58 protein-coding genes and 1 pseudogene (2 of these 59 only partly in view) are annotated in these 55,418 nt (G+C 71.4%); 27 read left to right on the top strand and 32 right to left on the bottom strand.

Annotated features, from left to right (window positions below):
- From OG792_RS10880 to OG792_RS10865, 4 genes are all read right to left on the bottom strand, one after another.
- Nucleotides 1-314, bottom strand: partial view of a phage holin family protein gene (locus OG792_RS10880; protein ID WP_329109210.1) — the 5' portion only. 121 nt of this gene lie to the left of the window's left edge; 314 of the gene's 435 nt are visible here — the first part of the coding sequence; its start codon is at nt 312-314; its stop codon lies beyond the left edge, outside the window.
- A gap of 140 nt (nt 315-454) precedes the next feature.
- On the bottom strand, nt 455-1,669 hold the full coding sequence (locus OG792_RS10875) for a mechanosensitive ion channel family protein (protein ID WP_329109209.1): 1,215 nt from the start codon (nt 1,667-1,669) through the stop codon (nt 455-457).
- Nucleotides 1,670-1,814: 145 nt separating this feature from the next.
- On the bottom strand, nt 1,815-2,648 hold the full coding sequence (locus tag OG792_RS10870; protein WP_329109208.1) for a DUF1206 domain-containing protein: 834 nt from the start codon (nt 2,646-2,648) through the stop codon (nt 1,815-1,817).
- A gap of 142 nt (nt 2,649-2,790) precedes the next feature.
- The gene (locus tag OG792_RS10865) at nt 2,791-3,120 is read right to left on the bottom strand and encodes a hypothetical protein (RefSeq protein ID WP_329109207.1); all 330 of its coding nucleotides are present in this window, start codon (nt 3,118-3,120) and stop codon (nt 2,791-2,793) included.
- A 100-nt stretch (nt 3,121-3,220) separates the two neighbouring features.
- Between OG792_RS10865 and OG792_RS10860 the strand changes: the two genes are divergently transcribed.
- Nucleotides 3,221-4,456: a cysteine desulfurase-like protein gene (locus tag OG792_RS10860; RefSeq protein WP_329109206.1), complete on the top strand. Its 1,236-nt coding sequence runs from the start codon at nt 3,221-3,223 to the stop codon at nt 4,454-4,456.
- A gap of 48 nt (nt 4,457-4,504) precedes the next feature.
- Here OG792_RS10860 and OG792_RS10855 read toward each other — a convergent pair whose 3' ends face one another.
- Together OG792_RS10855 and OG792_RS10850 are read right to left on the bottom strand one after the other, a co-directional pair.
- Nucleotides 4,505-5,284, bottom strand: a complete 780-nt coding sequence (locus OG792_RS10855; RefSeq protein WP_329109204.1) for a hypothetical protein — start codon at nt 5,282-5,284, stop codon at nt 4,505-4,507.
- Nucleotides 5,285-5,436: 152 nt separating this feature from the next.
- Nucleotides 5,437-6,954 (bottom strand): glycoside hydrolase family 3 protein, encoded by a 1,518-nt coding sequence (locus OG792_RS10850; protein ID WP_329109203.1) that lies wholly within the window; start codon nt 6,952-6,954, stop codon nt 5,437-5,439.
- A 147-nt stretch (nt 6,955-7,101) separates the two neighbouring features.
- Between OG792_RS10850 and OG792_RS10845 the strand changes: the two genes are divergently transcribed.
- From OG792_RS10845 to OG792_RS10835, 3 genes are all read left to right on the top strand, one after another.
- Nucleotides 7,102-7,236, top strand: coding sequence for a hypothetical protein (locus OG792_RS10845; RefSeq protein WP_329109201.1), 135 nt, complete (start codon nt 7,102-7,104; stop codon nt 7,234-7,236).
- A 156-nt stretch (nt 7,237-7,392) separates the two neighbouring features.
- Complete coding sequence (locus OG792_RS10840) at nt 7,393-7,896, top strand: hypothetical protein (RefSeq protein WP_329109199.1); 504 nt, start codon at nt 7,393-7,395, stop codon at nt 7,894-7,896.
- A 19-nt stretch (nt 7,897-7,915) separates the two neighbouring features.
- A complete protein-coding gene (locus OG792_RS10835) occupies nt 7,916-8,359 on the top strand; it encodes a nitroreductase family deazaflavin-dependent oxidoreductase (protein WP_329109198.1) in 444 nt (147 codons plus the stop codon).
- Between the two features lie 108 nt (nt 8,360-8,467).
- Here OG792_RS10835 and OG792_RS10830 read toward each other — a convergent pair whose 3' ends face one another.
- The gene (locus OG792_RS10830) at nt 8,468-9,505 is read right to left on the bottom strand and encodes a hypothetical protein (protein WP_329109196.1); all 1,038 of its coding nucleotides are present in this window, start codon (nt 9,503-9,505) and stop codon (nt 8,468-8,470) included.
- Nucleotides 9,506-9,566: 61 nt separating this feature from the next.
- Between OG792_RS10830 and OG792_RS10825 the strand changes: the two genes are divergently transcribed.
- Both OG792_RS10825 and OG792_RS10820 read left to right on the top strand, forming a co-directional pair.
- Nucleotides 9,567-10,493: an alpha/beta fold hydrolase gene (locus OG792_RS10825; RefSeq protein ID WP_329109195.1), complete on the top strand. Its 927-nt coding sequence runs from the start codon at nt 9,567-9,569 to the stop codon at nt 10,491-10,493.
- Between the two features lie 78 nt (nt 10,494-10,571).
- Nucleotides 10,572-11,660: a phosphotransferase gene (locus OG792_RS10820; RefSeq protein ID WP_329109194.1), complete on the top strand. Its 1,089-nt coding sequence runs from the start codon at nt 10,572-10,574 to the stop codon at nt 11,658-11,660.
- A gap of 9 nt (nt 11,661-11,669) precedes the next feature.
- On the opposite strand, the gene OG792_RS10815 is transcribed toward OG792_RS10820, so the two are convergent.
- Nucleotides 11,670-12,701 carry a hypothetical protein gene (locus tag OG792_RS10815; RefSeq protein ID WP_329109193.1) on the bottom strand — a complete coding sequence of 344 codons (1,032 nt, stop codon included), beginning with the start codon at nt 12,699-12,701 and terminating at the stop codon, nt 11,670-11,672.
- A 222-nt stretch (nt 12,702-12,923) separates the two neighbouring features.
- Nucleotides 12,924-13,862: an NmrA/HSCARG family protein gene (locus OG792_RS10810; protein ID WP_329109192.1), complete on the bottom strand. Its 939-nt coding sequence runs from the start codon at nt 13,860-13,862 to the stop codon at nt 12,924-12,926.
- A gap of 104 nt (nt 13,863-13,966) precedes the next feature.
- Here OG792_RS10810 and OG792_RS10805 point away from each other — a divergent pair, with 104 nt between their 5' ends.
- On the top strand, nt 13,967-14,536 hold the full coding sequence (locus OG792_RS10805) for a TetR/AcrR family transcriptional regulator (protein WP_329109190.1): 570 nt from the start codon (nt 13,967-13,969) through the stop codon (nt 14,534-14,536).
- A gap of 367 nt (nt 14,537-14,903) precedes the next feature.
- Here OG792_RS10805 and OG792_RS10800 read toward each other — a convergent pair whose 3' ends face one another.
- Genes OG792_RS10800 through OG792_RS10790 form a run of 3 tightly spaced genes read right to left on the bottom strand, consistent with a single transcriptional unit; the run spans nt 14,904 to nt 15,850 of the window.
- Nucleotides 14,904-15,092 carry a DUF397 domain-containing protein gene (locus tag OG792_RS10800; RefSeq protein ID WP_329109189.1) on the bottom strand — a complete coding sequence of 63 codons (189 nt, stop codon included), beginning with the start codon at nt 15,090-15,092 and terminating at the stop codon, nt 14,904-14,906.
- The gene (locus tag OG792_RS10795) at nt 15,083-15,661 is read right to left on the bottom strand and encodes a DUF5753 domain-containing protein (RefSeq protein ID WP_329111192.1); all 579 of its coding nucleotides are present in this window, start codon (nt 15,659-15,661) and stop codon (nt 15,083-15,085) included. Before OG792_RS10795 ends, OG792_RS10800 begins: the two co-directional genes overlap by 10 nt.
- 9 nt (nt 15,662-15,670) lie before the next feature.
- Entirely contained in the window at nt 15,671-15,850 is a 180-nt protein-coding gene (locus OG792_RS10790) for a hypothetical protein (RefSeq protein ID WP_329109188.1), read from the bottom strand.
- Between the two features lie 696 nt (nt 15,851-16,546).
- Here OG792_RS10790 and OG792_RS10785 point away from each other — a divergent pair.
- The 4 genes from OG792_RS10785 (at nt 16,547) to OG792_RS10770 (ending at nt 17,949) form a co-directional block, all read left to right on the top strand.
- Entirely contained in the window at nt 16,547-16,825 is a 279-nt protein-coding gene (locus tag OG792_RS10785) for a hypothetical protein (RefSeq protein ID WP_329109187.1), read from the top strand.
- A gap of 209 nt (nt 16,826-17,034) precedes the next feature.
- Entirely contained in the window at nt 17,035-17,214 is a 180-nt protein-coding gene (locus OG792_RS10780) for a hypothetical protein (protein WP_329109185.1), read from the top strand.
- Nucleotides 17,215-17,418: 204 nt separating this feature from the next.
- Nucleotides 17,419-17,652: a hypothetical protein gene (locus OG792_RS10775; RefSeq protein WP_329109184.1), complete on the top strand. Its 234-nt coding sequence runs from the start codon at nt 17,419-17,421 to the stop codon at nt 17,650-17,652.
- Between the two features lie 15 nt (nt 17,653-17,667).
- Nucleotides 17,668-17,949, top strand: a complete 282-nt coding sequence (locus OG792_RS10770) for a hypothetical protein (RefSeq protein ID WP_329109183.1) — start codon at nt 17,668-17,670, stop codon at nt 17,947-17,949.
- Nucleotides 17,950-18,813: 864 nt separating this feature from the next.
- On the opposite strand, the pseudogene OG792_RS10765 reads toward OG792_RS10770, so the two are convergent.
- The 9 genes and pseudogenes from OG792_RS10765 to OG792_RS10725 form a co-directional block, all read right to left on the bottom strand.
- A pseudogene (locus OG792_RS10765) lies at nt 18,814-19,576 on the bottom strand (IS5 family transposase); the annotation flags it as partial.
- A 239-nt stretch (nt 19,577-19,815) separates the two neighbouring features.
- Nucleotides 19,816-20,796, bottom strand: a complete 981-nt coding sequence (locus OG792_RS10760; RefSeq protein WP_329109182.1) for a DNA topoisomerase IB — start codon at nt 20,794-20,796, stop codon at nt 19,816-19,818.
- Nucleotides 20,780-21,841 (bottom strand): glycosyltransferase family 9 protein, encoded by a 1,062-nt coding sequence (locus OG792_RS10755; RefSeq protein ID WP_329109181.1) that lies wholly within the window; start codon nt 21,839-21,841, stop codon nt 20,780-20,782. The genes OG792_RS10760 and OG792_RS10755 overlap by 17 nt, the downstream gene beginning before the upstream one ends.
- Nucleotides 21,838-22,539 (bottom strand): SDR family oxidoreductase, encoded by a 702-nt coding sequence (locus tag OG792_RS10750; RefSeq protein WP_329109180.1) that lies wholly within the window; start codon nt 22,537-22,539, stop codon nt 21,838-21,840. Before OG792_RS10750 ends, OG792_RS10755 begins: the two co-directional genes overlap by 4 nt.
- Nucleotides 22,536-23,960 carry a PfkB family carbohydrate kinase gene (locus OG792_RS10745; protein ID WP_442932461.1) on the bottom strand — a complete coding sequence of 475 codons (1,425 nt, stop codon included), beginning with the start codon at nt 23,958-23,960 and terminating at the stop codon, nt 22,536-22,538. Before OG792_RS10745 ends, OG792_RS10750 begins: the two co-directional genes overlap by 4 nt.
- An 11-nt stretch (nt 23,961-23,971) precedes the next feature.
- Nucleotides 23,972-24,802: a D-sedoheptulose-7-phosphate isomerase gene (locus tag OG792_RS10740; protein ID WP_329109178.1), complete on the bottom strand. Its 831-nt coding sequence runs from the start codon at nt 24,800-24,802 to the stop codon at nt 23,972-23,974.
- Nucleotides 24,802-26,019 carry a glycosyltransferase gene (locus OG792_RS10735; protein WP_329109177.1) on the bottom strand — a complete coding sequence of 406 codons (1,218 nt, stop codon included), beginning with the start codon at nt 26,017-26,019 and terminating at the stop codon, nt 24,802-24,804. The genes OG792_RS10740 and OG792_RS10735 overlap by 1 nt, the downstream gene beginning before the upstream one ends.
- Nucleotides 26,004-26,981 carry a glycosyltransferase gene (locus OG792_RS10730; protein ID WP_329109176.1) on the bottom strand — a complete coding sequence of 326 codons (978 nt, stop codon included), beginning with the start codon at nt 26,979-26,981 and terminating at the stop codon, nt 26,004-26,006. The genes OG792_RS10735 and OG792_RS10730 overlap by 16 nt, the downstream gene beginning before the upstream one ends.
- Nucleotides 26,978-28,687: an HAD-IIIA family hydrolase gene (locus tag OG792_RS10725; protein ID WP_329109175.1), complete on the bottom strand. Its 1,710-nt coding sequence runs from the start codon at nt 28,685-28,687 to the stop codon at nt 26,978-26,980. Before OG792_RS10725 ends, OG792_RS10730 begins: the two co-directional genes overlap by 4 nt.
- A gap of 568 nt (nt 28,688-29,255) precedes the next feature.
- Between OG792_RS10725 and OG792_RS10720 the strand changes: the two genes are divergently transcribed.
- Complete coding sequence (locus OG792_RS10720; protein WP_329109174.1) at nt 29,256-30,026, top strand: polyprenol monophosphomannose synthase; 771 nt, start codon at nt 29,256-29,258, stop codon at nt 30,024-30,026.
- A 158-nt stretch (nt 30,027-30,184) separates the two neighbouring features.
- A complete protein-coding gene (locus OG792_RS10715) occupies nt 30,185-31,615 on the top strand; it encodes an aldehyde dehydrogenase family protein (protein ID WP_329109173.1) in 1,431 nt (476 codons plus the stop codon).
- Between the two features lie 105 nt (nt 31,616-31,720).
- Here OG792_RS10715 and OG792_RS10710 read toward each other — a convergent pair whose 3' ends face one another.
- Nucleotides 31,721-32,122: a ChaB family protein gene (locus OG792_RS10710; RefSeq protein WP_329109172.1), complete on the bottom strand. Its 402-nt coding sequence runs from the start codon at nt 32,120-32,122 to the stop codon at nt 31,721-31,723.
- Between the two features lie 164 nt (nt 32,123-32,286).
- On the opposite strand from OG792_RS10710, the gene OG792_RS10705 reads away from it, so the two are divergent.
- From OG792_RS10705 to OG792_RS10695, 3 genes are all read left to right on the top strand, one after another.
- Entirely contained in the window at nt 32,287-32,697 is a 411-nt protein-coding gene (locus OG792_RS10705) for a DUF2795 domain-containing protein (protein ID WP_329109171.1), read from the top strand.
- A 64-nt stretch (nt 32,698-32,761) separates the two neighbouring features.
- On the top strand, nt 32,762-33,226 hold the full coding sequence (locus tag OG792_RS10700; protein ID WP_329109170.1) for an SRPBCC family protein: 465 nt from the start codon (nt 32,762-32,764) through the stop codon (nt 33,224-33,226).
- 88 nt (nt 33,227-33,314) lie between these two features.
- Nucleotides 33,315-33,572 carry a hypothetical protein gene (locus tag OG792_RS10695; protein ID WP_329109168.1) on the top strand — a complete coding sequence of 86 codons (258 nt, stop codon included), beginning with the start codon at nt 33,315-33,317 and terminating at the stop codon, nt 33,570-33,572.
- Here the strand turns inward: OG792_RS10695 and OG792_RS10690 are convergent, their stop codons facing one another.
- Entirely contained in the window at nt 33,573-34,781 is a 1,209-nt protein-coding gene (locus OG792_RS10690) for an MFS transporter (RefSeq protein ID WP_329109167.1), read from the bottom strand.
- Nucleotides 34,782-34,953: 172 nt separating this feature from the next.
- Here OG792_RS10690 and OG792_RS10685 point away from each other — a divergent pair, with 172 nt between their 5' ends.
- The gene (locus tag OG792_RS10685) at nt 34,954-35,166 is read left to right on the top strand and encodes a hypothetical protein (protein ID WP_329109165.1); all 213 of its coding nucleotides are present in this window, start codon (nt 34,954-34,956) and stop codon (nt 35,164-35,166) included.
- A 3-nt stretch (nt 35,167-35,169) separates the two neighbouring features.
- Here the strand turns inward: OG792_RS10685 and OG792_RS10680 are convergent, their stop codons facing one another.
- On the bottom strand, nt 35,170-36,282 hold the full coding sequence (locus OG792_RS10680) for a mechanosensitive ion channel family protein (protein WP_329109164.1): 1,113 nt from the start codon (nt 36,280-36,282) through the stop codon (nt 35,170-35,172).
- Nucleotides 36,283-36,468: 186 nt separating this feature from the next.
- Between OG792_RS10680 and OG792_RS10675 the strand changes: the two genes are divergently transcribed.
- Both OG792_RS10675 and OG792_RS10670 read left to right on the top strand, forming a co-directional pair.
- Nucleotides 36,469-38,619, top strand: a complete 2,151-nt coding sequence (locus OG792_RS10675) for an ATP-binding SpoIIE family protein phosphatase (RefSeq protein ID WP_329109163.1) — start codon at nt 36,469-36,471, stop codon at nt 38,617-38,619.
- Nucleotides 38,620-38,624: 5 nt separating this feature from the next.
- Entirely contained in the window at nt 38,625-39,302 is a 678-nt protein-coding gene (locus OG792_RS10670; protein WP_329109162.1) for an HAD family hydrolase, read from the top strand.
- A gap of 20 nt (nt 39,303-39,322) precedes the next feature.
- Here OG792_RS10670 and OG792_RS10665 read toward each other — a convergent pair whose 3' ends face one another.
- The gene (locus OG792_RS10665) at nt 39,323-40,270 is read right to left on the bottom strand and encodes a sensor histidine kinase (RefSeq protein WP_329109161.1); all 948 of its coding nucleotides are present in this window, start codon (nt 40,268-40,270) and stop codon (nt 39,323-39,325) included.
- Between the two features lie 126 nt (nt 40,271-40,396).
- Between OG792_RS10665 and OG792_RS10660 the strand changes: the two genes are divergently transcribed.
- Nucleotides 40,397-40,891, top strand: a complete 495-nt coding sequence (locus OG792_RS10660) for an OsmC family protein (RefSeq protein ID WP_329109159.1) — start codon at nt 40,397-40,399, stop codon at nt 40,889-40,891.
- A 74-nt stretch (nt 40,892-40,965) separates the two neighbouring features.
- On the opposite strand, the gene OG792_RS10655 is transcribed toward OG792_RS10660, so the two are convergent.
- Complete coding sequence (locus OG792_RS10655) at nt 40,966-43,908, bottom strand: carbohydrate-binding protein (protein WP_329109157.1); 2,943 nt, start codon at nt 43,906-43,908, stop codon at nt 40,966-40,968.
- Nucleotides 43,909-44,232: 324 nt separating this feature from the next.
- Here OG792_RS10655 and OG792_RS10650 point away from each other — a divergent pair, with 324 nt between their 5' ends.
- Nucleotides 44,233-45,648: a glycoside hydrolase family 6 protein gene (locus OG792_RS10650; protein WP_329109155.1), complete on the top strand. Its 1,416-nt coding sequence runs from the start codon at nt 44,233-44,235 to the stop codon at nt 45,646-45,648.
- A gap of 186 nt (nt 45,649-45,834) precedes the next feature.
- The gene (locus OG792_RS10645; protein WP_442932460.1) at nt 45,835-46,395 is read left to right on the top strand and encodes a general stress protein; all 561 of its coding nucleotides are present in this window, start codon (nt 45,835-45,837) and stop codon (nt 46,393-46,395) included.
- A gap of 52 nt (nt 46,396-46,447) precedes the next feature.
- Here OG792_RS10645 and OG792_RS10640 read toward each other — a convergent pair whose 3' ends face one another.
- The 4 genes from OG792_RS10640 to OG792_RS10625 all read right to left on the bottom strand — a co-directional run bounded on the left by OG792_RS10640 (nt 46,448) and on the right by OG792_RS10625 (nt 49,543).
- Nucleotides 46,448-47,032: a DUF1684 domain-containing protein gene (locus OG792_RS10640; RefSeq protein WP_329109152.1), complete on the bottom strand. Its 585-nt coding sequence runs from the start codon at nt 47,030-47,032 to the stop codon at nt 46,448-46,450.
- 33 nt (nt 47,033-47,065) lie between these two features.
- On the bottom strand, nt 47,066-47,641 hold the full coding sequence (locus OG792_RS10635; RefSeq protein ID WP_329109151.1) for a GNAT family N-acetyltransferase: 576 nt from the start codon (nt 47,639-47,641) through the stop codon (nt 47,066-47,068).
- 61 nt (nt 47,642-47,702) lie between these two features.
- Nucleotides 47,703-48,938 (bottom strand): Dyp-type peroxidase, encoded by a 1,236-nt coding sequence (locus OG792_RS10630; protein WP_329109150.1) that lies wholly within the window; start codon nt 48,936-48,938, stop codon nt 47,703-47,705.
- A complete protein-coding gene (locus OG792_RS10625) occupies nt 48,935-49,543 on the bottom strand; it encodes a copper chaperone PCu(A)C (protein WP_329109148.1) in 609 nt (202 codons plus the stop codon). Before OG792_RS10625 ends, OG792_RS10630 begins: the two co-directional genes overlap by 4 nt.
- Nucleotides 49,544-49,791: 248 nt before the next feature.
- Between OG792_RS10625 and OG792_RS10620 the strand changes: the two genes are divergently transcribed.
- Nucleotides 49,792-50,277: a MarR family winged helix-turn-helix transcriptional regulator gene (locus tag OG792_RS10620; RefSeq protein ID WP_329109146.1), complete on the top strand. Its 486-nt coding sequence runs from the start codon at nt 49,792-49,794 to the stop codon at nt 50,275-50,277.
- A 12-nt stretch (nt 50,278-50,289) separates the two neighbouring features.
- Entirely contained in the window at nt 50,290-51,279 is a 990-nt protein-coding gene (locus tag OG792_RS10615; RefSeq protein ID WP_329109145.1) for a pirin family protein, read from the top strand.
- A 169-nt stretch (nt 51,280-51,448) separates the two neighbouring features.
- Here the strand turns inward: OG792_RS10615 and OG792_RS10610 are convergent, their stop codons facing one another.
- On the bottom strand, nt 51,449-51,580 hold the full coding sequence (locus OG792_RS10610) for a hypothetical protein (protein ID WP_329109144.1): 132 nt from the start codon (nt 51,578-51,580) through the stop codon (nt 51,449-51,451).
- A gap of 308 nt (nt 51,581-51,888) precedes the next feature.
- Here OG792_RS10610 and OG792_RS10605 point away from each other — a divergent pair, with 308 nt between their 5' ends.
- From OG792_RS10605 to OG792_RS10595, 3 genes are all read left to right on the top strand, one after another.
- On the top strand, nt 51,889-53,109 hold the full coding sequence (locus OG792_RS10605; RefSeq protein WP_329109143.1) for an aminoglycoside phosphotransferase family protein: 1,221 nt from the start codon (nt 51,889-51,891) through the stop codon (nt 53,107-53,109).
- 157 nt (nt 53,110-53,266) lie between these two features.
- Nucleotides 53,267-53,953 (top strand): hypothetical protein, encoded by a 687-nt coding sequence (locus tag OG792_RS10600; RefSeq protein ID WP_329109142.1) that lies wholly within the window; start codon nt 53,267-53,269, stop codon nt 53,951-53,953.
- Nucleotides 53,954-54,031: 78 nt separating this feature from the next.
- A complete protein-coding gene (locus tag OG792_RS10595; protein ID WP_329109140.1) occupies nt 54,032-54,724 on the top strand; it encodes a DUF6348 family protein in 693 nt (230 codons plus the stop codon).
- Nucleotides 54,725-54,753: 29 nt separating this feature from the next.
- On the opposite strand, the gene OG792_RS10590 is transcribed toward OG792_RS10595, so the two are convergent.
- Nucleotides 54,754-55,418 carry the 3' portion of an IS630 family transposase gene (locus OG792_RS10590; protein WP_329109139.1) on the bottom strand. 454 nt of this gene lie beyond the right edge of the window, so 665 of the gene's 1,119 nt are visible here — the last part of the coding sequence; the start codon falls outside the window, past its right edge — the gene reads right to left on this strand; its stop codon occupies nt 54,754-54,756.

Genomic DNA, 55,418 nt, shown 5'->3' with positions numbered 1-55,418 from the left:
GCGAGCAGCCCGGCCCCGACGAACAGCACCCCGGCGATGATCAGAGCCGCGGCCCAGGCCGGCAGCACCAGGTCCAGCGCCAGGATGACCGTGGCGACCAGCGCGCCCAGTCCGTAGAAGGCGAGGGCGCCGCCGCCACCGAAGAGCCCGACGCCGATCCCGGCGTGCTTGCCCTTCTGGGTGAGTTCGGCGCGGGCCAGCGCCAGTTCGTCGCGGATCAGCTTCGACACCTGTTCGGTACCGTGCTGCACCAGCTCGGCGACCGACTGTTCGGCCACCGGCCGGGTGACCTTGCCATCGCGCAGGTCGGCCATGGTGTCCTCCTATCCGCCTGCCGACCTGTATGCCCCGAGTCGCAGGCGGGCAATCCTGTTCGGCGAAAGATTCGTCCCCCTCCCACCCTGAAGGAAGCAACGGCCCCCCGGAGGCGAATCAGCCCAGGAAGCGCCGCTTCCTAGCCCCTGGTGGCGTTGGCGTCGACCGGTTCGTCCGGTCCGACGAAGGTGCTGCTGCGCGCGTCGCCGTCGTCGCTGCCGCCGAACACCCGGGCATCGTCGCGGGCCTGCGCGGCCGGCACCGGCCCACCCCGACCGGGCGGCCGGACCGCCTGCCAGTCGAAGCCGCCGTGGGCGTCGCCGATCTCGGCCCTGGTCCGGGGCAGGGCGATCGGACGCTGGTCCCGGATCCAGGCGACCAGGTGTTCCCGGACCAGGCAGCGCAGGTCCCACAGGCTCGGCGCGTCGGCGGCGCTGACCAGGGCCCGGACCCGGACCAGGCCACCGGTGGCCTCGGTGACCTGGAGTACGCAGACCCGCCCGTCCCACAGCTCGGTCCCCTCCACCAGCCGGCGCAACTCCTCGCGCATCAGCTGGACCGGCACCGACCAGTCCACATCGAACTCGGCCGTGCCGAGCACCGCCGCCCGGGTGCGGGTCCAGTTCTGGAACGGCTTGCTGGTGAAGTACGAGGTCGGCAGGATCAGCCGCCGGTCGTCCCAGATCTGGACCACCACGTAGCTGAGGGTCAGCTCCTCGATCCGTCCCCACTCCCCCTCGACCACCACCACGTCGTCGAGGCGTACCGCGTCGCTGAAGGCGAGTTGGATGCCGGCGAAGACGTTGCCGAGTACGGTCTGCGCGGCCAGCGCGGCGACCACGCCGATCACCCCGGCGGAGGCGAGCACGCTCGCGCCGACGCCCCGGACGCTGGGGAAGGTCATCAGGGCGGCACCGACGGCGAGCACGACGATCACCGCGATGGTGACCCGGCGCAGCATCACCACCTGGGTCTTGATCCGCCGGGCCTGCCGGTTGTCCGGTACGTCGGTGCGGAACCGGGCCAGCGCGGTGTCCTCGGCGGCCAGCAGTACGGCGCCCACCAGCCAGGCCGCGCCGGCGATCACCCCCAGCACCAGCAGGTGCAGCACCGCCGTACGCCAGGTGGAGTGGCGCGCGTAGTCGGTGCTGCCGCGTACCGCGACCTGGACGGCGAACACCGTTCCGGCGAGTTGGAACGGCCGGTGCCCGTGTTCGGACAGTTCGACCAGTAACAGTGACCGCCGGCCGAGCCAGCGCAGGGCGCGGTAGAGCACCTCGGCGACGAGCAGGGCGAGCGCCGCGGCGACGAGCGCGGCGGCGATGGTCTCGGCGTACTCCGGTACTTCCGGCACGTCTGTCTCCCCTGGGACCGGCCGGGGTTTCCCACGCACAGGTGACCGGTGTCCCGCGCGGGTCGGCGGCTGGCGCCGGCCTGCGGGGAACACCGGTCATGCGGTACGGGTTCCTCGGCCTCTGAGCAGTTGCGGTGGTTTCAGGCTAAACCTTGCGATACCAGGCCTGCACGAAACAGAAGGCCCCGAACGCCGCGATACCGAGCGCGACCAGCGACAGCAGGAACGTGCCGTACGTCTGCTCGCGCAGGGTGTGCAGCGCGGCGTCCAGCCCACGGGCCCGGTCCGGGTCGTAGTTGACGGCGGCGGTCAGCAACAGAACCCCGGCGATGCCGTACGCGACGCCCTTGGCGCTGTAACCGGCGACGCCCAGCCGGCGGCTCAGGGTCCGGGTCTGCGGGCTCATCTGACCGGTCATCAGGTGCTTCTCGAAGTGCTTCTTCACCCCGTAGACGACCAGGCCGACGCCGAGCGCGGCGAGCGCGAGCCCGGCCAGCCCGACCAGCCAGCGACCGCCAGCGGAGGCCATCAGCTCCTCGGTCAGCGCCTGAGACTTGTCGGCGCTGGACGAGTTGGCGTGGTTGAACACCTGGTACGCGGTGTAGGCGAAGTAGAGGTAGACGAGCGTCCGGCCGGCGGAGGCGAGGCGTTCGAGCACCCGTTCGCGGCCCCGGTCCTCGGTGTGCCCGATGGCGGCCTCGAAGGCCTGCCAGATCGCCATGGCCAGCAGGCCGACCGCGATCGCGATCACCAGGAACCGGCCGAGCGGCTGTTCGGCCAGCGTACGCAGGGCGCCGGACTGGTCGCCGTCGTCGTCGGCGGTGCCGAACGCGATCTGCAACGCCAGCCAGGCGAAGAGGAGGTGGACGATTCCGTAGCCGACGAACCCGGCCCGGGCCAGCGCGGCCAGGGCGGGGCTGTTCGCGGCGCGGGAGGCGGCACGGGAGGCGGTGGCTTCGGCACCGCGGGTCATCGACATGGGGTGTCATTGACCGTTCGGGGTGATTTCCAAACGTCGGCCCCGACACACCGCCGGTGCGGCCGGGCGGTGGCGGCCGGGGTCGGCCCCGGCCGCCGCGCTCCGCTCGGCGGCGCCGCCACCCGGGCGGCGGCCTACCGGATCAGAGCTTGCCGATCTGCACCTGGACCTGGCTGTCGGTGACGCTCTGTAGGGTCACCGCCATGCCGCCGATCTCGGTGGCCTGCTGGCCAACAGTCAGGGTGAGTTGCTCGCCGGCAACCTCGATGGTCACCTGGTCGCCCTCGGCCTTGACCAGCTTGGCGTTCACGCCGAGGATCGAGGCGTTGGCCTCGACACCCCGGTCGAAGGTGACCGTGCACTGGTCGATGCCACAGTCGGTGGAGGCACCCTCGGAGCTACAGCCGGCGAGCAGGGCCGCACCGAGGGCGAGACCGGCGGCAAGACCGGCGGTACGGCGGACAAACGTCATTCTGGGATACCTGCGGGGGCTATTCACCCCAACAAGGGTACGAGAAGCATGCGACCATGCTCGTGCACGGTAACGATCTTCGACCGGATATCGTGCCCGCATGCCGTACGACATCGCCCGGGTCCGGGCCGCCTACCCCGCTCTCACCGAGGGCTACCTGCACCTCGACGGGGCCGGGGGCAGCCAGGTGGCCGCCGGGGTCGCCGACGCGGTGGCGCAGACCATGCGTACGGCGGTGGCCAACCGGAGCACCGCCAACGTGGCGGGCCAGCGGGCGTACCGGCTGGTGGACGAGGCCCGTGCGGCAGTCGCCGACCTGGTCGGCGGGGTGCCCGACGGGGTGGTGTTCGGGCCGAGCGCGACGGCGTTGACGTACACCGTGGCGCGGACGGTCTCGCGGACCTGGCGGCCGGGCGACGAGGTGGTGCTCTCCCAGCTCGACCACGACGCGAACGTGCGCCCGTGGGTGCAGGCGGCCGAGACGGCCGGCGCGACCGTACGCTGGGCGCGGTTCGACCCGGACAGCGGTGAGCTGCCCACCGACCAGTACGCCGAGCTGGTCAACGACCGGACCAGGCTGGTCGCGGTCACCGGCGGCAGCAACGCCATCGGTACCGTCCCGGACCTGCCGGCGATCGCCAAGCTCGCGCACGCGGCCGGCGCGCTGGTCTACGTCGACGGCGTACACGTCGCGCCGCACGGCCCGACCGACCTGGCGCAACTGGGCGCCGACTTCTTCGTCACCAGCGCCTACAAGTGGTCGGGCCCGCACCTGGCCGCGGTGGTGGCCGCGCCGTCGGTGTGGGAGCCGCTGCGGCCGGCGAAACTGATCCCGTCGGCGGACACGGCGCCGGACCGGTTCGAGTTCGGCACCCCGAGCTTCCCGCTGCTCGCCGGCGTGCGCGCCGCCGTCGACCACCTGGCCGGCCTGGCCGAACTGGCCGGCGTCGCCGACCCGGTCGACACCGCCGCCGACCGCCGGGCCCGACTGCGGGCAAGCCTGAGCGCGGTACGGAGCTACGAGGAGTCGATCTTCGAGCGGCTGCTGAGCGGGCTGGCCGCGCTGCCCGCCGTCACCGTCTACGGCTCGCCCCGGCACCGCTGCCCCACGGTCTCGTTCCGGGTCGCCGGGCAGGCACCGGCCGAGACCGCGGCGGCCCTGGGCGCACTCGGCATCTGTGTCTCCGCCGGTGACTACTACGCCTACGAGTACTTCCAGGCGATGGGGTTGCGCGACAGCGGCGGCGCGGTGCGCGCCAGCGTCTACCACTACAACACCGCCGACGAGGTGGATCGGCTGCTCACCGAACTCGACCGACTGAGCCCTCGCGGCTGACCCGCCACCCGGCCGCCCCGCCGTGACCGGTGTGCTCGGCAGTCGACCTCAGACGGCGTGCTCGGGGGCGGGCAGCTCGGTGAACGGGAAGCGCAGCCGGAAGTCGGGCCAGGGCACGGTCAGTCGTACCCGTCCGTCGCCGTCGTGCCAGTCCAGGCTCAGGTCGGCGATCTCGCCGAGGTCGGTCAGGGCCTGTCTGGTCAGCTCCACCGGCAGGCCGGAGACCTCGGCCAGCCCGGTCAGGTTGGTGCTGACCTGCCGGCGCCGCCACCGCCGCCGGGTGCGCTGGGCCAGCCGGCGGACCGCGATGGCCATCAGCACCGCCCGGTCGTCGCGCTGGGCGCGGGCCTCAAGGTCGCGTTCCTCGGCCGAGAGCGGCAGTACGTCGAGCGGATCAAGGTCCAGTCGGGGGCGTACCCACGGGTCGGTGGTGGCGCCGTCGTGCTCGACCTCGAACAGGCCGAACCCGACGAGGCAGGGCAGCAGCTCGCCGACGGTGTGCGGGATCGGCAGGTCCCGGCGCCGGCACATCTCGCCGAACAGGTCGATCCGCGCCCCGCGTACCTCGACCATCCAGTCGTAGTGCTCGCGCGCGTGCAACTCGGCGTGCGCGGCCTCCCGGCGCGGATGGCGTTGTCTTGAGCGGGCCACCCAGTCCTCCACGTCGCCGGGATCGCACCAGAGCGCGTCGTCCCAGGGCACGAGACCGTTCCAGGCCGAGCGCCGGAACGGCACCGGGCCAGGGACGACGGTCAGGTAGACAAAGGAGCAGGGAAGCCAGCGGATCCAGGACGGCATCATCGCGGCCCGCTGCCAGCGGGGGGTCACCGGACGGACAATACCGCGACTAGCCGTGAAGGTGGGGGCACCCTTCGTAAAGATTGGATTGATTCCGTTATGGACTGTGGGCGATCGACCCCCGACCGACAAATAGACGCTGGGTCACTATCACGTGACCCAGCGCGCTGTCGATCGTCCTTTCAGGAGGGACCGGCGAGCAGTTCGGCCGCCGCCCGGGCACCGGCCCGGGTGGCGCCGTACGTCGACAGGTGGATCCGGCCGGTGACCAGCTCCGGCACACCGAGTTCCACCACCACGGCGTCGGGGCGTACCGCCAGCATTCCTGCCACGGTGGCGGCCATCCAGTCGTGCCGGTGCAGGTCCCGGACCACCAGTACGAGCGGGCGACCCACCGCCGGGGCGAGCAGGGAGGACGGCAGCCGGTCGCCGGCCGGCAGGTCCTCGGCGGCCAGCCGGATCGTGGAGGTGCCCGGCAGCAGTGCGGCGAGCGGCTCGGCCACTCCCCACGGCGTCTCCGCGCCGATCGCGATGTTGCGCGGCGGCGCGAACTCCACCACGTGCGCCGGGCCGGTGAGCGGCAGCGCGGCGGCGTCGGCGGTCGCGATCACCCGGACCGCCCGCCGGGCCGCCGCCAGCCCGATCACCGAACCGTCCGGACCCGAACCGGACCACTCCGGCCGCTCGGCGCGGGCGGCGGTGGTCCAGGCGGCGAGCTGACCGACCCGCTTGGCGGCCTCGACCAGTCGCTCCTCCGGCAGCTCCCCGCTGATCACCGCGGCGACTATCGCGTCCCGCAGCCGGCGGGCGGTCTCCTCGTCGGCGTGGTCGCCACCGACGCAGATCGCGTCCACCCCGCTGGCCAGCGCGCGTACGGCCACGGCTTCGAGGCCGTAGCGGTCGGCGACGGCCCGCATCTCGATCCCGTCGGTGATCACCACACCCTGGAAGCCGAGCTCCTCGCGGAGCAGTCCGTTAAGCACCCGGCGACTCAGTGTCGCCGGCCACTCGCCGTCGATCGCCGGGACCAGCAGGTGACCGGTCATGATGGCCTGCACCCCGGCGTCGATCGCGGCCCGGAACGGCGGCAGCTCGACCGCGTCGAGCCGGTCCCGGGTCGCCCCGATCCGGGGTACGTCGATGTGCGAGTCGACGCTGGTGTCACCGTGTCCGGGGAAGTGCTTGGCGCAGGCGGCCACCCCGGCGGCCTGGAGTCCGCGTACCCAGGCGGCGGTCTGGCGGGCCACCAGGGCGGAGTCGGCCCCGAAGGCGCGTACGCCGATGACCGGGTTGTCGGGGTTGGAGTTGACGTCGGCGACCGGCGCGTAGTTCAGGGTGATGCCGGCGGCGGCCAGGTCGGCGCCGAGGTCGCGGGCCACCCGCTCGGTCAGTTCCGGGTCGTCGATCGCGCCGAGGGCGAGGTTGCCGGGCCGGGAGCTGCCGAGCCGGGACTCGAACCGGGTGACGTCGCCGGCCTCCTCGTCGATCGACACCAGCACGTCCGGCCGCTCGGCCCGCAGTGCGGCGGTGAGGGCGGACACCTGCTCGGTGTCGCGTACGTTGCGGGCGAAGAGGGCGACGCCGCCGAGCCCCTCAGCGAGCCAGCGGCGCACCCAGTCCGGCGGAGCGGCAGTGCCCTCGAAACCCGGTTGCAGGACCGCCGCGGCCAGAATCGAAAGGCCGCCCGTCGGTGTGCTCATCAGGCTCGGTACCCCCGTTATCCACAGTGAATACGCGCCGGTCCGGTCGCGGCGCGTGCTGCCATGGTCACACCGGCCCAGGAAATAGTCAATAAACCTTTCTATTAGCGGGATGCGCCGTTCCGGCAGTCGTACGACAATGCTGGGATGGGCCTGATTCCGCTCGCCGCGCAGGACACAAGCTGGTACGACATCCCCGGCGTACGCCTGGTCGGCGCCGTACTCGGGACGCTGCTGCTGATCGCGGCGATCCGCTCGGTGTTCGGCAGGGGCGGCCGCTGAGCCGCCCGACTCGTTTGACACGACCGCCCGCGGGGGTAACGCACCGTTGAGGTCGACCTGATCTAACCTGTCACCTGATCCAACCCTGTCCGGTGCCGGATCCTGGTCGGCCACCGGACGCTCGCTTGTTGATCGACGTACGGAAAGGGGCATGCCGTGACCGACCAGCCGGTATTCACCGAGTTCGGGTTCTCCGACGAGGAGTGGGGGCTGCTCGTCGGCCTGCCGCAGGCGGTGCTGAGCGCGGCGAGCGCGGCCGAGTCGAACGGCGCCCGGCGCACCCGCAGCGAGAACGCCGCCGGCCTGGAGGCGATCTCCGCCGGCCGGGAGTCGGCCAGCCCGCTGGTCGCCGCGGTGGCCGGCGAGGTGATCAACCGCGCCGGTGACCCGGAGAACGGCGAGGAACTGCCGGTGATCGAGCCGAGCGATCCGCAGGCGTTGATCAGCGACGTGCTGCTGCGGGCCAAGAGCGTGGTGACCCTGCTCGGGAACAAGGTGCACGAGGGCGAGGTTGGCGCGTACGAGCACTGGTTGGTCGAGATCGCCGACCAGGTGGTGTCGGCCGCGCCCAGCGGCGGCATCCTCGGCATCGGCGGCGAGGCCGTGAGCGACGCCGAGCGACGCTTCCGGGACCGGCTCGCCGAGGTGCTCAACGACTGACCCGAAGGAGAGGGAGAAGATGGCAGTGCACGAGACCGAAGAGGTCCAGGACAGCCCGAGCGAATGGGTGGCCAACCACATCCGCTCGTACGTGGACAGCGACGGCAAGGAGGGCCAGTTCTGGAACGGCTACCCGACGCTGCTGCTCACCGTCCGGGGTCGTAAGTCGGGCAAGTTGCACCGGACCGCGCTGATCTACGGCCGCGACGGCGACAACCTGCTGCTGGTCGCGTCGAGCGGCGGGGCTCCGAAACACCCGTCCTGGTACCTCAACCTGACCGACAACCCGGAGGTCACGGTCCAGGTCGGCGCGGACGTCTTCGCGGCACGGGCGCGTACCGCGACGCCGGAGGAGAAGCCGGCGCTGTGGCAGAACGTGGTCTCGGTCTTCCCGCCGTACGCGGAGTACCAGACCAAGACCGACCGGCAGATCCCGGTCGTCATCCTCGAACCCGTCGGCTGAGTTCGAGCTGACCCGATCGGCGGGTCGGGCACGTCCGCCCCGGCCCGCTGACCGGCTCAGCCCCGATCCTCGGCCGGACCGATTCAGCCCCGGCCCGGCCTGATCGGCTCAGCCCCGTCCCTCGGCCCAGCCCTGCTCGTCCGCCCACCGCTGCCACGCGTCGAGTCCCGCCTCCGGCTGGACCGACCAGGCGAGCTGCGCGGCGGCACTGCGTACGTTCTGCTCGCCGGTCGCGGTCACCCAGACCACCTCGTTGAGCGCCCGCTGCCGCAGCCGGTCCCGCCGCCACCAGGGTGCGCGCTCCTGGAGGTCGCCGACCTGGGCGACCATCGCCGTCACCGTCTCTCGGGCATCGGTCCCACTCTGCTCGCGAAGCTCCTGCTGCCGGCGGATCGCCGCGTCCCAGCGCGGTCCCCACTCGGCGTCGAGCCGGCCGTGCGGGCGGTTGAGCGCCCGTCGCGCCGCGTTCTCGGCCCGCCGGGCGATCGTCATCGCCAACAGTCCGTGATGTGCCCAGAGCGGTTGGGTCGAGTCCGGGCCGGTCAGCGGTACGGGCTCCGGCCGGGGTCCGGGGTCGAGCGCCGTCATGTGCTCGCCGCGCCGGGACACGTACGAGTCGAGGTCGGTGAGCCGGACCAGCGCGGGCAGCGTCGACACGCCCCGCCCGGTCACCGTCACCACCACCTCGTCGAGCACCGCCCGCCACACCACGTACGCCTCCACCCGTTGGACCAGCGCGGACGTCGGCGTACCGTCGACCATCACCTCGACCGGTTGCGACCGGGGCGCCGCCGGCAGGTCCGGGGCCGACCCGGCCGGCAGTTCGCCGGGCACCGGGTAGTCCCGCCCCTGGGCGGCGAACTGGTCGGCGAGCAGGCGGTCGAGGGAGTGGAAGAAGCTACCCGTACGCGGCTGGGTCTCCACCAGCAGCCAGCTCTCGTCCACCGGCAGCCCGTACCCGATCTCGATCGAGACGGTGATGCCGTCCTGCCGGGACCAACCGGCGAGCCAGCCGGACTCCACCGAATCGGCCAACCCGTAGACCGGCCAGGGCGGCGGGTGGAGGTCGAGTTCGGCCCGCTGCCGCTCGGCGACCTCTCGCAGTGCCCCCGTCCAACCCTCGTCCTCGGGTCGAATGATCCCCATGACCCATTGTCGCCGGTGGACCGCCGTCCACACCAGTCGGTGACGGTTGTGGGGATTGCCGGTGGACCGGTACGGGAACAGTGCCGAGGTGTTCTTCGAGGGCTTCGACCAGCAGACAGTCGACGTCGGTCCCGCACGGCTACGGGTACGCGCCGGCGGTTCCGGACCACCGGTGGTGCTGCTGCACGGCCACCCGCGTACGCACACCACCTGGCACCGGGTGGCGCCGCTGCTGGTCGCGGCCGGTCACACGGTGGTCTGCCCCGACCTGCGCGGGTACGGCCGTTCGTCGAAGCCGGCCACCACCGACGACCACGCGCCGTACTCGAAGCGGGCGATGGCCGGCGACATCGTGGAGCTGATGCGCCGGCTCGGCCACGAGCGGTTTGCCGTGGTCGGTCACGACCGGGGCAGCTACGTCGCGACCCGGCTGGCCCTCGACGCCCCGACGGCGGTGACCGGGCTGGCCGTGCTCGACTGCGTGCCGATCGGTGAGGCGCTGGCCAGGGCCGGCAGCAGGTTCGCGACCGCCTGGTGGCACTGGTTCTTCTTCGCCCAGCCGGACAAGCCCGAGCGGGCCATCCTCGCCGACCCCGACGCCTGGTACGGCGGCGACCCCGACCGGATGGGCGCCGAGAACCACGCCGACTACCGGGAGGCGATCCACGACCCGGCCACGGTCCGGGCCATGCTGGAGGACTACCGGGCCGGTCTCGGCGTCGACCGGGCGGCGGACGACGCGGACCGGGCCGCCGGCCGACGGGTCGACTGCCCGACCCTGGTCCTCTGGTCCAGCCGCGACGACCTGGAGGACCTGTACGGCGACGTCCTCGCGGTCTGGCGCGACTGGGCGTCCGACCTGCGCGGCGGCGGGCCGATCGAGAGCGGGCACCACATGGCCGAGGAGGCCCCGGAACAACTGGCCGCCGCCCTCGTCCCGTTCCTGGCCACACTTCCGGCGACCGCCGGACGGGTCGGGACGGGCTAACCAGCGCCGCCGCAGCACTGTCAACTGTGGGATCACATCGGCGGTAGGCTATGTTCCCGTGGGCATCAGGTGGTGTCGGTGAGCCTTGCCGAGGTCGTCGCCGGGCTCCGGGCGGTACTCGAACAGGTCGCACGCCAGCGCGCTGACCTGATCCGGGACGGGTGGTCGGTGGAGGCGCTGGGACACAACCCGTTCAACGCGGCCACCGGCGGCATCTGGCGGGTCCAACGCGACACCGGCTCGGCAATCCTCAAGATCGCCACCCCGAACCGGCGCGACGACCATCCCCCGCACTGGGCGACCAGCACCGACCCGGCTCACTGGAACTACTGGCAGCGGGAGGTGCTCGCCTACCGGACCGGGCTGGCAACGGAGGCGTACGCGGTGGCCGGGATCCGGGCGCCGGTGCTGCTCGACTCCGTCGACCGGGCCGACGGGTCGGTGGCGCTGTGGCTGGCGGACGTACCCGGGCGGCCCGGCATGGGGTGCTCACCGGAGCAGTTGGGCGAGTTCGGCTACCGGCTGGGGGTCGCCCACTCGGCCTGGCTGGGGCGGGAGACGGGGGCGGAGTGGCTGTCGCGGGACTGGCTGCGGGCGTACACGACGTCGCGGCCGGTGCCGGAGACGGTGGACTGGGACCATCCGGTGGCGGTGCAGACCTGGCCCGAGGACCTGCGCGCGGGGTTGCGGTCGCTGTGGGAACGGCGGTACGACGTACTCGCCGCCACCGACGCGCTGCCCCGGACGCTGGGCCACCATGACGTGTGGCCGATGAACCTCATCGTGGACGAGAGTGGGCCGGTGCTGCTCGACTGGACCTTCGTCGGGCCGGGCCCGATCGGTGAGGACGCCGCCAACCTGATCCTGGACACCTTCTTCGACGGCCTGGTCGACGTGGACCTGCTCGACGACGTGGCCGACGCGGTCCGCGCCGGCTACCAGCGCGGACTCGCCCCGGCCGTCGACGCCGCGGAGGTACGCCGGGCGATCATGCTCGGCGCCGCCGCGAAATACTTCTGGCTCGCCCCCGGCATGCTCGCCGCCCTCCACCGGCACAACCCCGACCGGAGCCAGCAGTACGACAGCCGCGACGACCTGGCCATGTTCGACGGTCGTCGGCGAGTGCTCGAACTCCTGGTGGACTGGTTCCGGCTCGCCCTGGAGTGAGCGCTCGGGTCACTGCACGTCGAGCAGAAACGGCGTGTCCGGGCAGCGCGGACAGGTGAAGATTCGCAGCGCCCCCCACCTGCCCACCTGGACACCGGTCGGCTCTTGCGAGTCGAAGCGCTCCGGGTCGGCCCACTCCAGGTGCTGCTCCTCGACCGGCCGCCACCGGTCGCGGGTGCCGCCGTCGTACTCCTTCGAATCGACAACCAGGGTCAACCCGGTCGGGCCGGCGCAACTCGGGCAGGGTGTCTCGTGTGGATCGGTGACGCTCCAGTTGGCGTACCCGCCGACCTTCCAGCCGGGCATCATGAACGTGCTCACGTAGTCGTCGTCCACACGTCCCCGTAGCTCCTCCGGTAACTCCTCGGGATATGGGTACTCCACGACCTGCTCGGGGTGCAGGCGACAGGGCCGGGGCCGGTAGACCTCGTTGCCGATCTCGCCGATCTCGCCGGTCGGCGGCTCGGTCGGGACCCCGGTCAGCTCCGCCTCGCGACGCCAGTGCAGGCTCACCGTCGGTCCCCAACTGCGGGTCTGCTGGTGCTCGAACGGGCACCAGAGCACCTGGAGCAGGTCGGCGCCACCGGGCCGGGGCAGGTCCGGGACGTCGTCGGCCCGCAACTGGGCCACCGGCAGCATCGGGTGGGGCGTCGGGTGCGGGCGGGCGACGTACCGGTAGCCGACCATCGGGCCGCCGTCGCGCGAACCCCAACCGGTGAAACCGGGCCCGACCAGGTCGGCGATCTCGTCGCGCAGCTCGCGCTCGCCGTCGGCGAGCTGATGAGCGACCGTACGCCGAGCCTCGGCGGCCCGCATCCGGTCCACCAGTTCGGCCGGGATCGGCACCTCCTCCCGCACCATGTACGGGTGCTCGCAGGTGGGCCGGGGTTCGTCCGCCGGCCACCACAGCGGTCCCCCGACGTGGCTGTCCCGTACGCCGACCGCCCCGGGACGCGGGTGCAGTCTGGTGGCGGTTCTGCCTAGGTCGGCCAGCCCCGGTAGACGGTCGAGCGTTCCCGGCGGCAGCGGCGGCGTCTTCACCGGCCGATCCTAGAAGGCCCGCATGGACACGAGATGCGGTGATCGGCTCCCGAGTGACGGTTAGCCGGCGATGCGGCGGCGGGCGGGCGTCGAGCCGGGGCACCCGCACCGCCACTCCGGCAATCGACGCCATCGGGGCACGCCAGGCGGACGCATGATGCATCGATCTCGTACACCATCTTTGGTGTACGTACGCAAAAGATGATGTACGAGTTGAAAGCGTTAGTTTCCCTGGCGGCGCCCGGCTGCGCGGAGGTGTTCGTGCGCCCATTCCTCGAAGGTGGTGAGTGGGATACCGAGGGCCCGCGCGTACTCGGGGCGGGCGGGTTGACCGGACACGTTCATGAATTCGTGTGAGGCGCCCATCCCCGGCATCCCGGCTGCGGTCGCCTGCTCCACCGTCATGTTGGGCGCGGTCAGCTCGGTGCCGAGCGCGCGGGAGAGGGCAGCGGCGATATCCGTCATCGTCAGGTAGTCGCTCGCCAGTTCCAGTTCGATCCGGTGCCACCGATCGGGTGCGGTCAGGGCTGCGGCGGCTGCCGTACCGATGTCCGGGGTCGCGACGAGGGAGAGCCGGGTGTCCGGCTTCAGGACGCTCACCAGGCCACCCTCCACGCCGCGCGGGAACAGGAATGCCATCGAGGGCAGGAAATTGTCCATGAAGAAGCTCGGCTTGATGAGCGTCCAGTGCGGGAAGCCCGCTTCGCGTACCCGGTCCTCGATCTTGGCCTTGGTTCCCAGGGGGCGCTCCATCGACGCCCAGCGGCCCTCGGCCCAGCCGGGGATCTCGGTGTACCGGCTGGCGCCGGAGACGGACGTGTGCACAAACTGCGGTACGCCCGCCGCCAGCGCGCCCTCGATCAGGTTGACGGCCTGGGTCAGTTCGCCGTCGAAGTCGAAGGCGCCCGCCTTGAACTCGGCCATCTGCACCGAGAAGACAGCGCGGGCTCCTTGCGCGGCCCTGGTCACGGAGTCGCGGTCGTGGAGATCGCCGGTGACCAACTCGGCGCCGAGCGCCTCGACGGCCTTCGCCCGGTCGGTTGCGGGGTCGCGGACCAGCGCCCGGACGGGGACGCCGGCCGCGAGCAGGGCGCGGGCGGTGGCGCCGCCCTGCCGGCCGGTGGCGCCGGTGACCAGAACGGGGGCGGGATCGGTAGACATGGGGCTCCTCTGGCCTGCGCATACACTAAACGGCGGGGGCCGCCGTTTATGCTTCGCTACGATACGGAGGACCCCGCCACTTAGCAAGCTTCGAGGTGACGCCCATGACCGCCCAGCGCGCGGACGCCCGGCGCAACTACGCGCGCCTGCTCGCCGTGGCCGAGGAGGAGATCGCGGCCTACGGTGCCGACGCGTCCCTGGAGCAGATCGCCCGCATCGCGGGGGTCGGCTCGGCCACCGTGCGCCGGCACTTTCCCAGCCGCCACGCACTGCTGGAGGCGGTCTTCGCCGCACGGATCGAGATCCTGTGCGCCCACGCCCGCGACCTGACCGGTGCCGCCGACACCCGCGCCGCCCTGCTGGAGTGGCTGAGCGCCGTCACCTCGTCCGCCGCCTCCATCCGGGGCCTGGCGATGGCACTGACCCGCGACCAGACGGCCGACCCCGACGAACCGCACGAGCACTGCGCCACCGCGCAACTCACCGAGGCAGGCGAACCACTGGTACGCCGCGCGGTGCAGGCCGGCGCGGTCGCATCGGGCGTGACCCTCACCGACCTGCTCACACTGATCACCGGCATCGCCCTGGCCACGGAACACCACCCGGACCCGGCGACCGAGGCGAACCGGCTATTCGACCTGGCTGTGACGGGAGTCAGCCCTCGTCAGGGGTGAGAACGAGGGACGAAGACGTACAGCTCGACAGGAAATTGACAACCGCTCCCTCGATCGCCTCCGCGTGGGGCGGTCGGGTCGATCGCGATCGTCTGGCCCCCGTGGTAATGGTCGATCAACCTCGGGTCCACATAGGACGTCTGGGCATCCCGGTACCGGGGACACCACGGCATCGCTCCGGCGAGCGAGGGTCTACTCACCTCCGGAGAGCGCAGGGCACTACAACGTGCGGTGACACCGACGCGGCGGACGGAAAAACGTCATTCTCTATTTCCCTGAAGAGTTCGCTGCTCTTGAGGAGGAATAGAGAATGACGTTTTTCGTCAGGGTCGCCAGCGGACGGGGCGCCCGTGCCCGCTACGGGCGTTTACTGCTGCTTTGCCAGCCCGACGAACGCGCGCCACGCCTCCGGCCCGAAGGTCAGCGTGCCGCCGTCACGGTCCTTTGTGTCGCGGACAAGCACGACGCTCGCGAGGTTGTCAGCGACCTCTACACAGTTGCCGCCGTTGTTGCCGCTCCTGGTGCTCTTGCGCCACTGTGCGCCGCTCACGTCCATGATGCCGCCGCTTCCCTGATCAGTTCTAGGGACTGTGCTCGCGGGAGGGCTTCCCCCCGGATGCGTTCCCACCGTCGTTCCAGCGTAGCAATCTTCGACGGCTTCTCGACGATCTGAGCCTCGGCCTGGCTGTCGACGTGGGCGATCCGGCCACCCTCGGGCATCTCGGCGATCGTGAACGGTCCGCCGAGGCCGGGGTACATGCCGATGTCCCTGGGAATCATGTGTATCTGCACTGTTTTCAGCTCTGCGCACTCGGCGAGGTAGGCGCACTGCTCGCGCATCAGCTCGCGGTCCCCGTAGGCGGAGCGGTAGAGCACCCCGGCGTCAATGACGGCGATCAGGAGCGGCGGCCGGTCCCGCCGCAGGATGGACTGCCGCGCGAGGCGACCGATGACGAGCTGTTCGACCTCCGCAGAGGTCAGATCTTCGCCCTCCAGCGTCGCCCGCGCGTACGCCTCGGTCTGAAGAAGGCCCGGCACCCATGTCAGTTCGAACCAGCGCAGCGCCTTCGCCTCGCGCTCATTTTCGGTCCACTGGCGGAACCAGACGGGCTCTTTTCGCCGCAGGACGTCCGGCTAAAGGTCACCAACGTCCTTCTTCAGGATCTCGGCGATCTTGAATCGTCGCCTTGGCTGCGGTATCCGTCCAGGGGTGATCCAACGCCCTGCCGTCTTCGGGTCAACACCTAACTGAGCTGCGAGAGAGTCGGTGGTCTCGCCGACCTCAGCCATCGCCGCTACAAGTGCATGGTTCATCCAGCCTCCCTAATGGATGTCCGTGACCTTCGAGGACCATACATCAACGGAGTGTGCATGTCCGGCCACCCGAGGCAGGGTGATCGGTAAGGAGGCGTGGTCGGTGGAGGTTCGAGCCCGGCGGCTGCGTCAGCGGGGGCGCTCCCGAGGGGAGGTGGGAGCGCCCCTTCCCACAGCTCACAGGAGGTGTCGAGAGTGTTCCTGGTTCGCCGTTGGCGGGGCTGCGCCTGGCCGTGGTTCCTCGGGGCTGCCGCGCCGCAGCCGCCCATTCCGCCGCCGTCCGACCGCCCGGTGTGGGCTGGTCCGACGCTTCTCCTCGGGCCGTTGCTGACGTTCGGGCAGCGCACGGGCTACTGCCTGCCCCGCGATGGGGGCTGTCATGTCGGATAAGCCGTTGGTCAAGGTCGGTGACGTGTTCACGATCGATCCGACGTCGTGCCTGCTCGGTCATGGGCCGTTCGAGTGGCCCGAGGGTTGGCAGGACCTTCGTCTGCGGGTGACGCATTACCCCGTTGATGTGAGGTTGGGTCGTACGGATTGGGTTGCCCTGGTGGGGGTCGAGCTGGGGCCGGAGGGTGAGCGGGTGGCGGGCCGGGTCGGTGTGGTGCGGACTACTGCGCTTCCGGGTTATCGGCGGCCTCCGTGTCCGTTCGGGTGTGAGCGGTGTCTGACCGCGACCGACCCAAGTCGGTGGTCATGACGCGACGACGTGCTGGTCCCGAGTACGACCGCGCCTGCCGCGCGATGTTCACCCGACCGTTCGAGATGGAGGCACACCCGGTGAGTGACGACGAGACGAACCAGACCACCGACCCGGAGATCCCCGGTGAGGGGCTGCCCGACCTGCCCACTGCCCCCGGTACACGGCGGCGCATGCCCAACGAGGGCCGATACGACCGCGACCGTCGGAACCTGCCGATGGAGTTCTTCGCCATCGGGATGTCCGGGCGTATCCGGCGCAACCCGACGGGGTGACCGATGAGCGGGCAATTGAGCATCGAGACGTTGAAGTGGATCGCTCGGAGTGAGGTCATGCGGCACCGTAATTCGCGCCTCTGGCGGCCGGTCTGCCTCCACTGCACCCAGTACGGGTGCCCGTACATGGATCGTGCGATCGAGTTCCTTCAGGCGCTCGCGCGTGACGTGAGCACCGGTACGCGGAACGGCGCAGAAAAGGGGGAGTCGTGAGTAGGCAGGATGAGCCGCTGACTCGGGCGGCGATCGTGTGGGCGGTGAACGAGACGATCCGGGGCCACACCGGTGCGCGCCGGTGCCCGCAGTGCCGGCCGGACGGGTGCGAGCAACTGGCCTGGGCGCAACGCGAGCAACAAAAAATGGCGCCGGTGGCAGTGGAGGCCCGGTGACGGACGGACCGCTTACCGCGGCGGTGGACGGGCCGTTGTGCATGAACTGTGGTGGTGGCAGCGGGAAGTGTGACCGGTGTGGGGGTTGGGTCAAGCCGTGGTCGAAGTCGTGGCTGCCGTGGGCGCCGTGCTCGTGCCCGTGCTGGTCGTGCAAGACCCGACCACCGGCCCCGACGGTACCGATGATCGTGGTCGGTAGACGTCGTGGCTGACCCGGTGCCGGACCGGTCGGCGCTGACGAAGGTGACGGTCAACCTGGTGCCCCGCGCGGTCGACGCGCTCGCCTCGGCGCGCGCCCGTACGGGGGACACGAAGACGGACACGATCAACCGGGCGCTCGTGGTCTTCGACCTGGTCCTCGACCTGACCGAACGGGGCGGGGGAAGCCTCACCGTGCGGAACCCCGACGGCGGCACCGAGCGGGTCCACCTGCTCTGAACGGAGAGAACGAACGTGGAACACGACCCGGACGCTGACGTCCCGATGGGCGCCCCGCACCGCCCCGGCGACGACTGGCACTGCCGCGACGACAACGAGGAATGGCCCTGCCAGATCTTCCGCCGCCGAATGTGGTCCCTCTACCAGGGCAACCGACCACGACTCGCCGAGGTGATGGGCGCCTTCCGCGACAAAGCAACCGCGACCCTGCCCGACCTGACCCCCGAACAAGCCGAAGCCCGCTTCATCGGCTGGATCCACGACCCGCCGATCCGCCGCCGGCTGCGATCGGTTTGAACGTCCCGCGACCACCTGACCACCCGTACGCGACGGGAGAAAGGAGTGCCACACGTTGAGGCGGTCCAGCACAAGCGGCCGGTCAAGAAGGTCGAACAACGGTCGAGGGCAACCCATTGTCTGTGGGCGGTGGGTCAAGTTTCTGTGCAGCGGTTGTGCCGGTCCGACCCGTCACCAGAAGCTCGACCGCCGTGGTTGCAGACGGCCACCACGCGACGCACCAACCCTTTGCGACGGTGGCGGTAATCCGGCCCTGATCTATTGTAACGATGTCCACTGCAGTCACGTCCGGGCCTATTTGGGCGAGAAAAACGCGTGCGGTGCCGCCGCCATTATGCCTAACAGGGGAGCTTATAACTTCGACCCCCTCCTTGGGGCTGCCCGTGGTCTCACCTCGCCCTGAGAAGGCCTGGTTGGGCGAAAGGAGACAGAATGCATAGCTGTTCGGCCCACCTAGCATGACCGTTGTTATATTCCCTCGTTGTTCGGCGAGTATTAGGTTACTGGGCACGCTTTGACTGCTTGGGCCTTTCATTTTGGTGAGTCGATCTCGGCATTCGTCGGCCATCCTCGTCGCTTCGGTCGGAGTTGCGGGATGGGGTATCGCTGTCCATGACGCGTAAGCGGATTCGATGGGAGGCGTCGTCCCCAGCGCCATAATGATAATGACAGCAACGACTCCGACCGCGATCGAGGCGAGGCCGAAACGCACAGAAAAGCTCGGGAGCCAACGCTTAGATGCCGCCGCTTTCGGGTTCCTGTTGATCTCGTTGATAAGCGCCAGGCGGCGGGCCTCGATCCATTCCGTTGAGAGTTGCGGAAGATCCGGCTTGAATCTTGACAGGTTCATATGGTTGCACTCCTCTCGCGCACGAGCCGACGGTGCTGCATGAGCCAGCCCAGTGTGCGCTCGACCACCCATCGGCGCTTGACTACGCTGAAGCCTTGGACCTGCGGATCCTTGGTGACGATCTCGACGTCGAGGCCAAGAGTGGCACCATGTTCGACAACTCGGTTCTTGAAGCCGGCATCGGCCCATGTCTTGGTCAGGGTGGGATACGTGGCGGCGGCTTGGTTGAGCAGGTCCATGCCGATCATGTTGTCGCTGACGCTGGCCGCGGTGACGATGACCGCGAGCAGTAGGCCGAGGGCGTCGGTGACGATCCCGCGCTTGCGGCCCACGATCTTCTTGCCGGCGTCGGTGCCCTGGGTCGCGGTCGGGACGTTGGTGGAGGTCTTCACGCTCTGGGTGTCCATGATGGACGCGGTGGGTGTCGCCTGTCGCCCGCTGTGGTCGCGGACCAGGCCGGTGAGCTGGTAGTTGAGTTGGGTGAAGATGCCGTCGCCCGTCCATGTCGTGAAGTACCAGTAGACCGTCTGCCACGGTGGCAGGTCGTGGGGCCAGGTAGCGCCAGGCGATGCCGGTGCGGTTGACGTAGAGGATCGCGTTGAAGATTTCTCGAAGGTCGTGGGTAGCGGTTCGGCCGCCGACGCCGGCGTCGGTTCGGGCCTGACGCCACGCGGTCAGCCGGGGGGCGATCAGGGACCAGCGGGCGTCGGACAGGTCGGAAGGATAAGCGGTCGCTCGGTCATATGACGGGTCTACTGCGGATGAAGGAGAGTAGATCGCACGTCGAGTCCGACAATCCCTCAGCTTTTTGATTCAGACACGATCTGTGGAACGATGCCGGCATTTCGACTAGGTGTGAATCGGGTCGAAATGGTTCTTATAGGCGCAACATGGCTGGCCTGCCGGGTCGGCGGTCAGCCAGTCAAGTCTGGCCGGTGTGCCACTCAACGCGATCGTGCACGCCACGGCACTCAGCTCGCCGCCCCCGTCCGGATGAGCTCGGCCGCGTTTCGCATTCACTCCGACAGGAAGTTGATAACCGCTCGCTCGATCGCCTCGGGTGGGGCGGTGGGGTCGATCTCGACCGTCTGGCCGTCGTGGTAGCGGTCGATCAGCCTCGGGTCCACGTACGACGCTCGGGCCACGGCCGGGGTGTTGCCGAGCAGCTCAGCCACCTCGCGCATGACCCCGGCGACCACCCGCTTGCGCCTCGTCTCCGACCGCTCCGGCCCCAGCCGCGCCAACGCCCGTGATGTGCGCAAAGTCGCGTGCCAGGTGCGGAAGTCCTTCGCGGTCATCTCGCCACCACTGGCCGCCCGCAGATACTCGTTGATCTCGTCGCTGCGTACGTCCCGCCAGCCGTGGCCGTCCCAGTAGCCGAACAGCCGATCCGCGTCGCGCCGCCGGTTGCGCAGGTCCCGCAGCACCGCACAGAGGCCGGGGTCGTCGATCCGCTGCACCCGCGCGATACCGCCCTTGGCCGGGAACTCGAACACCACGCAGCCGCGCCGGGCACGGGTGTGTTCGGGGCGGAGCGTGGCGACGCCGAAGGTGGGGTCGTCGCCGGCCGCGTACTGGTCGCTGCCGATCCGGAAGGTGCCGGAGTCGAGCAGGCTCGCCACCGTGGCCAGCACCCGTTCCCGGCCCAGCCCGCGCCCGGCCAGGTCGGTGCCGACCCGCTCCCGGAGCACCGGCAACCGGGCGGCCACCTCCAGTACGTGGTCGAACTTCGCCTCGTCCTGCCGGATCCGCCACAGCGGGTGGTAGAGGTACTGCTTGCGGCCGGCGGCGTCGATACCCGTGGCCTGGATGTGCCCGGCCGGGTGCGGGCAGATCCAGACGTCCCGCCACGCGGGCGGGATCACCAGTCCCCGCAACCGCTCCAGCTCGTCCCGGTCGCGGATCGGCCGACCACCCGGATCCACGAAGCTCACACCGCGACCACGACGGCGGCGCCCGTACCCGGGGGTGGCCGGATCGCTACGTCGCAATCGCATGGCGGTCCCGGGCCACCGCTCGCGACGTCGCCCCCGCCGTCCGTACCGGTCGGACGTGGTCGACCTCGTCCACGGCGGCGAGCACCTGTTCGATCCCGATCGCGGCCAGCGTCGGGTGGGGCCGGAACCGTTCGCTGTCGCCCTCGACCGGCACCGAGTCCGGCACCTCGGGATCAAGTTCCGGCAGCTCAGAGCCGGTATCGGGAGCGGATTCGGCCAGGGCCGCCGCCCAGAGGGCGCGGTGCCAGGGGCGGTCGACGGGCGGACCCCAGTGCTCGGGGCGGACCGGGCCGAACAGCACCACCGACGGGATGCCGTACGCGGTGGCCAGGTGCGCGACGCCGGTGTCGGCGCTGACCACGAGCCGGCTGTGCGCTACCACCGCGGCCAACCCGGACAGGTCGAGCCGGCCGGCGAGCACGGCGGTGCCGGGCAGACCGGCCCGGTGGGCGACCTGTTCGGCCAGGTCACGTTCGGCGGCGGAGCCGGTGACCACCACCCGGTGACCGGACCGGCCCAGTTCACGGGCGACCGCCGCGAACCGGCCCGGTGACCAGCGCTTCGCCGCGATCTTGGCGCCGGGGTGGACCACCGTCACGCCGACCGGCACCCGGTGCGGGCTGGGCCGGCGCAGGGACAGGTCGGTCGGGTCGCTCGGGACGTCGTACCAGTCGAGAAGCCGGCACCAACGGTCCACCTCGTGCTCGTCGGCCGACCACGGCGGACCGTCGGTGTGGTCCGCCTCCTCGTTGTGGAACGCGCACAGCCGCTCCGGGCCGGCGGCCTGGAGCAGCCGATGCGAACGCGGCCCGCGCCCGTGCAGGTTCACCGCCCAGTGCGGCGCCGGCCCCGGCCACTCGACCCCCTCCAGGCCATCCGTCGGCACCAGCCGGTCGACCCCGCCGACCAGGTCGACCAGCGGCTCCAGCCAGACCGGCGCGGCCAGCGCCAGGGTCCGGTCCGGGAACGCGGCGCGCAGGCCACGCAGCGCCGGGACCGCGGTCGCCAGGTCGCCGACACCGAGGGCCCGCAAGACCAGGATCACGGGTACGACGATTCGCGCTCGGCGCACACCACGAGTTCCCGGATCGCGCAGCCGGGTGGCTGGCTGAGCGCGAACAGCACCGAGGCCGCCACACTCGCCGGGTCGTTGAGCACCGCGTCGGCGCCCGGCCGGTACTGCTCCGTACGCTCGTCGAAGAAGGCCGTCCGCATCCCGCCCGGCACCAGCAGCGTCACCCCGACCGAGCCGGCGAGCTCGGCGGCGAGCGCGCGGGTGAAGCCGACCACCCCGAACTTCGCCGCGCAGTACGCGGTCGCGTCACCGACCGCCTTCACGCCCAGCGTCGAGGCGACGGTGACCACCGTTCCGTGCGACCGTTCCAGGTACGGCAACGCCGCCCGGATCACCGCGGCGGTGGCCAGCAGGTCCACCGTCACCACCCGTTCCCAGGTTTCGGCGGGCACGTCGACCAGCCGACCCGGCACGTCCACACCGGCGGCGGTCACCAGCCCGTCGAGCCCACCGGCCCGCTCGGCGAGTTCGCGGGTGGCCCGCTCGGCGGCACGGGTGTCGGCGAGGTCGCACTCGACCCACGGCACCCCGTCGGCGGGTGCCCGCCGGTCCAGCACGTACGGCCGGCCGCCGGACTTCGCAACGGCCGTGACCACCGCCGCGCCGAGCCCGCTGGACCCACCGGTGACCAGTACGGCCGGACCCGCGCCGGGCATGGTTTCGGTCATCGCGCTCCTCCCGTCAGGCGTCGCGCGGCCGTCCGGGCCAGCGCGATCATGCCGGTGGTGGACCGACCGTCGAGGTACGGCACCACCACCGTGTGCCCACCCCAGCGGTGGACGATCTCGGCCTCGGGCAGGTCCGGTTCGTCCCCGCCGCCGGTGCCGTAGTCGCCGCCCTTGACCCAGACGTCCGGTCGCAGCCAGGACAGGGACGCGTGCGGGGTGGACTCGTCGAAGATCACCACGGCGTCGACGCAGCCGAGCGCGGCCAGCAGCCGGCCGCGGTCGTACTGCGGGACCAGGGGGCGGTCCGGGCCCTTCAGCCCGGCGACGCTCGCGTCGGAGTTGAGGCAGACGACCAGGCAGTCACCGAGCCGGCGGGCCGCCTCCAGGGTGGCCAGGTGTCCGGCGTGCAGCAGGTCGAAGCAGCCCCCGGTGGCGACCACCGTTCCGCCGGCCGCCCGGACCTCGGCGACCAGCGCACCGGCCGCCGCCGCACCGATCCGTGGCCCACCATCGGCAACGGGGATCGACACCGGTTCGGCGACCGGGGCCGGTACGGCAGCCGCCACTCCCCCACCGGCCACGTACGCGGACGCCTCGCCGACCGCCTGCTGCACCGCCTCGGACACCAGCGCGCCACGGGCCAGTGCCACGGTCGCGGCGGCGGCGAACCGGTCCCCGGCCCCGCAGGTGTCCCCGTCGGCACTGGTCGGCGACGGCACCACCAGCGGCGTCGAGCCGGCGTGGCAGAGCAGCGCGCCGTCCCCACCGAGGGTCACCGCCACCGCGCCGACCCGCCAGCGCTGACGCAGTCCGTTCGCCCCCCGAGACGCGGTGATCAGGCGGGAGGCGCCGGGCGTACCGCCGGCCAGTTCGCGTACCTCAACCTCGTTGGGGCAGGCCAGCCGGACGCCGGGCACCGCCGCCGGGCCGCGCGGGTGCGGGTCCCAGACCACCGGTGCGGTGGCCGCCGCCAGTGCCGCCCGCAGGGTCGGCTGGGCGGCGACTCCCCGACCGTAGTCGCTGACCAGGATGGCCGCCGCCCCGGCGAGCAACTCCAGTACGGCTTCGCTCGGCTCGCCCGGCGGACCGGCGGCACCGCCCCGGTCGAGTCGCAGCAGCACCCGGCCACGGGTCCGCAGCCGGATCTTCTCCGGCGTGGCACCGGGCAGCGGCAGCGCGTACACGTGCACCCCGGCGGCGGTGAGCAGGCTGCTCAACCGGGCCCCACCGGCGTCGTCGGCGAGCGCGGTGACCAGGGCGACCTCGAAACCCTGCCCGACCGCGAAGAGGGCGGCGAGCCCGGCACCACCGGGCCGGTCGACGTGGGTGCTCTCGTCCAGCACCGGGACCGGCGAGTCCGGGCAGAGCCGGTTGACCACCCCCTCCACGTCGCGGTCGAGCAGGGTGTCGCCGATGACCACCAACCGCCCGGTCACGGTCCGCCCGCCCGACCGTTCGGCCCCCGGCTGTGCGTACGCCGGGACCGCACCGGCCGGTGCTCCCCCGGTTGCCACCCGCCCGGATCCCGCTCCACCACCGGCGGCTCGACCAGTTCCGGCAGCATCGGGTCGGAATCGACCAACGGTGCGTCGACCAGCGGCGGATCGGCCAGCGGGGCCGGGGCCGGGGCCGGCGTGACGGTCGGGTCGACCAGCGGCAGCGCGGCATAGCCGGCCGGTACGCCGAGCGCGGTCGGCAGCGCCAGCTCGACATACTCGCAGAGCACGTGCGCCGAGACGAGGTGGAGTTCCTGCACCACCTGCGGATCCGGCGACGGTACGGCCAGCACCTCGGCACAGACCTCGGCCAGCGGGTTCGGCACCGGGCCGGTGAACGCCCAGCAGCGCAGCCCCACCTCCCGACCGGCGCGGGCCGCCCGGATCAGGTTCGCGCTGCGGCCACTGGTCGACAGCAGCAGCAGGATGTCGTCGCGGCGGCCGTGCGCCCGTACCTGGCGGGCGAAGACCTCCTCGAAGCCGTAGTCGTTGCCGATCGCGGTCAGCGACGAGGTCTCCGCGCTGAGCGCGATCGCCGACAGCGGCGCCCGGTCCGCCCGCAGCTTGCCGACCAGCTCGGCGGCGAGGTGCTGGGCCTCGGCGGCGCTGCCACCGTTGCCGGCGACCAGCAACCGCCCGCCCCGGGCGAGCAGGTCGGCCAGCTCGTCCCCCCAGCGGGCCAGGTCGCCGGCCACCCGCCGGTACGGCAGCAGGGCCGAGGCCAGACCGGCGAGGTGCGCGTCGATCACCTCGGTGGAGTACGTCATCAGGCCACCACCCCGCTCGGCCGACGCACCTCGCTGACCGCCGTGTAAACGCCGCCGACCTCCGCCGCCGCGCGCCGCCACGAGTACTGCTGGCGGGCCCGGTCCAGGGCCGCCTGGGCGTAGGCGAACCGGCGGGTCCGGTCGGCCAGCAGGTCGGCGATGGCGGCACCGAGCGCCCCCGGATCACGGGGCGGCACCAGGTCACCGGTCCGGCCGTCGACCACCGTGTCGATCAGCCCGCCGACCCTGGTCCCGATCACCGGTACCCCGCAGGCCATCGCCTCCAGCGGGGTCAGCCCGAACGGTTCGTACCAGGGGGCGGCGACCAGCACGTCCGCCGACCGGTACCACCGGGGCATCTCCTCGCGCGGCACGGCGCCGACCAGGCGTACCCGGTCGGCGAGGCCGCACGAGCGGGCCAGCGCCCGAAGCCTGCGGGCCTGCGGGTCCTCGCCGAGCAGTTCCTCCGGCGGCCCGCCGACGATCACACACTCGGCGTCCGGGACGGCGCGCATCGCCCGGATCACGTCCTGGAAGCCCTTGCGTTCCACCAACCGGCCGACGGTCAGCACCCGCGCCCGGCCGGGCTGCCGGTCGGTGACCGGACCGGCCGGGGAGAAGTTCTCCACGTTGACCCCGGACGGCACCACCACCATCCGGTCCTGCGGCACACCCATCCGGACCAGTTCGCGTACCTCGTCCTGGCTCTGCGCGATGACCCGGTCCATCGCCCGGCCCAGCGCCCGCTCGTAACCGATCCGGCGGGCCGGGCTGGTGTCGGCCGCGCCCTGGTGCCGCCGCTTGACCGTGCCCAGCGCGTGGTACGTCTGCACCACCGGCACCCCGGTCTGCCGGCCGGCGGTGATCGCAGCCAGGCCGCTCATCCAGAAGTGCGCGTGCGCGACGTCGGGCACCCAGTCGTCGCGCCGCCACGCCGCGACCAGCCACCGGCTGAACTCCTTCATGTACGGCAGCAGCGCGTCCTTCACGATCGGCTCGGCAGGACCGGCCGGCACGTGCACCACGGCCACCCCGTCCAGCATCCGTACGAGATCGGGCAGGTCGGCGCTGTCCCGCCGGGTGTAGACCCGTACGTCGTGCCCGGCCGCGGCCAGCGCGGCGGAGAGCTCCGCGACGTGCGTGTTCTGCCCACCGGCATCCTCCCCGCCCAGCGTGGCGAGCGGACTGGCGTGCTCCGAGATCATCGCGATCCGCATAGCTCCTCCTGTAGCAGCCGGTCCCAGTCGGTGAGGAAGCGGTCCAGGCCGTACCGGGTCCGGGCGGCCTCCCGGGCCCGGACACCGAGCCGGTGGGCCGCCGCGGGCTGCTCGATCAGGTGGGCCGCCGCCGCCAGGAGGGTGTCGACCCTGGTGGAGAGCGTCCCCGCGTCCGGCGGCACCGCGGCCACCGCCTCGGTCGCGGCGAGTACGACCACCGGCATGCCGATCGACATCGCCTCGATCAGGCTCAGCCCGAGCGAGGTCCACCGGCACAGGTGCAGGTACGCCCGACGCCGGCCGAGTTCGGCCTGCATCCGGCTCTGCGGAAGATCGTCGTGGGTGGTCAGCCGGTCGGCCGGCAGGCCGAGATGGTCACCGAGACCGGCCACCCCCAGGCCGAACACGTCCAGCGGGGCGATCTCGGCGAAGCGCGGCAGCAGGTCGGTGCCGGTGACCCGGCCTCGGCGTACCGGTTCGTTGATCACGACGGCGAGGCGGTCGAGTTCACCGGTGTAGCGCGCGACCGGGTCCACGATGCCGTGTTCGACCACCGTGGTCCGGGTGCCGCCGGTGTCCCAGAACAGCGAGTTGAAGTGGGTGACGTGGGCGATCAGCAGGTCGTCCCGGTCGGCCATCGGGTGCCGGCTGTTCGGCACCGCGCCCTCCTTGGGCGTGTTGTGCTCGACGAAGATCACCGGCAACGCGCCGCCGATCGGGCGGCGCAGCCACTGACCGGCCAGCTCGAACTCCTCCGGCCGTTGCAGGATCACCAGGTCCACGTCGGCGTCCGCGAGTTGCTCCGGGGTCACCTCCTCGACCGTGTCCGGCCAGGGGTACGTGCGGGCCCGGCCCAACCCGTACGGGCCCCGGTCCGGGGTGACCGGCACCAGGTAGCGGTGCTTGCCGTGCACGAAGGACGTGGTCCAGGAGCCGTGCACGTGCCAGAGCAGGATGTTCATAGGGTGCCGCCGGGAACCAGCTCGGTCGCGGCGGTGGCCATGGCGAGCAGCCGGACGGCCTCGACCACGCTGTCCGGTTCCACCCGGGACAGGCACGGGTGGCCGGGCACCGGGCAGCGGGTGGCGCGGGTGTGCCGGCAGCCGGCGGCGGCGTCGCCGAGCCGGACGGTGGGCACCCGGTAGGGCCCCCACTGTCCGAACGAGACGGTCGGGGCGAAGAGGCTGATCACGGGCGTACCCAGGGCCGCGGCGAGGTGCGCGGGCCCGGTGTTGCCGACGACCAGGCACCCGGCGCGGGCGATGATCGCGGCGAGGCCGGTCAGCGAGGTCTGGCCGCCGAGGTCGACACCCGATCGGCCGGCGACCCGCGCGCTCAGCGCCCCCTCGCCCGGCCCCCCGGTGACCACCACCCGGTGTCCGGCATCGGCGAGCGCGGTCACGATCCGGGCACAGATTTCGGGCGGGCAGGCGCGGGCGGCCACCGACGAGCCGGGGTGGACCACCACGTAACCGGGTTCGGCCAGTGCGCCGTCGGTCGGTCCGGTCTCCAGGCACCCGGCGCGCAGCCGGAGCACCGGATCGTCGCCGTCGGGCAGTGGGAAACCGGCCGCCGCGGCGAGCGACAGCGCGCGTTCGGTCTCCGGGATGCCCAACGGCACCCGGTGCCGTACGTCCAGCAGCGAGCCCGGGTAGTCGTCGCTGATCGCCGCGATCCGGCCCACCCCGGCCATCCTCAGCACCAGGGCCAGCGGCAACGCGGACTGGTGGAAGGAGGTGAACAGGACCGCCTCGTCGGCGCCGACCTCGGCGAGCCGACGGGTCAGCCGATCCACTTCGGACCGGTCGACCGGGGTCGGTTGCGGGTCGATCCACGGCAGCGGCCACTCGATCAGCTCGTCGATGCCGGGCAACAGTTCGGCCGCCGCCCGTCCGCGCGGGCCGCAGAGCATCACCACCCGGTCGGCACCGGCCGCCACCGCCCGGATCGCCGGCCCGGTGACCAGCACGTCCCCGGCCGAGTCGGGCCGGGCCACCAGCACGCAGCGCGCTCTCCGCCGACGCGGGCCGGCGCCTCCACCGACCTCGGTGCCCCGGCCAGCCTCGGTGTCGCGACCGGTCCCGGTGCCCCTACCGGCCTCGGTGTCGGGGCCGGCGACGAGTCGTTGTCGACGGAGGATGAGGTCGACCGCGCCCGGCAGGTCACCGGCGACGGCCGGGGCCGAGGCGATCTCCTCGGGGCGGGTCTGCGGGGTCGGGACCAGGATTCCGGCGGCACCGGCGGCACCGGCGGCGGTCATGTCGGCGCCGATGTCTCCGACCAGGACACATCGGTCCGGTGTGGTGCCGAGGGCGCGGGCGGCGTCGGAGACCATGCCGGGTGACGGCTTGCGGCAGCGACAGCCGGCCACCCCGGGGCCCGACTCGGCGTGCGGACAGATCTGCCAGGTGTCGAACGGGCCCAGCAGCTCCTCCACCCGCGCGTTGACCCGTTCCAGGTCGCGCCGGCTGAACCGACCCCTGGCCAGGCCCGACTGGTTGGTGACCACGCCGATCCGCAGGCCGGCGGCGCGCAGCCGGTCGAGCGCCTGCCGGGCGCCCCTGACCGGTCGGACCAGCGCCGGGTCCCCGTTGTACGGCACGTCGTGCACCAACGTGCCGTCCCGGTCGAACAGCACCGCGTCGAACAGCGGCGGTCGGATCGACAATTTAGCCTCAGACAGGATCAATTCGGACGGAATCGGCTCCGGCCGGATCGACTCAGATCGGACCGATTCGGACCGGATCGGCTCCGGTCGGATCGGCTCGACCCGGTCCCGGGCCGGTTCAGGTCGCTCCTGCGCTGGGTCGGCGATCGTGCCGCCTGACCTGCGCTGATGCGGGTCGACCTGATCGTTTCGCACGGGGGGCGGGTTCCCTCGGGTAGGAGGAGTAAACCTGGGTCCCGCCCGGTCGCCGGACCGCCCAGCCCGCCCCCGGCGGCTGCTGCGGCCACTGTGCGCGCTGCTTCTCGCCCACTACGCGCTCCGCACCGGTACCCGCGCCGCCGGCACGCTAACCGCAATCCCCGGATCGAGTGGCGGATCACCGGTGCGACACTCCCGACAACGGGGTCGGATACCTGTTTCGGCCGACCTCGCAGCCGTGGTACGGCGCGTGGCCGTCCCAAAGAATGGTGGTAAACAGGATGTACCCGGATGGCCCGGTGGTCGCGCCGGGGTACCGACGCAACTACCCTCTCCGGTGACCGCTGTCGGCAGAACGAGGATGTCCGTAATGATCGAACCCGTGCAGTTGCCATCCCCGTGGCGGGATGAGCGGCTCACCGTCGTCGTCCCCACCTACAACGAGGCGGGCAACCTGCCTGTGTTGGTCGACCGACTGCTCGCCCTGCCACTGCCGGGTTTGAGCATCCTGATCGCCGACGACAACTCCCCGGACGGGACCGGCGACGTCGCGGACAAGCTCGCGGCCGAGCATCCCGACCGGGTACGGGTGGTGCACCGGCCCGGCAAGGAGGGGCTGGGGCGGGCGTACGTCGACGGGATGACCCGCGCGCTCGACGGCGGCGCGCACTTCGTGGCCCAGATGGACGCCGACCTGTCCCACCCGCCGGAGGCGCTGCCGGGCATGCTCGGCGCACTGCTCGCCACCCAGGCCGGCGTGGTGATCGGCTCACGTTACGTGCCCGGCGGGCAGCTCGACGAGGCGTGGCCGCTGTACCGGCGGGCGCTCAGCGGCTGGGCCAACCTGTACGTACACACCCTGCTGCGGGTGCGGATCCGCGACCTGACCGCCGGGTTCAAGATCTGGCGGGCGGACTCGCTGCGCGCGATCGGGCTGGACCGGGTGCAGTCCAACGGCTACAGCTTCCAGGTCGAGATGCACTACCTGGCCACCAAGCTCGGGCACACCATCCTCGAAGTGCCGATCAGGTTCGAGGAACGTCGGGACGGCCTGTCGAAGATGACCACGGCAACGAAGATCGAGAGCGCGCTGATGCCGTTCAAGCTGCGTACCCGGCACCGCAACATCACTTCTCCGTAACAAAACGCGGCGGCCCCGGTGACGGGCGCGACCGTACGGTGCTCGCCCGTGAGCGGCGGGCACCGCAACCGTGCCGGCCGACGGCGAGCGGCGCGGACCTCGGGGCAATCCCGGCGAAACGGTGTTTGTCACCGTCGGACCGGGGCATCCAGCCCGCCATGTACGAGGTGCAGCAACTCATCGACGGGGTGTGGGGCGCGGGCGGCGATCCGAGCGACGTGCTGATCCTCGATCCGGCCGACGACACCGAGGTCACCCGCGTCCCGGAGGCCACCGAGGCGCACGTGGCGGCGGCGGTCAAGGCGAGCCGGGTCGCCGCCGCCGGCTGGGCCGCCACTCCGGCGGCGGTCCGGGGTGCCACCCTGCACCGGATCGCCGACCTGCTGGAATCCTCCGCCGACCAGCTCGCCGAGGCACAGACCGCCGAAATGGGACGGCCGATCGGGCTGGCCCGTGGCGGCGTCGAGGCCGGCGTCGGCACGCTGCGCCAGTACGCCGAACTCGGCCCGATCCACCGCGGCCAGGCGCTCGCCGGCAACCCGGAGGCGATCGACCTGATGGCGGTCCAGCCGAGGGGCGTGGTCGCGGTGCTGACGCCGTGGAACGACCCGGTGGCGGTCTCCTGCGGCCTGCTCGGCGCCGCCCTGGTCACCGGCAACGCGGTGGTCTGGAAACCGAGCGAACGCAGCCCGGTGAGCGGCTGGCTGCTGGCCCGACTCTTCGCCGCGCACCTGCCGCCGGGCGTGTTGTCGCTGCTCACCGGGGGTGGGCGGGTCGGCGCGGCGCTGGCCGAGCAGGAGGTGGACGTGGTCGCCCACGTCGGTTCCACCGCCACCGGCCGGTCGATCGCCGCGACCTGCGCCCGGACCGGGGCGAAGGCGCTGTTGGAGAACGGCGGCAGCGACCCGCTGGTGGTCGACGACAACGTCGACCCGCGCTGGGCCGCCGAGCAGGCGGCGCTGGGCGCATTCACCAACTCGGGGCAGCTCTGCGTCGCGGTGGAGCGGATCTACGTACTGCGCGGGGTCGCCGACGGGTTCGTGGACGCGCTGGTCGCGCGGGCGCGGGCGCTGCGGGTCGGCCCGGGACGCGACCCGGAGACCGAGATCGGGCCGCTGGTCGACCGCCGGCAGCGGGCCGTGGTCGACACCCAGGTACGGGCCGCGGTCGCGGACGGGGCACGGATACGCGCCGGCGGTTCGGTGCCGGACGGGCCGGGCGCCTTCTACCCGCCCACGGTGCTGGTCGACTGCTCCGACGAGATGGCGGTGATGCGCGAGGAGACCTTCGGCCCGGTCGCACCCGTGCTGGTGGTCGACTCGTTCGACGAGGCCCTGTCGCGGGCGGCACACTCGCCGTACGGGTTGTCGGCGAGCGTACTGACCGGGTCGATGACCCACGCGCAGCAGGCGTGGCGGGAACTGCCGGTCGGCACCGTGAAGATCAACAACGTCTTCGGCGGGGCGCCCGGCGGAGCCGCCCACCCCCGCCGCGGCAGCGGCAGCGGCTTCGGATACGGCCCCGAACTACTAGACGAACTAACCGTAACCAAGGTCGTACACATCACCGCCCCGCCCGACCGCTGGTAACCCCCACCCCAGGACGGGCACCAATACAGAGATTGAGTGGCTATCCGCGCGCGGATAGCCACTCAGTTCTCTACAGGTGCGGGGTCCCGTTCGGGCGGCGCGGGGCTAGCTCTTTCGCGCCTGGGCGGTTTGGCGGGTGTTCATCTTCTGGATCGCGCCCACCAGTTCGGACTTGTTCATCCGGGAGCGGCCGGGGACGTCGAGTTTCTTTGCCACCTGCATCAGGTGGTCCTTTGAGGCGTTGGCGTCGACGCCACCGGCGGTCGGTGCACGGCGGGCCGGACCACCACCGGCGGCCTGCTCGTCGCTCGGGCCCCGGCGGCCCTTCTGCTCCCAGTGGTCGCCGACCTTCTCGAACGAGTGCTTCACCGCCGCGTACGCCGTCCGGTGTGCCCGTTCGCCCTCGCCGTACGTCTCCACCGCCGAATCGTGCGTCTTCGCCCAGGTGTCCTGGGCCTTGTCCGGCGAACGTCGCAGCGTACTCGGAAGCACCTCACGTCCCGGCATGGTCATCCTCCTCTGGCTCCGAGCCGGTTCGCACCGGCCCCGAACTGTCGTCGGCCAACCCTCACTCTTCCCGCCACCGTCGCCGACAAACGCATTTGCCCAGCTCAGCGGCGGCTCGACGGCGTTTCGGTTTACCGCCGGAGCGTCGGGGTAGCGCATAGGACATGGACCGGGGCAGCAGCAAACACGGACCGCGGCTCGACGACGAGATGAGCCGGGAGGTGGCCAGTACGGTGCACAACACCGCCGGCTCCCGAGCCGAGGAGTGGCGCGAACCGGAGCCGTCCGGCGAGGACCAACCGGGCTCGACCAGGGCGCCGACCGCCGACACCCGCTCGGGCGCACCGGCCGGCATGACCTCGGTCGAGGTCGAGGAGCGCAGCCGGCTGGGCCGCTTCATCAGCCTGTCGGCGCTGCCCGGCGACCGGGCGGCGTTACGCCGAAGCGCGGAGGAGAACGAGGCACCGGACGAGATACTCGCCCAGTTGGACCAACTCCCCCCGGACACCGAGTTCCGTACGGTTTCCGAGGTGTGGGCGGTACTCGGGCATCCGAACGAGACGCAGCGCTGGTGACCTGCCCCGCCGCGTACGCGCGGTGGCGGTGGTTTCCGGCAGACGAGGGAAGGAAGTCAGTCAGATGAGTGCGGTAACCGAAACCGTGGACGTGGCCGTCCCCGTACGGACCGCGTACGACCAGTGGACCCAGTTCGAGGACTTTCCCCGCTTCATGGAGGGAGTCGAGGAGGTCCGCCAGGTCTCCGACACCATGACCCACTGGAAGGTCGGGATCGTCGGGGTCGAACGCGAGTTCGACGCCCGGATCACCGAGCAGCTACCCGACGAGCGGGTGGCGTGGACCTCCACGAACGGCACCCACCAGGCGGGTGTGGTGACCTTCCACCGGCTCGACGAGGGACACACCCGGGTCACCCTGCAACTCGACTTCGACCCGCAGGGGTTGACCGAGAAGGCCGGCGACAAGCTCGGCATGGTCGACCGCCGGATCAAGGGCGACATGCAGCGGTTCAAGAACTTCATCGAGGCCCGCAGCGGCGTCGAGACCGGCGCCTGGCGCGGCAAGGTGGACCGGCCGCAGCCGTAGTGCGGCAGTCGTACCGGACCGGTGCCCGTCGGGATCTCCCGGCGGGCACCACCGGTTTGCCGCACCACCCGCCGGGTACGGCCAGAGCATGACCGACAACGACAGCTCCGTCTGGCGGGACGACGAACGGCTACCCCTGCGCGACCTGGAGCGCGCGATGGGCGCCTCCACCGGTGACGGCCAGGTGGACGACACGACCGGCAACGACGCGGGCGCGGAGTCGGCGTACGGCCACGGCGCCGAGGCGGCCGACGGACGGCCGAGCGCCGAGGTGGACCGGGAGGAGATGACCGACCCGGATCGGGCCTACCGGCCGTCGACCACCGGGCGCAACGGTCCGCACTGATCAGACCTCCGACAACCGGCCGGCGGTGGCACGGCCCCGGCGGGCGGAGCCGAGGTGGAGACCGAGCAGGAGCAGCGATAAGACCACCAGCGACGGGCCGAGCGTCTCCACCCCGAACCGGCTGATCAGCACCCCGATCCCGGCCGGGAGCAGGGCGCCGCCGAGGCCGGCGGCGCCGATCTGCAACCCGATGGTCCGATCCGCGTGCTGGGCACCGACCCGGTCGGCGGTGGTCAGGGTGAGCAGCGGGAAGACCGGGGCCGCGGCGAAGCCGATGATGGCCAGGCCGGTCACCGCCAGCGCGCCCGGACCGGGTACGGCGACCAGCGCCGCGCCCACCACCATCCCGATCAGGCTGCCCCGCAGCACCGCCGCGCTGCCCAGCCGCTCGGCGACCAGCCCCTGCACCACCCGGCCCAGGAACAGGCTGCCCCAGTAGACCGACACGCAGATGCCCGCCACCGTCGCGCTGATTCCCCGCCCCTGGGTGAGCAGCAGGAAGGCCCAGAGGCCGGCGCCGACCTCGACGCCCACGTAGACGGCGAACGCGAGGGCACCGGTCCAGACCGCCGGCAGGGCCAGGGTGGCGGCGATCCGTACCCGCTCCGGCGCGGCGATCGGCTCGGCCGCCCCGGAATCGTCCGGGGCCGGCGTACGGGTCCACGCCCGTACGGTCAGCACGAACGCGAGGGCGAGCAGGACCTGTGCGCTGGCGACGATCCCGTACCCCCAGCGCCAGGAGAGTCCCGCCCCGATCGCACTCGTCATGATCAGGGGGCCGAGCGCCACGCCGAGCCCGAAGAACGCGTGCAGCCAGTTCATGTGGCGCGGCCCGAAGGCGCTCGCCGCGTACGCGTTGAGCCCGGAGTCGACCGCCCCGGAGCCCAGCCCCAGCACCAACGCGCTCACGATCATCACGGTCAGTACGGGCGCCAGCGCGTAGCCGGTCAGGGCGAGGCTGGCCAGCGCGGTGCTGCCGGCGAGCAGCCAGCCGACACCCACCCGGGCGAGGGTGAAGCCGGCCGCGACGCTCGACGTGAGGTAGCCGATGGTGCCCGCGGTGAGCAGGAGCCCGACCGCCTCGGTCGGCACCCCGAAGGTCGCGCGGATCGACGGCCAGCCGACGCCGAGCAGGCCGTCGGGCAGGCCGAGGCTGACGAAGGCCAGATAGGCCAGAATGAGCAGGGCGGGGCGGGGGCGGTTGGACACGTCTGGCGATCCTTCCCGATCCCCGGCCGGTACCGCCACCCGGAATATCCGCAACCGGAGTATTACCACTTCCCGGACGGCCACCACCAGAGCCCTCTAAACCGGACAGCTCCTCCAGAATCGGCCGAACGGACTACGGGCGAACGGGTAAACACCCGGCAGAATTCTTCAGATGCATGAACGCTCCGGTCTCTTCTCCGCGCGTCAACGCCGCTGGGCCTGGTTCGGCTTCCTGTTGACCGCACTCCAGGCCCCGGTGGCCGCCCAGGTCCTACCCGATGCCTCCTGGCTGTTCAGCATCGTGGTGGCGCTGATGGTGGCCACGGTCATCCTCGCCGACGACGCCATGCGCCGCCGGCCGGCCGAGGCCAGTCCCGCGGAGTAGCCCCTACCGGGGCGGTTCGTCGCCGCCGCCGTTCGGCCACTCCGGGGCCGGTGCGAGCAGGTCGGACGGGTAACCGGCGAGTCCCTCCGTGATCGGAGCGGGCCGGTAGGCGGGTGCGGCCTCCGTCGTCGGCGGGACCGACGTCAGCCCCTCCGGCAACGGCTCATAGGGGGCCAGCCCGGCCGGCGCAGCCTCGTAGCCAGCGGCCAGCCCGCTCGGCGCGGGCTCGTAGCTACTGCTCAGACCGGTCGGCACGGGTTCGTAGGTGGTCAGTCGGTCCGGGGCCGGTGAGGTGGGCACGTCGGCGAACGTGGGGTCGGCCACCGTAGGGGCGGCCGGCGGCGGCGGGACCGGCGCCCGACCGGCGACGACCGGTTCGACGTACGCCGAACCGAGGTCCGCCCTTGGATACGCCTCGCCGCGCGCGCGGCGCTGCCGCGCCTCGCCGGCGACCCGGCGCAGCCACTGCTCCCAGCGCACCCGCATCGGGCCGACCAGTCCCCCGCCGATCCCGACGACCAGGATGCCGGCGACGGTGGCCAGCAGCGCGACGAGCACCGGCACGGTCACCGCCCGCGCCACCCCGGTCTGCACGAACGCGGCGATCACACCGAGCCCGATGACCAGCAGCGAGACCACGTCGGCCAGCAACCGGCCGTAGGACACCCGGCCCAGCGCGTCGGTGATCAGATCGTGCACGGCGTTGCCGATCACCACCGACACCGCCACCACCACCAGCGCGACGAACGCCTGCGGCAACCAGCCGACCACGGCTTCGACCAGGTCATGGGCCGGGTTCGGACCCCAGATCGCGAACGCCAGCCGCAGGGTGAACAGCAGCAGCAGGTAGTACGCCAACCGGGCGACCACGGTCGCCGGCCGGTACCGGGTACGCGCCACCAGCCGCCCCAGACCGCCACGCTGGACGACCTGGTCGAACCCGAACCGGTCGAGCAGCCTGATGGCCAGCCGCAGGACGAACCGGGCCAGCAGCCAACCGAGCATCAGGATGCCGGCGCAGCCGATCAGGCGGGGCACGAACAGCAGCATCGAATTCCAGACCTCGGTCAACTCGGTGCCGACGTCGACCCGCCGTACCGCCAAGATTGCGGGCATGGCGTCCCTCCCGTCACCCGGACCACCGCTGCCCGCGTACCCGGACGGACGTGGTTCATTCCGGACCCGGCGGCGCCGTACGGCGGCCCGCGTCACGGGGTGTCCCCGATCCGGTGGAAACGCCGGGAACCGCCCGCCGGCCCGTTGATCGACGTCGGTGTCGTGCCGGCCGGCTAGGCTGCTGGCATGCCAGGCTCGGTCGGGCGGATTCCCGCTCCCCCCTCGCGGCGGACCGGTCTGTCTCCGACGCCGGAATCGTCCCGGCAGCCCGACGCCGGAATCCGGTGGGCGGACACGCCCCTGGGCCCGGCCGACCGGTGGGACCCGGCCCTGCGCGCGGTGGTCGACCTGGTGCTCTCCTCACCCGTGCCGATGACCCTCGCCTACGGCGACGACCTCGCGTTGATCTACAACGACGGCTACGCCGAGCTGCTCGGCGGCAGGCACCCGGAGGCGTTCGGCCGCCCGGCCGCCGAGGTCTTCGCCGCGATCTGGCACCTGACCGGGGTCGGCGACGAGATCGAACGGGTCTACCGGACCGGCACGAGCTACCTGGAGAAGGAAGGCCAGCTGCCGGTGGTGCCCGCCGAGCCGGAGCAGACCGACCAGGTGGTGCTCACCCGTGGCTACTCACCGGTCCGGGACGGGCACGGGCGGATCATCGGCGTGCTGATCATCGTGGTCGAGACCACCCAGGTGACCCGACGCCTACAGAGCCTGAGCGAGCTGGCCACCGCGCTGTCCGGCACGCTCACCCTGGACGACGTCGCGCGGGCCGCGCTGCGCTACGCCCTGGAGTCGTTCGACGCCGACCAGGTCGCGTTCGCCGTCGATGACGACGGCGGCGGCTGGCGCGGCGTACGGCGGGTCCGGGGCGAGCTGCTCGACGAGGCCGACGAGCGGCTGCCGCCGCTGTGGCGCGGTTACCCGACCGAGTCCCCCGCCCCGCTGATCGGCACCGCCGTCGCCGGCACGGCACGCTACTGGAGCGAGGGGCAGCCGCTGCTGCCGACCGCCACCGACCGGCACGACGAGAAGGTCCAGGCGCTGGCCGCGCTGCCGCTGCGTACGCCGTCGCTGCGCGGGGCGCTGACGATCGGCTACCGCACCCCCCACCCGTGGTCCCCGGCCGAACGGGCACTGCTCACCGCCGCGGCGGAACTGGTGGCGCAGGCCGCCGAGCGGGCCCGCCGGTTCGAGAACCAGCACGGCACCGCCCAGCTCCTGCAACGCAGCATGCTGCCGGAACAGCTTCCCGACCTGCCGAGGTTGCGCCTGGCCGCCCGCTACGACGCCGGGGTCGACGGCAACGCCGCCGGTGGCGACTTCTACGACGCCTTCCGGCTCAGCGGCGGGCGGCTGGCGGTGGTCCTCGGTGACGTCGCCGGGCACGACGTGCACGCCGCCGCGCTGATGGGCCAGGTCCGGGCCGCGCTGCGGGCGCTGGCGCTCAGCGACCCGGATCCGGCGGCGGTGCTGTCCGGGCTCGACCGGCTGGTGGGGAGCCTGGGCACCGAGGCCCGCCGGGACGAGCTGTTCGTCACCGTGGTCTACGGGGTGATCGAACCCGGAACCGGCCTGATGACGCTGGCCAGCGCCGGTCACCCGGCCCCGCTGCTGCGCCGCGCCCCGGTCGGTGAGCCGGTCAGCGCCGAGTATCTACCGGTGCATCCGGGAGTGCCGCTGGGCCTGGTTGGTCACCGCCCGACCAGCACCGTGCCGTTCCTGCCCGGCGACACGCTGCTGCTGTTCAGCGACGGGGTGGTGGAGCGGCGGCAGCAGAGCCTGACCGACGGGTTCGCCGCGCTCGCCAGCGCGGTCGCGGCCGCCGCCGGCGGCGATCCGCGTACGCTCTGCGCGGTGGCCAGCGCGGCGGTGCCGGGTTCGAGCGAGGACGACGCCGCGGTGCTGGCGGTGGAGCACGCGCTGACACCCAGCCGCTCGGCCTCGCTGGAGATGCCGGCCGAGCCGACCGCGCCGGGGCGGGTCCGGCAATGGCTGACCGCCCAGCTCACCGCCTGGCAGGTGGCCGAGTCGGTGATCGGCGCGGCGGTGCTCTGCACCAGCGAGCTGACCACCAACGCGCTGCTGCACGCCGGCACGGCGGCCCGGGTGGAGATCGACCTCAGCCCGGAGCGGCTGCTGGTGTCGGTGGCCGACCAGGGCACCCGGGGCACGGTGACCCGGGCCCGTACCGACACCCTGAGCAGCCGGGGCCGGGGGCTCGGGCTGATCGAACAGCTCAGTGACGCGTGGGGCACCGACCCGACCGTACGCGGATCGACCGTCTGGTTCGAGATACTGATCGCGGAGGGTAACCCCGACGTACACAGGTAGGTGGCATGGAGACCGACAGACCCGCCGGGGTGTTGTTCGACGTCGACGGCACCCTCGTCGACACCGCCTATCTGCACGCGGTGAGCTGGTGGGAAGCGCTGCGTCAGGCCGGCCAGGAGATCCCGATGGCGGCGATCCACCGGGCTCTCGGGATGGGCGCCGAACGACTGCTGCAACACCTGCTCGGCCCGGAACGGGACCGGGAGGCCGACGAGCGGATCCGGTACGCCCACGACAGCCTGTTCGCCGAGTTCTGGGACCGGCTGCGTCCGCTGCCCGGCGCGTCGGAACTGCTCCGGGCCTGTTCCGCCCGCGGACTACGGGTGGTGCTGGCCACCTCGGCGACCGAACGTGAACTCGACGCGATCCGGGCCGCGCTGCTCGCCGACGACGTGATCGGCGGCATCATCTCGATTACCGGTACGGCCGGGCCCGGCTCGGAGCCCGACCTGCTGGCCGCCGCGCTGGACCATGCCGGACTGGATCGCGCTCGGGTCGTCCTCGTCGGCGACTCGATCTGGGACGTCGCCGCCGCCGGCCACCTGGACATCCCGTGCATCGGGCTGACCTGCGGCGGCACCTGCCGCAGCGAACTCGCCGGGGCCGGGGCGGCCGCCGTCTTCGACGACCCGGCGGCCCTGCTGGCCGGACTCGCGGACTCCCCGGTCGCCGCCCTCGCCTGACCGGGCGGGTTGGCTCCCGGTCACCAGTCCACGTGCAGGCGTACGGTGGTCGAGTCGTCGGTGGTGTGCACGTGGACCAGGTCGCAGAGGTGGTTGACCAGCAGCAGCCCCCGCCCCTGTTCGCTGGTGGGCGAGGCGGGCAGCCGTCCGGCGAGCCGGTCGGTGAGCACGCTGGTACCGATCACCTCGCTGACCATGCCGGTCGGCCCGGCCCAGACCCGCAGCACCGCCGGCTCACCACCGTGCACGACCGCGTTCGTGGCGATCTCGTTCGTGGCCAGCCGCAGGTCGTCGACCCGGTCCGGGGCGAGACCGGCCTCGGTGGCCAGCGCGGCGACCAGGGCCCGCATGCCGGCCATCCCGGCCCGGTTGAACAGCAGGGTGGACGGGGTCAGCGGCGGCTCGGGCAGCGGCAGGTTGAACGCGTCGACCACCGCCTCCGGGCTGCCGTAGCCGGCGCTGCTCTGACGTACCCCGGCCCGGATCAGCACCGGATGGGTGCTGGCCGCGTCGGCGATCACGTCCACGTCCAACCCCACCGCGTCGTACGGGCACAGGACGTCGACCGGCTGGTCGCCCAGGGCCAGGTTGACCAGCGCCTCGTGCTGCACACACCGGGGGTACGCCGCAGCCGCCCGGCCCGGCCAGATCGGCTCGACCACGACCCGTACCCGGCTGTCCGGGTGCTCGGCGAGGAAGGCGTACAGGATGCCGGGGATGATCCAGCCGGGGTTGCGCCCGGCGCTGGCCATGTCGACGTACCGGACCCCGGTGCCGTCGCCGGGCACCGCGTCGCGGAGCAGGTCGAGCCGGGGTTCGGGGACGACTACCAGGACCGGTTCGGCCTGCGCCAGCCCCGCCTCGACGAACCCGCGTACGCCGCCGAGGTAGTCGTCGTCACCGCGGTAGAACATCGCCTCGTGGCGCAGGGCACCGGATCGGGGCACGGCTCGCGGCACAATGGTCATCTGTCGTACCACCGGCTCAAGACGTACCTCCCCGTCGTCCGCTCCTCCGGTTGGCACCCTACGCGCGGCGGTTCGGCCACCGCACGTGGAGATCGGATAGCCGTCTCTCGTCCGAAGGAGTGACCCGTGCCGAAAATTACGCACCGCTACCAGCTGACCCTCACCTGGACCGGGAACCTGGGCACCGGCACCGCCGAGTACCGGGGCTACAGCCGCGCGCACGAGGTCACCGCGCCCGGCGTACCGCCGCTGCTCGGCTCGGCCGACCCGATGTTCCGGGGCGCGGCCGACCGGTGGAATCCCGAACAGTTGCTGGTAGCCGCCCTGTCCCAGTGCCACCTGCTGGCGTACCTGCACGTCTGCGCCGACGCGGGAGTGGTGGTCACCAACTATGTCGACCACCCGGAAGGGCTGCTCGCCAGGACCTCCGGCGGCGGCGGACACTTCACCGAGGTGACCCTTCACCCCACGGTGACCGTCGCCGCCCCGGACCAACTCGACCAGGCGCGAGAGCTGCACACCGAGGCCAACCGCCAGTGCTTCATCGCCAACTCGGTCAACTTCCCCGTACGCCACCAACCACTCACCCTCCCCCCATCCCCGCTCGCCCCGCTCGCGTAGAGAAAGAGTGGCTATCCCGTCGCGGATAACCACTCTTTCTCTACATTAGTGCGGATCTTGGGGTGGGGGTGGAGTTAGGGGAGGGTCCAGCGTTGGGCGGCGGTGGCGTTGCAGTCGTAGATCTGGAGTTGGACTCCGTTGGTGAGGCTGGAGGCGGGGATGTCCAGGCAGCGGCCGGACTGCGGGTTGCGCAGGCTGCCGTCGGCCTGGGCGGTCCACTGCTGGGCGCCGCTGGCGTTGCACGTCCAGAGGTGGATCTTCGTCCCGTTGATCAGCCCACTGGCCTGTACGTCCAGGCACTTGCCGAGACCCCGGATGGTGCCGTCGGTGCCGACCGTCCAGCGCTGGTTGGTCGCACCGTTGCAGTCCCAGGTCTGAACCCGGGTCCCGTCGGCGGTGCCGCTGGCGTTGATGTCGATGCACTTGTTCAACGCCTTGATCTCACCGGTGCGGGGACCGCTGGGTCCGCCGGTGCCGATGCCGGGCCCGACGAAGGTGTAGCTGTCGATGTCCAGGATCGCCCCGCCACCGCCGGTGAAGACCAGGAACAGGTCGTGCAGTCCGTCGTTGGGGCGGGTCACCGGGGCGGTGACCTCGGTGTAGTTGTCCCAGCCGCCGGTGTTCGGCACGGTCACCCTGGCCACCTCCGGGCCGGTGGTCGAGTCGTACCGGAAGGAGATCGTGCCGGTCGCGCCGCTGCCGTTGCTGACCCGCGCCTTGACCGAGTCGATGCCCTTGAGGCTGACCGCGTGGTGCTTGACCCACTCGCCGTTCTGGATGTCACCGAGCCGCTTGCCGCCCTCGGCGGCGGCCTGGTTGATCACCTGCGGGCCATTGAGCTGTACGTAGTGCTCGGCCTGCCACTGCTTGGGCCACAGGGTGATGGTCTGTTCCCCGGTCAGCGGCACCGAACCGGTCGCGCCCTGGTCGGTGTAGGTGGCCCGGACGACGAAGAAGAGCACCGAGTCGGGGCCGGCGTGCACCGGGCCGGTGTTGAAGGTGGCGCTGCAACCGGTCCCCTCGCCCTCCTCGTGAGCGTGGTCCTGGTGGCCGAGCGCGACCCGGATGATGACCCGGGAGCAGTCGATCGCCCCCTCCTGCGGGTCGGTGGCCGAGGCGGTGACGGTGAAGTTCTGGCCCCAGTCGAACATGCCGCCGGCCGGGATGGCGCCGATGGTCACGCTCGGCCGGCTGTTGCCGACGACGATCGGGACCAGGGTGGTGGCGGATCGGCCGGTGCCGTCGCTGACCGTGAGCCGGGCCCGCTTGTCGCCGTTGGTGGTGTACGTGTACGACGGGTTCGCGGCGGTGGAGTCGGTGGTGCCGTTGTTGTCGAAGTCCCAGGCGAAGGTGATCGGGTCGCCGTCCGGGTCGGAGCTGCCGGCGCTGGAGAAGGTGACCGCCAGCGGGGCCGGGCCGTTGTCCCGGTTGACGCTCGCCTGGGCGATCGGTGACCGGCCGCCCTGCACGTAGTTGATTTTGTAGAGGCCGGCATCGGCCGCACCGGAGAAGTAGCCGCTGCCGTATTCGAGCAGGTAGAGCGAGCCGTCGGGGCCGAACTCCATGTCGATCGGGTGGACCAGGTTCATCCCGGCGAGCACCGGTTCGATCAGGGTCGGGGTGCCGGTCGACGGGTTGCCGTTGTTGAACTGGACCTCCTTGATCCAGTTGCGGCAGTACTCGGAGATGAGCAGCTTGTTGTCGTAGTACTGCGGCCACTTGACGTCCGAGACCAGGTTCGGGTCGTAGTGGTAGACCTCGGTGTGGTTGGGCGAGCCGCAGCCGCCGGGGTTGTCCAGGGCGGGCCACTCCCGGCTGCCGCCGTGCTGCTCCCAGACCAGTGCCGGCTTGGTCGGCGGCAACTGCTGGATGCCGGTGTTGCGGGGCGAGTTGTTGACCGGTCCGGTGGTGCCACCGCAGGGGAACCAGCCGCGCGGCGCGTTGGCCGCGAAGTCCCAGTCGTTGTACGCGACGTTCGGCCCACCGCAGTACGGCCAGCCGTAGTTGCCCGGCCCGGTGGCCCGGTTGAACTCGTCGTACGCGGCCGGTCCCCGGTTGGCGAGGGTGGCTCCGGCGTCCGGGCCGACCTCGCCCCAGTAGAGGGTGTTGCCGGCGCGCTTGTCGACCCAGATCCGGTACGGGTTCCGGGTGCCCATGATGTACACCTCGGGGCGGGTACCGGTGGTGCCGGCGGGGAACAGGTTCCCGCTCGGGACGGTGTAGGTGCCGTTGTTCTCCGGGTGGATCCGGTTAATCTTGCCACGGAGGTCGTTGGCGTTGCCCGAGGTGCGCTGGGCGTCGTACTGGGCGTTGCGGGAGGTGCGCTCGTCGATCGGGGCCATGCCGGCGCTGTCGCCGCCGGAGTTGGTGTTGTCGCCGACGGCGAAGTAGAGGTTCCCGTTGCTGTCCCAGCTCATCGAGCCGGCGGAGTGGCAGCAGAGTTCCCGCTCGGTCGGCCACTCGATGAGCATGTCCTCGCTGGCCGGGTCGAGCACGTTCGTGGTGGTGTTGAAGGTGAACCGGGAGATCCGGTTGACCAGCGGGGTCACCTTCGGCGAGTAGAACAGGTAGACCCACCGGTTGGTGGCGAAGCTCGGGTGCAGGGTGATGCCGATCAGGCCGTCCTCGAACCGGGCGTCGAGTTGCACGGTGAGCGCGACGGTGGTGACCCTCGTGGTGGGGTTGTAGAGCCGTACCTGGCCGCCGCCGGCGGTGGTGCCCCGGTTGATGTAGAGCACCTTGCCGTCGGGGAGCACGGACAGCTCGATCGGTTCGCCCATGGACAGGCCGCCGTCGAGCTTGACCTTCTCGAAGCCGGCGGTGGGCGGCGGCGCCGCGGCGACCACCGGGGCCGCCTGCGCGGCAGCGTTCACTGCCGGCTGTACGGCTGCCGGCTGCACAACCGCTGGCCCGACGGCTGCGGGAGCGGCGGCGGCCGGAGCTGTCCAGCCGCCCAGTCCGAGCACTGTGGACAGAGCGATGGCGCCGACCAGTGGCCGGCGGGGAATGCGTAACACGAGACCTCCATGGAACGTAAGGGCGATCTCGGTGCCGCTCCCGCCGACCGGAGGAGACACCGCAGTGAGCAGACATTAGCGTCTTTCACTGCGATAGCCCAGAAGTTTCCACCCTGTAACCAAAAGTTGGCGCACGATCGACAGAAGTCGACCCTCCACAGCGGGTCCGGGCTCGAACAACACGGGCACCACAGCAACGAATGTCGCTGCACCCGGACACAGGGTCTTCACATGGGCGTTACACCGCCGGTACGGTGGTCGATATCCGTGGGAGCGCTTCCATCCAAGGCTCTCGATACCACTTCCCGCCGGAAAGGAACCCGCATGCGCAGACGATCAGCGCTCACCGCGGTCGGAGCCAGCACCGCCGCGCTGACGCTCGCCGTCGCCGCCATCGTCGGCCTCGACCTGCTGCACCCCAGGACCGCAGCCGCCGCCGACTCGGTCTTCTACGTCGACCCGAACACCAACGCGGCCACCTGGGCCGCCGCCAACCCCGGCGACTCGCGCGCCGCCGTGATCCGGGACCGGATCGCCAGCGTGCCGCAGGGCCGCTGGTTCGCCACCTACAACCCCACCGCCGTACGCGCCCAGGTCGACTCCTTCGTCGGCGCCGCCGCTGCCGCCGGCAAGATTCCGATCCTGGTCGTCTACAACATCCCGAACCGGGACTGTAGTGGCGCCAGCAGTGGCGGCGCCCCCAACCACACCGCCTACCGCCAGTGGGTGGACCAGGTGGCGCTCGGCCTGGCCGGCCGCCCGGCCAGCATCGTCCTGGAGCCCGACGTACTGGCCCAGATGAGCAGCTGCCAGAACGCCGGCCAGCAGGCCGAGACCCGAGCCTCGATGGCGTACGCGGGCAAGCAGCTCAAGGCGGCCTCGGCCCAGGCCAAGGTCTACTTCGACGCGGCTCACTCGGCCTGGCTCGCCCCCGCCGAGATGGCCAACCGGCTGGTCGGCGCGGACATCGCCAACAGCGCGGACGGCATCTCGATCAACGTCTCGAACTACCGCACCACCGCCGAGTCCGTCGCGTACGGCAAGAACGTCATCGCGGCCACCGGGATCTCCCGACTGAAGATCGTGGTGGACACCAGCCGCAACGGCAACGGACCGGCCGGCGGCGAGTGGTGCGACCCGCCGGGGCGGGCGATCGGCACCGCCAGCACCAACAACACCGGTGACGCGGCGGTCGACGCCCTGTTCTGGATCAAGCTGCCGGGCGAGGCGGACGGCTGCATCGCCGGCGCCGGACAGTTCGTCCCGCAGCGGGCGTACGACCTGGCGATCGCGGCCGGGCCGGTCCCCACCACCCCGCCGGCCACCACCCCGCCCGCGACCACCCCACCGCCCACCACCCCGCCGGCCACCACTCCCCCGGCGACCACCCCGCCCGCGACCACCCCACCGGCCACGACACCACCGGCCGGCGGTTGCCGGGTCGCCTACGTGCCGAACGTGTGGAGCGGCGGCTTCACCGCCGACGTCCGACTGACCAACGGCAGCACCGCGGTCAGCAGTTGGACGCTCACCTTCACCGTCGGCTCGACCGTACGGCTCAGCAACGGCTGGAACGGCACCTGGAGCCAGTCGGGCAGCCAGCTCACCGTCCGCAACGCCGCGTGGAACGGCAGCCTGCCGGCCGGCGGCACCACCACCGTCGGTTTCCAGGGCACCCACACCGGCACCCTGCCCGCGCCGACCGCCTTCGCCCTCAACGGCACCGCCTGCACCAGCTGACCCCCACCCAGCTGGTACCGGAGCCCCGCGCCACGCTCATCCGGCGCGGGGCTCCCGCACGTCGGCACGGACGGGACGCCGGGGACCAAACCGGACCGGCGCCCATCGGCCGGTGGGTACGGGTTAGCGCCGTACCGGGGCGGGAAACCGGGGCGTTGACGAAGGAGGCAGCTGATGACCACACCCATGTCCTCCAGTGGGCGGGCAGCGATACCGGGCCTGCTCGGTGGTGGCGCCAACCTGCCACCCGGTCCGGCCGGTGGAGTGGGTATGCCGGGCGCTGGCGGCAATACCCGTCCGACCGTGACCATGGCGTCGTACCCGGACTACTCCGGGGCACAACAGGCGGTCGACTTTCTCGCCGACAACCGGTTCCCGGTGGAACGTACCGCCATCATCGGCACCAACCTGGCGCTGGTGGAGACGGTGCTGGGGCGCCTGACGACGGCACGGGCCGCCGTGGCGGGGCTGGCCACCGGTGCCTGGTTCGGGCTGTTCATCGGGCTCCTGTTCGGCATCTTCACCGTCGGCAACTGGTGGGCCGTGATCGTCGCCGGACTGCTGATCGGTGCCGCCTGGGGCGCGATCTTCGGCGCCATCGCGCACGCCAGCACCGGCGGCCGACGCGACTTCACCTCGGCGGCCACCCTGCGCGCCCGTGAGTACGCGGTCACCGTCGACGCCGACCTCGCCGACCAGGCCCGGCAGGTGTTGAGCCGGATGAACTGGCAACCGGCCACCGGCTGACAGAAGTCGTACCGGGGCCCCTCGTCACCTTCCGGGAGCGGTGCCGAGGGGCTCACGCGTACCTCAGCTCGCCGGCCTCGATCGGGGCGGTCACCCGGTTCTCGGTCGGGGCGAGCGGGCACGCCCAGCGGTCGTCGTAGGCGCAGCTCGGGTTGTAGCCGTAGTTGAAGTCGAGGCGGAGCCGGTCGCCGGGCAGCACGGTGACCCCCCGCCCGAAGGTGCCCTTGACCGTGTCGGTCAGATAACGGCCACCACCGTACGAGTCGGGCCCGCAGGTGCCGTCCCGGTACGGCAGGAACAGGCCGCCGCCGTACGCCTCGATCCACCAGAGGGTCAGCGGACCCCACGGCGTCTGCGCGACCCCGACCCGGCGGTACCGGACGACCCCGTCGGGCCCGCCGGTGTCGATTCGCAGCTGGCCCTCGGCCGGGCGCACCGCGACCTCGACCACGGCCTCGGGATTCTCGGGGAAGTACCGCAGACCGGTGAACTCCGGCCGTTCGTCGGCCGGGATCGGTGACTGCGGATGCCGGGCGAACAACCCGTCCCGAGCGGTCCGGAAGCCGGTCAGGTCCAGGTCGGAGAGGTAGAGCCGGGCCACCCGCTCACGCCAGTCGCTGAGATCAAGTTCGTCCACCCGGCCCAGGCTAGCCCGCTGGCGGCGGTCGGGTCAGGCGTCCGTGGCCAACCGGCCGTGGATGTGTTCATCGTGACGCTGCTGGTCGCCGTACCGGTACGACTCGCGCAGGGTGCCCTCCAGCAGGTAACCCGCCTTCTGCGCCACCCGGCAGGAGGAGGCGTTGGCGACGGCGTGGCACAGTTCGATCCGGTGCAGGCTCAACCGCTGGAACGCCCAGCCGGTCACCGTGGCGACGGCGAGCGCGGCCAGGCCGCGTCCGCGTACCGGGGCGAGGGTCCAGTACCCGATCGAGCCGGCACCGTCGAAGATCCGGTGCAGCGAGACCGAGCCGAGTAACTCCCCGGTCGACGGTTCGGCCATCGCGAACGAGGCGTGGTCCCCGCCGGACCAGTCGGCCCGGCGCCGGACCCACTCCCGTGCGCCTTCGAGGCCGGCGGCGGCGCTCGGCGCGGCGTTCCACCGGGCGATCGCCGGCTCGCGCATGGCCGCCATGACCTCGGGCGCGTCCTGCGCGCGCCACGGACGCAGCAACAGACCGGGTACGGATATCTGCAACGGCTCCACGGTCGTGCAGTCTCCCACCCCGAACCGGGCGCGACCTCGCATTTCTCGTACGGACACGGAGATCGGGTTGCCGGCACCGAGCCACCCGATCTCCGCCGGGCGGTCAGCCGAGAAGTTGCTCGCCTACCCAACCGTCCGGCGCGCAGCCGGGCGGGATGGCGAAGACGGCCGAGCCGATCGGGGTGGTCCACTCGTTGAGCAGGTCCAGTTCGGCGAGGCGGCGTTGGATCGGCAGGAACTGTCGTTCGATGTCGGCCTGGTAGGAGGCGAAGATCAGCCCGGTGTCCGGATGGCCGTCCGGGCTCGGCGCGCCGTCGTAGTTGTACGGGCGGCGCAGGAGGCGCAGCCGGTCGTCGGTGGTGTGGGCGCGACTGATGTGGGCGAAGTCGGGAATGGCGGGCAGCCCGGTGGCGTCGGTGACCGCGAAGTCGGGCTCGTCGTGCTCGGCGGTGCCGCTCAACGGCGCGCCGCTGTCCAGCCGCCGACCGACCGCGAGTTCCTTGTCGGCCCGGCCGAGCAGATCCCACGTCTCCAGTTCGGCGCGGATCCGCCGCACCACCAGCGTCGTGCTGTCACGCAGCCAGTCCGGACCGTCGGGCACCCAGACGGCCTGGTCGAAGGCGGTGGTGCCGGGCTTCGGGTTGGCGGTCCCGTCGAGCTGACCGAGGACATTGCGCTGGGTGTGCGGCTGCGGCTGGATCCCCGCAGCGCGGCGGAAACCCTGCTGGACCCAGCGCACCGTCCCGAACGGGCGGGCGTCCTTGACCAGCATCCGCTGGGCGTGGGCGACGGTGAGCGGGTCGTCGGCGCAGATCTGGAGCAGCAGGTCACCCCCGGACCAGGCGGGTTGCAGCCGGTCGATCGGAAACGGTGGCAGGTCGGCGACGGACGCGGGACGCCGGTCCGCGAGGCCGGCGGCGTGGTACAGGGCCGGTCCGAACCCGAACGTGATGGTGAGCCGGGCGGGGAGCAGGGCCAGTTCCCGTTCGGTGTCGGCAAGGGCGGGCTCGCCCCGGGTCAGCCGGGCGGCGTCGTCGCAGAGCAGCCGCATCAGCCGGACCAGCGCCGCCCGGTCGGTGCCCGGATTCAGGGTGAGGGCGACGAACGCGGCGTGTGACTGCGGGTCGGTGGCGATACCGGCCTGCCGGGGGCCGTGGAACGGCTCGGTTGCCGTACCGATCTCGACAGCCGGGGCGGGGTGGGGCGCCGGGGGTGTGTCGGCGGCGGCGTGGACGGCGGCGACCGTACCCGCTCCGGCGAGGATCCCGCCGACCGCGACGGACCCGCCGGTGAGCAGACGCCGCCTGCTCACCGGACGGTGGGTGGACTGGTCCGTCATGCCGCCGGACTCATGCTCATCCCCGGGCCGGGGCTCGCGGTGGGGTCCATGTTCATGCCCGCGCCCGGGTCGTAGCTCTCCCCGGCCCCGGCGAACGGCTTGACGATCGCCCTGAACTCGGCGGTGCCGCCGTCGGCGAAGGTCAACGTGAAGGCGACCTCGTCGCCGGACCTGACCGGCTTCGCCAGCTTCATCAGCATCAGGTGGTCGCCGCTGGGCTCCAGCACGTGCGTGCCGTGAGCCTTGACGACCAGACCGTCGGCCTTGGGCTGCATGACCATCTTGCCGTCCTTCATGGTCATCTCGTGCAGCTCCATCGGTGACACCGAGGAGGCGGCGCTCACCACGGTGACATCGGTGTCGCTGTCGTTGACCAGGGTGCCGAACGCCGCCGTCATCCCCGAGTCCGCCGCCTTGACCCACGGGTCGCGCAGGCTGAAGGGTCCGGCCGTCGCCGAAGCACTCGGGCTGGCCGGGCTCTCGGCCGGCTCGGAACCGCCGCAACCGGCCGTGGCGCCGATCAGGGCCAGCGACGCCACGGCGGCGCAGACGATGGTCACGAGTGTTGTACGCCGTCGTGGAGCGGGCGACGGGGCTGTTCGCATGTACTTCCTCTGTCTTCAGGGTCGCTTGCTTTCGCCCTGTTGGTCGCCGCCCACGCTCGTGAAGTTCCCGGCCAGTCCCGACCCGGTTGCCCGTATGGACGCACGGACGGGCGGCACCGGTCACCTCGAACAGGTCGACCGAGGCAGTTTCTTCAAACCCGTAGGACTTGTCCAGTCGAGCTGGGGGTGCCGATGCAGAGCGGGGCTGGATGTTTGTTTCTAATTTGAAGGAGTGCTAGTCTTCCGGCGTGACACAGAGTTTGAACAGCGCTCAGCTCGGCTGCTGGCGCGCGTACATCGAGTCGAGCCAGCGGTTGTTCAACAAGCTGGAGGACGAGTTGCGCGCGACGAGCGAGTTGAGCCTCGCCGACTACCAGGTGCTGGTCCTGCTCTCCGAAACCCCCGGTCAGCGGCTCCGGATGGGTGAGCTGGCCGGGCAACTGGTCTTCTCACCGAGCCGGCTGACGTACCAGATCTCGAACATGGAGAAGCGCGGCCTGGTCACCCGGCAGCCCTGTCCGGACGACCGGCGCGGCAGCGAGGCGGTGCTCACCGCCGCCGGGCTGCTGACCCTGCGGGAAGCGGCACCACAGCACGCGGCATCCGTCCGGCAACACCTGATGGACGACCTCAGCGAAACCGAACTCGCCGTCCTCACCCGCGTCTTCGACCGGCTCGGCGAACGCCTGGCCCCCGGCCGACCCTCCTCCGACGCCACGACCAACATCAGTTAAGGGAGTACGACGATGCCCGCGATCACCGTGGAAAACGTGCTGGTCCTGCCGCGGCTGCCGCGACTCGACGAACAGACCACCGAATATCGGAAGGTACGCCGGGTGATCACCGCGCCCAGCGGCTTCGAGGGCGAGGGCTTCCCGGTCCGTCGCGCCTTCGCCGGGGTGCCGATGCCCGAACTCGACCCGTTCATCCACCTGGACCAGATGGGCGAGGTCGACTATGCGCCGGGCGAGCCGAAGGGAACCCCGTGGCACCCGCACCGCGGGTTCGAGACGGTCACGTACATCATCGACGGGATCTTCGACCACCAGGACTCCAACGGTGGCGGCGGCACCATCACCGACGGGGACACCCAGTGGATGACCGCCGGTAGCGGCCTGCTCCACATCGAGGCACCGCCGGAGCACCTGGTGATGAGCGGTGGCCTTTTCCACGGCCTCCAGCTCTGGGTCAACCTGCCCCGCGCGGCGAAGATGAACCCGCCGCGCTACCAGGACATCCGGGGCAGGGAGTCGGCGCTGCTGACCACCCCGGACGGCGGCGCGCTGCTGCGGGTCATCGCCGGTGAGATCGACGGCCACCGGGGGCCCGGCTCGACCTTCACGCCGATCACCATCACCCACGTGACGGTGCAACCCGGCGCCACCGTCGACCTGCCCTGGCGCTCCGACTTCAACGCCCTGGTCTACGTGCTCGGCGGCCGGGGCACCGTCGGCACCGAACGCCGGCCGGTGCATACCGGACAGCTCGCGGTCCACGGACCGGGCGAGGCGCTACGGTTCGCCGCCGACGAACAGCAGGACTCGAACACGCCCGTGCTCGACCTCTACATCATGGGTGGCCTGCCGATCCGCGAACCGGTGGCGCAGTACGGCCCGTTTGTCATGAACACCCGCGACGAACTGGTCAAGGCGTTCGAGGACTACCAGGCCGGTCGCCTGGGCGTCATTCCCGCCGCCCGGGTCCCGCACACCGACGGGAGCACTCCGCGCCCGTAACCGGATGCCGGCCCCCGTACCGATCCCGGTACGGGGGCCGATTGCTTCCGTTGATCATGAAGTTAATGCGGGCATTTCGGACACGCACCCGCGCTAACTTCATGATCAACGGAAGGGACACCCCGGTGAACGGGAACCCCCGTTCACCGGATAACACCGGCGGTCCCGGTCAGGCGGAGACGGCGAAGATCCCCACCACGCCGAGCACCACCATCACGAATACCGCGACCAGGGCTCCGCGTTCACCTTCAACCGCCTGGTCGGGCTGGTCCGGGGTGCTGTCGACAACCTCGCTGGCCATGCTCGTTCCTCCCCTGTCTCCTGCTCGACAAATGGCCTGGTCACGCCGACGTACCGGTATGCCGTGTCCTGCCGGACGCGTCGGTCACGTCTGCCGATCGCGGCGGTGGCGCGCCGGACGTGCCAACCTGGATCCGATTAGCCAATCTGAGGGCACGGAAACCGGTACGGGGCAGCAATTTCGCGGTTCTCCGGACGGGACCGCCGAGGTGTGCAGGGCGAGTCCGTTCTGTCCCAGTTATCGGCAGGATTTCCGGTCGGATGTATACCGATGGTGCCGGACGTGCCGACCGGGTAGCGTCCCGCCTCGTGTCGCGTACGGTCACGCTTGTGCTGGTGGGCGCCGATGGCGTACCGCTGGGCGCGCTGCCCGCCTACGACGTGCCGGCGCCCTGGTGGCAGGAGATGACCGATGTCGTGGAGGGTGCCCGGCGTACGCACGGAATCGACGTCGCCGTGCTGCGGCTGCTGCACACCGAACGGCCCGAGCCGCACGGCGGGGCGGTCACCTACCTGGCCCAACTCGGCCGGACCGCACCGGCGGCGGCCACCCTCGACCTGACCCCGCTCGACCCTGCCACGCTCGACGCCGTGGGGACGCCGCACCCGTCACGCGCGCCGTGGGCCGAACCGGGCGGTCCCCGGCGCAGCCTGGACTGGGCGGCCGACGAGTTGGCCCGACTCGGCCGCGCACCGGTCACCGGCAGCCAGCGGCGGGCCTGGAACCTGTCCACCATCTGGCGCCTGGATCCGGCAGAGCCGGCGAAAAGCCGTACGCCGGTCTGGCTGAAGCAGGTACCGGCCTTCTTCCGGCACGAGGCGGCGGTACTGCGCTGGCTCGGTCGGGTGGCGCCCGAACTCGCGCCGCCGCTGCTCGCCGCCGACAAAACCGGACGGATGCTGCTCGACCACGTCCCCGGCGACGACTGGTACGGGGTGGACGTCACCGGACGGGACGCCATCGCCGCCGACCAGCACCGGATCCAGCTCGCCTCGATCCCGTACGTGCGGGAGCTGGTCGATTCGGGCGTACCCGATCTTCGCGGGGCCCGACTGGCGCGGACGGTGACCGACGTGCTGACGGCGAGCGGGGCGGACCTGAGCGGCGTACGGTCGCTCCTGGCCAACCTCGACGCCCGGCTCGCCGCGATCGCCGCCTGCGGCCTGCCCGACACCCTGGTCCACGGTGACCTGCATCCGGGCAACGTCCGCAACGACGGCAACCGGCGGGTGTTGATCGACTGGGGGGACGCCTTCGTCGGCCATCCCGCCTTCGACCTCCTGCGCCTGTCCGAGCGACTGTCGCCGGACGACACGACCACGCTGGTCCGCTCCTGGGCCAGCCGTTGGCGGGCGAGCCACCCGGCCGCCGACCCGGAACGCGCGCTGCGGCTGCTGCGTCCGGTCGCGGCCCTGCGCAACGCCGCCGTGTACGCGCACTTCGTGGCCCGGATCGAACCGAGCGAACGGCCGTTCCACCTGGCCGACGTCCCGCATCACCTGGCCGACGCGGCCCGGCTGGCCGGGTAGTCGGGGCGGTCCGGCGGCCGGTCGGTCCGAGTGTCGTCTATCCGTCGTTGCCCTCCATAATGGACAAGCCGTAGCGTCGCGATTACTCATGGTTGGTCGCGGACGGTGCTGAACCCGTCGCGTCCCGACCCGCTCGTCCACGGTACGGAGGCACCCGGTGACCGATCCTGTCACGCCAGAACCCGTCGCGGCGCAACTCGTCGTGAACAGCCGCATGATCTACTTCGGCTGGTTGCCGGCCGACCCCGACGCGGTCGCGGCGCTGGTGCCCAACGGGCTGGAGCCGATGGCGAACCGCCAGGTCTTCATGAACCAGTACGTGGTCGACCACGCGGGCCAGACCTCCGGTTTCGGCGCCTACTCGCTCACCTACCTCGGCCCGGACCTGGCCGGTCTGGACGCCCCCGACGGGGTGACCCCCGGCCGCTGGTGGACGCACTACTTCAACTCCAGCCCGGTGGTCCGGGAGTACGCCGCCGCCCGTGGCGCCCCCGCCAGCGTCGGCCGGACCACGATCGAGGTCACTGGCCGGCGACTGGTCGCCACCACCGAGTCCGACGGCGTACCGGTGATCCGGACCACCGCCCGGGTCGGTAACACCGGCGAGGCGGTCAACCGGGGTCAGCTTCGGTACGTCACCGACGTCGACGGCCAGCGGATCAGCGGAAACTACCCGTTCGTCGCCGAACCGGTCGACCCGTTCGAGATCGAATCCGTGGAGTTCCTGGACCCCAACCACTCCACCTGGCCCCTCCGCCCGGCAAACCCCTTGGAGATCACCTGGGGCTTCTACTCCCCCCGCTCCTCCTTCGCCTACCCCGGCGGCGAATCCCCCCTCCCCTGATCGCTAGTGCCTTGACCACCAACGTTCACGGTGTTGCTCGGCCCACGGCACCGAGCGTTGCCGGTACTGTGAACCACCATGATCGACCCGCGTCCGACGCCACAGCCCCTCCCTGCCGAGCGTGTGCTGGAGCTTGCCGCGCCCATGCTTGCCGAGGTCGGTGGCGAGTGGCTGCTGACCGACGGGCCGATGCTGCGGTCGGGATCGTTGGGCGTCCGGGTTCTTCCGTCGGACAGCGACGATTACCGCCACCTGGACCTGGAAATCCTGCTGAATGTAGACCGGCCGGACGTGCCAACGGTCGTCGACTGCACGCTTGGCCTCGCGGCCGATCCGGTCGAGGCGGCCCGTCAGGCGATCCAGGCGTGGATTGAGACCTGCCTGGTAACGGTCCTAGAGATGATCGAGCAGCAGGGGCGACTGGCGAACCACTTCAGGTCCGGCGACCAGGGCGGGTTCGCCGGCTGGCATGCGATCGTCGGCAGTGTGACCGGGTGGTCCGTTGACGGATCGCGAGGTAAGCAGGAGTGGTTCGCCGAGGCGATGCCGTGGTCGACCCTGGCGCCGGTGATCGCGGACGGGCTCGACCGCCCATATCTCAATGGCGTTCGCATGCTGGTCGGCCAGGGCGGCGACTTCACCGAGAGTGAAGTCCGGATCAACGGCCAGCGGCACGAACCGTCCGCTGCGGCGCTCGCCGCCCTGAATTGGCCGCGTACCGACCGTTTCGGCCTGGCACGCACCTTCGTCCTCTTGGTTGGCCCCGACTAGGCCTTGACTGCAACGTTGGTTGGGGTTGGTCAGGCCGCTTTTGTGGTGGGTTGGCCCCAGCGTTGTTGGCGTTCGCTGCGGATGCGGGCGCGTTCGCGTCGTTGGGCGGCGAGGACGTCGGGGTGGCGGGCATTCGCGTTGCGCCACCGTAGGTAGGCGTGCAGGTGCCGGCCGAGAGCGACGTGGTTGGGGTGGTCGGAGCCGGCAATGACAAAAGTGCGTAACGGCCCGAAGTGGGCCTCGATGGGGTTGGCCCAGGAGGCGTAGGTCGGGGTGAAATACAGTTCGACCTTGTTCCGGGCCGCCCAGGCCCTGATCGCCGGGCCTTTGTGTGCCGACAGGTTGTCCAGGATGATGTAGATCGGTGCCCCGTCCGGTCGGGCGGCGCGGATCGACTTGAGCGCGGTCAGGGTGTTCGTCGCGGATTTACGGTGGCGGATGACACCCCAGAGGGTGTCGTCGCCGACGGAGTAGCAGCCGTGGAACTGCCGGACACCGTGCAGCTTGTGATAGTTCGCCGGCAGCCGGTGTGGCCGGCCTTTCGGGTGCCATCCGCTTCCGGTCTGCGGACGGACCGCGAGTGGCCCGAACTCGTCGAACGCGAACACCCGGTCCGAGAACTGGGTGGTGACGTGCTCGATACGGGTCAGTTTCGTCTCTCGTTGCGGGTCGTTGGACTCCTTCCACGTCTTTG

The organism is Micromonospora sp. NBC_01699 (assembly GCF_036250065.1).
GTDB lineage: Bacteria > Actinomycetota > Actinomycetes > Mycobacteriales > Micromonosporaceae > Micromonospora_G.
Note: the sequence above shows the minus strand (reverse complement) of the source record. Positions and strands in the feature narration are given on the sequence as shown.

Excerpts from the sequence above, each read along its gene's own strand:
- OG792_RS10700 (WP_329109170.1), top strand. The coding sequence starts at position 32,762 with ATGAGTGCGGTAACCGAAACCGTGGACGTGGCCGTCCCCGTACGGACC.
- OG792_RS10675 (WP_329109163.1), top strand. The coding sequence starts at position 36,469 with ATGCCAGGCTCGGTCGGGCGGATTCCCGCTCCCCCCTCGCGGCGGACC.
- OG792_RS10635 (WP_329109151.1), bottom strand. The coding sequence starts at position 47,641 with ATGCGAGGTCGCGCCCGGTTCGGGGTGGGAGACTGCACGACCGTGGAG.
- OG792_RS10800 (WP_329109189.1), bottom strand. The coding sequence starts at position 15,092 with ATGGACGTGAGCGGCGCACAGTGGCGCAAGAGCACCAGGAGCGGCAAC.
- OG792_RS10610 (WP_329109144.1), bottom strand. The coding sequence starts at position 51,580 with ATGGCCAGCGAGGTTGTCGACAGCACCCCGGACCAGCCCGACCAGGCG.
- OG792_RS10760 (WP_329109182.1), bottom strand. The coding sequence starts at position 20,796 with ATGCGATTGCGACGTAGCGATCCGGCCACCCCCGGGTACGGGCGCCGC.
- OG792_RS10680 (WP_329109164.1), bottom strand. The coding sequence starts at position 36,282 with ATGCCCGCAATCTTGGCGGTACGGCGGGTCGACGTCGGCACCGAGTTG.
- OG792_RS10750 (WP_329109180.1), bottom strand. The coding sequence starts at position 22,539 with ATGACCGAAACCATGCCCGGCGCGGGTCCGGCCGTACTGGTCACCGGT.
- OG792_RS10845 (WP_329109201.1), top strand. The coding sequence starts at position 7,102 with ATGGGCCTGATTCCGCTCGCCGCGCAGGACACAAGCTGGTACGACATC.
- OG792_RS10665 (WP_329109161.1), bottom strand. The coding sequence starts at position 40,270 with ATGACCATTGTGCCGCGAGCCGTGCCCCGATCCGGTGCCCTGCGCCAC.
- OG792_RS10645 (WP_442932460.1), top strand. The coding sequence starts at position 45,835 with ATGTCCTCCAGTGGGCGGGCAGCGATACCGGGCCTGCTCGGTGGTGGC.
- OG792_RS10835 (WP_329109198.1), top strand. The coding sequence starts at position 7,916 with ATGGCAGTGCACGAGACCGAAGAGGTCCAGGACAGCCCGAGCGAATGG.
- OG792_RS10685 (WP_329109165.1), top strand. The coding sequence starts at position 34,954 with ATGCATGAACGCTCCGGTCTCTTCTCCGCGCGTCAACGCCGCTGGGCC.
- OG792_RS10850 (WP_329109203.1), bottom strand. The coding sequence starts at position 6,954 with ATGAGCACACCGACGGGCGGCCTTTCGATTCTGGCCGCGGCGGTCCTG.
- OG792_RS10720 (WP_329109174.1), top strand. The coding sequence starts at position 29,256 with ATGATCGAACCCGTGCAGTTGCCATCCCCGTGGCGGGATGAGCGGCTC.
- OG792_RS10595 (WP_329109140.1), top strand. The coding sequence starts at position 54,032 with ATGATCGACCCGCGTCCGACGCCACAGCCCCTCCCTGCCGAGCGTGTG.
- OG792_RS10870 (WP_329109208.1), bottom strand. The coding sequence starts at position 2,648 with ATGTCGATGACCCGCGGTGCCGAAGCCACCGCCTCCCGTGCCGCCTCC.
- OG792_RS10860 (WP_329109206.1), top strand. The coding sequence starts at position 3,221 with ATGCCGTACGACATCGCCCGGGTCCGGGCCGCCTACCCCGCTCTCACC.
- OG792_RS10810 (WP_329109192.1), bottom strand. The coding sequence starts at position 13,862 with ATGTCTACCGATCCCGCCCCCGTTCTGGTCACCGGCGCCACCGGCCGG.
- OG792_RS10705 (WP_329109171.1), top strand. The coding sequence starts at position 32,287 with ATGGACCGGGGCAGCAGCAAACACGGACCGCGGCTCGACGACGAGATG.
- OG792_RS10740 (WP_329109178.1), bottom strand. The coding sequence starts at position 24,802 with ATGACGTACTCCACCGAGGTGATCGACGCGCACCTCGCCGGTCTGGCC.
- OG792_RS10625 (WP_329109148.1), bottom strand. The coding sequence starts at position 49,543 with ATGCGAACAGCCCCGTCGCCCGCTCCACGACGGCGTACAACACTCGTG.
- OG792_RS10790 (WP_329109188.1), bottom strand. The coding sequence starts at position 15,850 with ATGAACCATGCACTTGTAGCGGCGATGGCTGAGGTCGGCGAGACCACC.
- OG792_RS10670 (WP_329109162.1), top strand. The coding sequence starts at position 38,625 with ATGGAGACCGACAGACCCGCCGGGGTGTTGTTCGACGTCGACGGCACC.
- OG792_RS10695 (WP_329109168.1), top strand. The coding sequence starts at position 33,315 with ATGACCGACAACGACAGCTCCGTCTGGCGGGACGACGAACGGCTACCC.
- OG792_RS10615 (WP_329109145.1), top strand. The coding sequence starts at position 50,290 with ATGCCCGCGATCACCGTGGAAAACGTGCTGGTCCTGCCGCGGCTGCCG.
- OG792_RS10730 (WP_329109176.1), bottom strand. The coding sequence starts at position 26,981 with ATGAACATCCTGCTCTGGCACGTGCACGGCTCCTGGACCACGTCCTTC.
- OG792_RS10630 (WP_329109150.1), bottom strand. The coding sequence starts at position 48,938 with ATGACGGACCAGTCCACCCACCGTCCGGTGAGCAGGCGGCGTCTGCTC.
- OG792_RS10865 (WP_329109207.1), bottom strand. The coding sequence starts at position 3,120 with ATGACGTTTGTCCGCCGTACCGCCGGTCTTGCCGCCGGTCTCGCCCTC.
- OG792_RS10650 (WP_329109155.1), top strand. The coding sequence starts at position 44,233 with ATGCGCAGACGATCAGCGCTCACCGCGGTCGGAGCCAGCACCGCCGCG.
- OG792_RS10735 (WP_329109177.1), bottom strand. The coding sequence starts at position 26,019 with ATGCGGATCGCGATGATCTCGGAGCACGCCAGTCCGCTCGCCACGCTG.
- OG792_RS10785 (WP_329109187.1), top strand. The coding sequence starts at position 16,547 with ATGACGCGACGACGTGCTGGTCCCGAGTACGACCGCGCCTGCCGCGCG.
- OG792_RS10710 (WP_329109172.1), bottom strand. The coding sequence starts at position 32,122 with ATGCCGGGACGTGAGGTGCTTCCGAGTACGCTGCGACGTTCGCCGGAC.
- OG792_RS10805 (WP_329109190.1), top strand. The coding sequence starts at position 13,967 with ATGACCGCCCAGCGCGCGGACGCCCGGCGCAACTACGCGCGCCTGCTC.
- OG792_RS10715 (WP_329109173.1), top strand. The coding sequence starts at position 30,185 with ATGTACGAGGTGCAGCAACTCATCGACGGGGTGTGGGGCGCGGGCGGC.
- OG792_RS10830 (WP_329109196.1), bottom strand. The coding sequence starts at position 9,505 with ATGGGGATCATTCGACCCGAGGACGAGGGTTGGACGGGGGCACTGCGA.